At 57.6% G+C, this 57,291-nt stretch carries 50 protein-coding genes, 5 tRNA genes and 2 pseudogenes (2 of these 57 only partly in view); 22 read left to right on the top strand and 35 right to left on the bottom strand.

The features are described 5' to 3' along the window. Positions 1 to 111 carry the 3' end of an aldo/keto reductase gene (locus LOY56_RS09520; RefSeq protein ID WP_258621262.1) on the top strand. It extends 711 nt beyond the left edge of the window, so the window shows 111 of its 822 coding nt (coding positions 712-822); its start codon lies off the left edge, out of view; the stop codon is at positions 109 to 111. Positions 112 to 141: 30 nt separating this feature from the next. Beyond that, complete coding sequence (locus LOY56_RS09515; protein WP_258621260.1) at positions 142 to 612, top strand: DUF1810 domain-containing protein; 471 nt, start codon at positions 142 to 144, stop codon at positions 610 to 612. Here the strand turns inward: LOY56_RS09515 and LOY56_RS09510 are convergent. From LOY56_RS09510 to leuC, 8 genes and pseudogenes are all read right to left on the bottom strand, one after another. Beyond that, positions 577 to 2,937, bottom strand: coding sequence for a DNA polymerase II (locus LOY56_RS09510; protein WP_258622597.1), 2,361 nt, complete (start codon positions 2,935 to 2,937; stop codon positions 577 to 579). The two genes, LOY56_RS09515 and LOY56_RS09510, sit on opposite strands and share 36 nt — an antisense overlap. 182 nt (positions 2,938 to 3,119) lie before the next feature. Beyond that, entirely contained in the window at positions 3,120 to 5,720 is a 2,601-nt protein-coding gene (locus tag LOY56_RS09505; RefSeq protein ID WP_258621258.1) for a FimV/HubP family polar landmark protein, read from the bottom strand. Positions 5,721 to 5,928: 208 nt separating this feature from the next. Continuing rightward, entirely contained in the window at positions 5,929 to 6,939 is a 1,011-nt protein-coding gene (locus LOY56_RS09500) for an aspartate-semialdehyde dehydrogenase (RefSeq protein WP_258621256.1), read from the bottom strand. Between the two features lie 250 nt (positions 6,940 to 7,189). After that, a complete protein-coding gene (gene asd / locus LOY56_RS09495; RefSeq protein WP_258621254.1) occupies positions 7,190 to 8,302 on the bottom strand; it encodes an aspartate-semialdehyde dehydrogenase in 1,113 nt (370 codons plus the stop codon). A gap of 68 nt (positions 8,303 to 8,370) precedes the next feature. Continuing rightward, positions 8,371 to 9,453, bottom strand: coding sequence for a 3-isopropylmalate dehydrogenase (leuB, locus tag LOY56_RS09490; protein ID WP_008007203.1), 1,083 nt, complete (start codon positions 9,451 to 9,453; stop codon positions 8,371 to 8,373). Positions 9,454 to 9,515: 62 nt separating this feature from the next. Next, a pseudogene (locus tag LOY56_RS09485) lies at positions 9,516 to 9,593 on the bottom strand (hypothetical protein); the annotation flags it as partial. Positions 9,594 to 9,671: 78 nt separating this feature from the next. Further along, positions 9,672 to 10,316: a 3-isopropylmalate dehydratase small subunit gene (gene leuD / locus LOY56_RS09480; RefSeq protein ID WP_258621252.1), complete on the bottom strand. Its 645-nt coding sequence runs from the start codon at positions 10,314 to 10,316 to the stop codon at positions 9,672 to 9,674. Between the two features lie 11 nt (positions 10,317 to 10,327). Further along, the gene (gene leuC / locus LOY56_RS09475) at positions 10,328 to 11,746 is read right to left on the bottom strand and encodes a 3-isopropylmalate dehydratase large subunit (RefSeq protein ID WP_223483702.1); all 1,419 of its coding nucleotides are present in this window, start codon (positions 11,744 to 11,746) and stop codon (positions 10,328 to 10,330) included. 159 nt (positions 11,747 to 11,905) lie between these two features. Here leuC and LOY56_RS09470 point away from each other — a divergent pair, with 159 nt between their 5' ends. The 3 genes from LOY56_RS09470 (at position 11,906) to LOY56_RS09460 (ending at position 17,964) form a co-directional block, all read left to right on the top strand. After that, a complete protein-coding gene (locus LOY56_RS09470) occupies positions 11,906 to 12,796 on the top strand; it encodes a LysR family transcriptional regulator (protein ID WP_007905966.1) in 891 nt (296 codons plus the stop codon). An 84-nt stretch (positions 12,797 to 12,880) separates the two neighbouring features. After that, on the top strand, positions 12,881 to 16,159 hold the full coding sequence (locus tag LOY56_RS09465) for a PAS domain S-box protein (protein WP_258621249.1): 3,279 nt from the start codon (positions 12,881 to 12,883) through the stop codon (positions 16,157 to 16,159). A gap of 113 nt (positions 16,160 to 16,272) precedes the next feature. Further along, a complete protein-coding gene (locus LOY56_RS09460; RefSeq protein ID WP_258621247.1) occupies positions 16,273 to 17,964 on the top strand; it encodes a molecular chaperone HscC in 1,692 nt (563 codons plus the stop codon). Here LOY56_RS09460 and LOY56_RS09455 read toward each other — a convergent pair. From LOY56_RS09455 to uvrB, 13 genes are all read right to left on the bottom strand, one after another. Further along, the gene (locus LOY56_RS09455; RefSeq protein WP_258621245.1) at positions 17,961 to 20,642 is read right to left on the bottom strand and encodes a DUF805 domain-containing protein; all 2,682 of its coding nucleotides are present in this window, start codon (positions 20,640 to 20,642) and stop codon (positions 17,961 to 17,963) included. The genes LOY56_RS09460 and LOY56_RS09455 overlap by 4 nt on opposite strands. Continuing rightward, positions 20,639 to 21,337, bottom strand: a complete 699-nt coding sequence (locus tag LOY56_RS09450; RefSeq protein WP_258621243.1) for a DUF1266 domain-containing protein — start codon at positions 21,335 to 21,337, stop codon at positions 20,639 to 20,641. Before LOY56_RS09450 ends, LOY56_RS09455 begins: the two co-directional genes overlap by 4 nt. A gap of 189 nt (positions 21,338 to 21,526) precedes the next feature. Continuing rightward, positions 21,527 to 21,973, bottom strand: a complete 447-nt coding sequence (locus tag LOY56_RS09445; protein WP_008075938.1) for an Hsp20 family protein — start codon at positions 21,971 to 21,973, stop codon at positions 21,527 to 21,529. A gap of 138 nt (positions 21,974 to 22,111) precedes the next feature. Continuing rightward, positions 22,112 to 23,071 (bottom strand): tRNA-dihydrouridine synthase, encoded by a 960-nt coding sequence (locus tag LOY56_RS09440; protein ID WP_258621241.1) that lies wholly within the window; start codon positions 23,069 to 23,071, stop codon positions 22,112 to 22,114. 86 nt (positions 23,072 to 23,157) lie between these two features. Further along, entirely contained in the window at positions 23,158 to 23,595 is a 438-nt protein-coding gene (locus LOY56_RS09435; protein ID WP_258621240.1) for a thioesterase family protein, read from the bottom strand. A 48-nt stretch (positions 23,596 to 23,643) separates the two neighbouring features. Then, positions 23,644 to 24,477, bottom strand: coding sequence for an alpha/beta fold hydrolase (locus LOY56_RS09430; protein WP_258621238.1), 834 nt, complete (start codon positions 24,475 to 24,477; stop codon positions 23,644 to 23,646). A gap of 30 nt (positions 24,478 to 24,507) precedes the next feature. Further along, positions 24,508 to 25,047, bottom strand: coding sequence for a TetR/AcrR family transcriptional regulator (locus LOY56_RS09425; protein ID WP_258621236.1), 540 nt, complete (start codon positions 25,045 to 25,047; stop codon positions 24,508 to 24,510). A 182-nt stretch (positions 25,048 to 25,229) separates the two neighbouring features. After that, positions 25,230 to 25,305, bottom strand: a tRNA-Glu gene (locus tag LOY56_RS09420). An 80-nt stretch (positions 25,306 to 25,385) separates the two neighbouring features. After that, positions 25,386 to 25,461, bottom strand: a tRNA-Ala gene (locus LOY56_RS09415). A 53-nt stretch (positions 25,462 to 25,514) separates the two neighbouring features. After that, a tRNA-Glu gene (locus LOY56_RS09410) sits at positions 25,515 to 25,590 on the bottom strand. Between the two features lie 79 nt (positions 25,591 to 25,669). After that, a tRNA-Ala gene (locus LOY56_RS09405) sits at positions 25,670 to 25,745 on the bottom strand. Between the two features lie 190 nt (positions 25,746 to 25,935). Further along, positions 25,936 to 27,417: a glutamate--tRNA ligase gene (gltX, locus tag LOY56_RS09400; RefSeq protein ID WP_258621234.1), complete on the bottom strand. Its 1,482-nt coding sequence runs from the start codon at positions 27,415 to 27,417 to the stop codon at positions 25,936 to 25,938. A gap of 226 nt (positions 27,418 to 27,643) precedes the next feature. Beyond that, positions 27,644 to 29,659 carry an excinuclease ABC subunit UvrB gene (gene uvrB / locus LOY56_RS09395; RefSeq protein ID WP_258621232.1) on the bottom strand — a complete coding sequence of 672 codons (2,016 nt, stop codon included), beginning with the start codon at positions 29,657 to 29,659 and terminating at the stop codon, positions 27,644 to 27,646. A gap of 336 nt (positions 29,660 to 29,995) precedes the next feature. On the opposite strand from uvrB, the gene LOY56_RS09390 reads away from it, so the two are divergent. Further along, the gene (locus LOY56_RS09390; RefSeq protein ID WP_258621230.1) at positions 29,996 to 31,192 is read left to right on the top strand and encodes an amino acid aminotransferase; all 1,197 of its coding nucleotides are present in this window, start codon (positions 29,996 to 29,998) and stop codon (positions 31,190 to 31,192) included. A gap of 173 nt (positions 31,193 to 31,365) precedes the next feature. Further along, entirely contained in the window at positions 31,366 to 31,566 is a 201-nt protein-coding gene (locus LOY56_RS09385; RefSeq protein WP_007935214.1) for a hypothetical protein, read from the top strand. Here LOY56_RS09385 and LOY56_RS09380 read toward each other — a convergent pair. After that, positions 31,563 to 31,793 carry a hypothetical protein gene (locus LOY56_RS09380; RefSeq protein WP_258621228.1) on the bottom strand — a complete coding sequence of 77 codons (231 nt, stop codon included), beginning with the start codon at positions 31,791 to 31,793 and terminating at the stop codon, positions 31,563 to 31,565. The genes LOY56_RS09385 and LOY56_RS09380 overlap by 4 nt on opposite strands. A gap of 225 nt (positions 31,794 to 32,018) precedes the next feature. Between LOY56_RS09380 and LOY56_RS09375 the strand changes: the two genes are divergently transcribed. Continuing rightward, positions 32,019 to 32,094: transfer RNA gene (locus LOY56_RS09375), tRNA-Asn, on the top strand. 123 nt (positions 32,095 to 32,217) lie between these two features. On the opposite strand, the gene LOY56_RS09370 is transcribed toward LOY56_RS09375, so the two are convergent. Next, positions 32,218 to 33,735, bottom strand: a complete 1,518-nt coding sequence (locus LOY56_RS09370) for a nucleobase:cation symporter-2 family protein (protein ID WP_258621226.1) — start codon at positions 33,733 to 33,735, stop codon at positions 32,218 to 32,220. A 256-nt stretch (positions 33,736 to 33,991) separates the two neighbouring features. Here LOY56_RS09370 and LOY56_RS09365 point away from each other — a divergent pair, with 256 nt between their 5' ends. Further along, positions 33,992 to 34,273 carry a BrnT family toxin gene (locus LOY56_RS09365; protein ID WP_123720967.1) on the top strand — a complete coding sequence of 94 codons (282 nt, stop codon included), beginning with the start codon at positions 33,992 to 33,994 and terminating at the stop codon, positions 34,271 to 34,273. A gap of 3 nt (positions 34,274 to 34,276) precedes the next feature. Then, on the top strand, positions 34,277 to 34,621 hold the full coding sequence (locus LOY56_RS09360; RefSeq protein WP_258621224.1) for a BrnA antitoxin family protein: 345 nt from the start codon (positions 34,277 to 34,279) through the stop codon (positions 34,619 to 34,621). 60 nt (positions 34,622 to 34,681) lie between these two features. Here LOY56_RS09360 and LOY56_RS09355 read toward each other — a convergent pair whose 3' ends face one another. The 3 genes from LOY56_RS09355 to LOY56_RS09345 form a co-directional block, all read right to left on the bottom strand. Then, entirely contained in the window at positions 34,682 to 35,521 is an 840-nt protein-coding gene (locus tag LOY56_RS09355; RefSeq protein ID WP_258621223.1) for an arylamine N-acetyltransferase, read from the bottom strand. A 113-nt stretch (positions 35,522 to 35,634) separates the two neighbouring features. Further along, on the bottom strand, positions 35,635 to 36,429 hold the full coding sequence (gene xth, locus LOY56_RS09350) for an exodeoxyribonuclease III (RefSeq protein WP_258621222.1): 795 nt from the start codon (positions 36,427 to 36,429) through the stop codon (positions 35,635 to 35,637). 134 nt (positions 36,430 to 36,563) lie between these two features. Further along, complete coding sequence (locus LOY56_RS09345; protein ID WP_258621221.1) at positions 36,564 to 38,135, bottom strand: GGDEF domain-containing protein; 1,572 nt, start codon at positions 38,133 to 38,135, stop codon at positions 36,564 to 36,566. Between the two features lie 293 nt (positions 38,136 to 38,428). Between LOY56_RS09345 and LOY56_RS09340 the strand changes: the two genes are divergently transcribed. Beyond that, positions 38,429 to 38,911, top strand: a complete 483-nt coding sequence (locus tag LOY56_RS09340) for a hypothetical protein (RefSeq protein ID WP_258621220.1) — start codon at positions 38,429 to 38,431, stop codon at positions 38,909 to 38,911. Positions 38,912 to 38,914: 3 nt separating this feature from the next. On the opposite strand, the gene LOY56_RS09335 is transcribed toward LOY56_RS09340, so the two are convergent. Then, a complete protein-coding gene (locus tag LOY56_RS09335; RefSeq protein ID WP_258621219.1) occupies positions 38,915 to 40,666 on the bottom strand; it encodes a murein L,D-transpeptidase in 1,752 nt (583 codons plus the stop codon). A gap of 81 nt (positions 40,667 to 40,747) precedes the next feature. Between LOY56_RS09335 and LOY56_RS09330 the strand changes: the two genes are divergently transcribed. The 7 genes from LOY56_RS09330 (at position 40,748) to LOY56_RS09300 (ending at position 47,097) form a co-directional block, all read left to right on the top strand. After that, positions 40,748 to 41,452 (top strand): murein L,D-transpeptidase catalytic domain family protein, encoded by a 705-nt coding sequence (locus LOY56_RS09330; RefSeq protein WP_258621218.1) that lies wholly within the window; start codon positions 40,748 to 40,750, stop codon positions 41,450 to 41,452. Positions 41,453 to 41,596: 144 nt separating this feature from the next. After that, positions 41,597 to 43,390: a copper resistance system multicopper oxidase gene (locus tag LOY56_RS09325; RefSeq protein ID WP_258621217.1), complete on the top strand. Its 1,794-nt coding sequence runs from the start codon at positions 41,597 to 41,599 to the stop codon at positions 43,388 to 43,390. Between the two features lie 10 nt (positions 43,391 to 43,400). After that, the gene (locus LOY56_RS09320) at positions 43,401 to 44,291 is read left to right on the top strand and encodes a copper resistance protein B (protein ID WP_258621215.1); all 891 of its coding nucleotides are present in this window, start codon (positions 43,401 to 43,403) and stop codon (positions 44,289 to 44,291) included. Positions 44,292 to 44,345: 54 nt separating this feature from the next. Continuing rightward, on the top strand, positions 44,346 to 44,729 hold the full coding sequence (gene copC, locus LOY56_RS09315; protein WP_258621213.1) for a copper homeostasis periplasmic binding protein CopC: 384 nt from the start codon (positions 44,346 to 44,348) through the stop codon (positions 44,727 to 44,729). Positions 44,730 to 44,732: 3 nt separating this feature from the next. Then, positions 44,733 to 45,656, top strand: coding sequence for a copper homeostasis membrane protein CopD (gene copD / locus LOY56_RS09310; protein WP_258621212.1), 924 nt, complete (start codon positions 44,733 to 44,735; stop codon positions 45,654 to 45,656). A 152-nt stretch (positions 45,657 to 45,808) separates the two neighbouring features. Continuing rightward, positions 45,809 to 46,150, top strand: a complete 342-nt coding sequence (locus LOY56_RS09305) for a hypothetical protein (protein ID WP_258621210.1) — start codon at positions 45,809 to 45,811, stop codon at positions 46,148 to 46,150. A 155-nt stretch (positions 46,151 to 46,305) separates the two neighbouring features. Then, the gene (locus tag LOY56_RS09300) at positions 46,306 to 47,097 is read left to right on the top strand and encodes a transporter substrate-binding domain-containing protein (protein ID WP_258621208.1); all 792 of its coding nucleotides are present in this window, start codon (positions 46,306 to 46,308) and stop codon (positions 47,095 to 47,097) included. Positions 47,098 to 47,228: 131 nt separating this feature from the next. Here LOY56_RS09300 and LOY56_RS09295 read toward each other — a convergent pair whose 3' ends face one another. From LOY56_RS09295 to LOY56_RS09285, 3 genes are all read right to left on the bottom strand, one after another. Continuing rightward, positions 47,229 to 47,426, bottom strand: coding sequence for a hypothetical protein (locus LOY56_RS09295; RefSeq protein WP_258621206.1), 198 nt, complete (start codon positions 47,424 to 47,426; stop codon positions 47,229 to 47,231). A gap of 156 nt (positions 47,427 to 47,582) precedes the next feature. Then, positions 47,583 to 48,038, bottom strand: coding sequence for a type VI secretion system amidase immunity protein Tai4 (locus LOY56_RS09290; RefSeq protein WP_258621204.1), 456 nt, complete (start codon positions 48,036 to 48,038; stop codon positions 47,583 to 47,585). Then, positions 48,038 to 48,538 (bottom strand): type VI secretion system amidase effector protein Tae4, encoded by a 501-nt coding sequence (locus LOY56_RS09285; protein ID WP_258621202.1) that lies wholly within the window; start codon positions 48,536 to 48,538, stop codon positions 48,038 to 48,040. Before LOY56_RS09285 ends, LOY56_RS09290 begins: the two co-directional genes overlap by 1 nt. A gap of 361 nt (positions 48,539 to 48,899) precedes the next feature. Between LOY56_RS09285 and LOY56_RS09280 the strand changes: the two genes are divergently transcribed. Further along, positions 48,900 to 49,037, top strand: coding sequence for a hypothetical protein (locus tag LOY56_RS09280; RefSeq protein WP_258621200.1), 138 nt, complete (start codon positions 48,900 to 48,902; stop codon positions 49,035 to 49,037). A gap of 122 nt (positions 49,038 to 49,159) precedes the next feature. Here LOY56_RS09280 and LOY56_RS09275 read toward each other — a convergent pair whose 3' ends face one another. Together LOY56_RS09275 and LOY56_RS09270 are read right to left on the bottom strand one after the other, a co-directional pair. Further along, positions 49,160 to 49,426 carry a hypothetical protein gene (locus LOY56_RS09275; RefSeq protein WP_258621199.1) on the bottom strand — a complete coding sequence of 89 codons (267 nt, stop codon included), beginning with the start codon at positions 49,424 to 49,426 and terminating at the stop codon, positions 49,160 to 49,162. Between the two features lie 37 nt (positions 49,427 to 49,463). After that, entirely contained in the window at positions 49,464 to 49,835 is a 372-nt protein-coding gene (locus tag LOY56_RS09270) for a DUF6124 family protein (RefSeq protein ID WP_258621198.1), read from the bottom strand. Between the two features lie 876 nt (positions 49,836 to 50,711). Here LOY56_RS09270 and LOY56_RS09265 point away from each other — a divergent pair. Next, positions 50,712 to 51,287 (top strand): hypothetical protein, encoded by a 576-nt coding sequence (locus LOY56_RS09265; RefSeq protein ID WP_258621196.1) that lies wholly within the window; start codon positions 50,712 to 50,714, stop codon positions 51,285 to 51,287. A 191-nt stretch (positions 51,288 to 51,478) separates the two neighbouring features. On the opposite strand, the pseudogene LOY56_RS09260 reads toward LOY56_RS09265, so the two are convergent. Continuing rightward, positions 51,479 to 51,657 (bottom strand): annotated as a pseudogene (locus LOY56_RS09260) (lysis protein); the annotation flags it as partial. 363 nt (positions 51,658 to 52,020) lie between these two features. On the opposite strand from LOY56_RS09260, the gene LOY56_RS09255 reads away from it, so the two are divergent. Next, positions 52,021 to 53,721 (top strand): AIPR family protein, encoded by a 1,701-nt coding sequence (locus LOY56_RS09255; protein WP_258621194.1) that lies wholly within the window; start codon positions 52,021 to 52,023, stop codon positions 53,719 to 53,721. A gap of 1,121 nt (positions 53,722 to 54,842) precedes the next feature. Here LOY56_RS09255 and LOY56_RS09245 read toward each other — a convergent pair. Continuing rightward, positions 54,843 to 55,871, bottom strand: coding sequence for an SMEK domain-containing protein (locus tag LOY56_RS09245; RefSeq protein WP_258621193.1), 1,029 nt, complete (start codon positions 55,869 to 55,871; stop codon positions 54,843 to 54,845). Between the two features lie 577 nt (positions 55,872 to 56,448). Beyond that, entirely contained in the window at positions 56,449 to 56,751 is a 303-nt protein-coding gene (locus LOY56_RS09240; RefSeq protein WP_258621191.1) for a hypothetical protein, read from the bottom strand. Positions 56,752 to 56,989: 238 nt separating this feature from the next. Here LOY56_RS09240 and LOY56_RS09235 point away from each other — a divergent pair, with 238 nt between their 5' ends. Continuing rightward, positions 56,990 to 57,291, top strand: the 5' portion of a protein-coding gene (locus LOY56_RS09235; RefSeq protein WP_258621190.1) for a Fic family protein. Its footprint extends 832 nt past the window's final position; the window shows 302 of its 1,134 coding nt (coding positions 1-302); it begins with the start codon at positions 56,990 to 56,992; its stop codon lies beyond the right edge, outside the window.

Here is a 57,291-nt window from a genome sequence, read left to right as displayed (position 1 = left end):
GTGCAGCTCAATGCGCAAGCGGCGCAATTGCGGCTTGAGGTCGGGGATCTGGAGGCGCTGGACCAAGCTTTTCGCGCGCCACAACGCAAGCAGCGGTTGGCCATGGTCTGAGCCATCGCGGTGCTGTCAGAGGGCATCGGCATGAGAAGTACCGATCAGCTCGACGCTTTCAATTTGCCACGCTTCGTCCAGGCGCAGGACCCTGTGTTCGAGTGGGTGCAGGAGGAGCTGCGCGCCGGCCAGAAGCGCCGGCACTGGATGTGGTTCATCTTTCCGCAGTTTTCCGGGCTGGGCGACAGCGAGATGTCCCGCTACTTTGCCATTCGCTCCAGCGAAGAAGCCACGGCGTACCTGGAGCATCCGTTATTGGGTCCGCGCTTGCGTACCTGCACGCAATTGGTTCTGGACATTCCTCAAAGCTCGATCGCCAAGATTTTCGGTCACCCCGACAACCTCAAATTTCACTCATCGATGACGCTGTTCGCCCAGATTTCTCCAAAAGGCAGCCTGTTCCATCAGGCGCTGGATCAATATTTTCATGGCATACCGGATGGCTGGACGTTGTCGCTGCTGGACTCAAAACAGGCCCAGTTGCCCCCCAATCAGCGTTGAGAAATCGTCATCCACGAACGGCAGGATCGCATCCGCCACCGGTTGCAGCTGCCGAGTGACGTAATGGTCGTAGTCGATGGGCGCGCTGCGGATTTCCAGCGGCTCGGGGCCGGCAACGGTGATTACGTAGCTGATCCAGCCGCCGTTCTGATATTGCCGCGGGCGTCCCTGCTGGTCGTTATAGTCATCGGCGATCCGCGCGGCCCGCACATGCGGTGGCACGTTGCGCTGATAATCATCAAGGGTGCGGCGCAGGCGTTTGCGATAGATCAGGCGCTCGTCGAATTCACCGGCCAACGTCTTGCGCACATAGTCGCGTACATAATCCTGATAGGGCTTGCGATTGAAGATGCGCAGGTACAACTCCTGCTGGAATTGCCGGGCCAGCGGCGACCAGTCGGTGCGCACGGTTTCCAGGCCCTTGTAGACCATTTCATCGGTGCCATCGGCGCGGGTAACCAACCCGGCATAGCGCTTCTTACTGCCCTCCTCGGCGCCGCGAATGGTCGGCATCAGAAAGCGCTTGTAGTGGGTTTCAAACTGCAACTCCAGTGCACTGTCCAGCCCGTATTCCTGTTTCACATGCTCGCGCCACCACTGGTTGACGTGGTCCACCAGCGCGTGGCCGATCTGCGCAGCTTCGGCCTGCCCGTGAGGGCGGCGCAGCCAGACGAACGTCGAGTCGGTATCGCCATAGATCACCGCGTGGCCTTGGGCTTCGATCAACTGGCGGGTGCGCAGCATGATCTCGTGACCGCGCAGGGTGATGGAGGAGGCCAGCCGTGTATCGAAGAAGCGGCAACCGCTGGAACCGAGGACGCCGTAGAAGGCGTTCATGATGATCTTCAGCGCCTGCGACAGCGGCGCGTTGTGTTCACGCTTGGCGGTTTCACGGCCTTCGGCGACCCGGGTGATGATCGCCGGCAGGCAATGCCGGGTTCTTGAAAAACGTGCACCGCGAAAGCCCGGCACCGACTCGCTGTCGTCGGGATGCTTGAGCCCTTCGATCAAGCCCACCGGGTCGATCAGGAAGGTGCGGATGATCGACGGATAGAGACTTTTGTAGTCGAGCACCAGCACCGATTCGTACAGCCCGGGTTGCGAATCCATGACAAAACCGCCGGGGCTGGCCTCCGGTGGTTTGTTGCCCAGGTTCGGTGCAACGAAGCCCTGACGGTGCATCAACGGCATATACAGGTGAGTGAACGCCGCCACCGAGCCACCGCTGCGGTCCGCCGGCAAACCGGTAACGCTGGCGCGCTCGAGCAGGAAGGTCAGCAACTCGGTCTTGGCGAAGATCCGCGTCACCAGTTCGCAGTCCTTGAGGTTGTATTTCGCCAGGGCCGGTTTGTCCTCGGCGAACATGCGATTGATTTCGTCCATGCGCTGGTACGGGTTGTCGATCGACTTGCCCTCGCCCAACAGGGTTTGCGCGACGTTTTCCAGGCTGAACGAGGGGAAGCTCCAGGTCGCCGAACGCAGCGACTCGATGCCGTCGATGATCAACCGGCCGGCGGCCGAAGCGAAGTAATGATTGCGGCTGCCGTGCTCGCGCCACTGCATTTCTTCACCGCCACGCCCCAGTTTCAGCGGTACCGCCAAGCGGCGAGCATGTTCGTGCAGTACGCGCAGATCGAACTGCACGACGTTCCAGCCGATGATGGCGTCGGGGTCATGCCGGGCGAACCATTCATTGAGTTTTTTCAGCAGCAGGGTTCGCGAGTCGCAGTATTCGAGTTGGAAATCCACCGCGCTGTCATCGCCATTGGGCGGCCCGAGCATGTACACCTGACGCTCGCCGCAGCCTTCCAGGGCGATGGAATACAACTCGCCTTGGGCGGTGGTTTCGATGTCCAGCGAGACCAACCTGAGGTTCGGTCGGTAGCCCGGATCGGGTTTCATTTGCGCGTCGAGCAGCAGGCCTTCGGCGTTGGGCGTGCCGCCGAACAAAACGGGCGCGGTGATGAAACGCTCCATCATGTAGCGTTCCGGCGGGCGGATGTCGGCTTCGAATACATCGATACCTGATCTGCGCAGCGTGGTTTCCAGGCGCATCAATTGACCGTGCTGCTGGCAATACAGGCCGAGCACCGGGCGGTACTCGAAATCCAGAAGGGCCAAGGGCTTCAGCTCGACGTTTTTCTCGCCGCGCAGCAGCGCTTCGGCTTGCTCGCGTTGGGCTGCTGGAATGAACGCCACCGACGGCTGATGCGGCAGACGGATGCGCCGGGGACCGGCATCGGTCGCCAGCCAGAACTCGACTTCCGTGCCGGCCGGGGTATCGCGCCAATGCCGGGTCAGGACGAAGCCCTGCTGTAAATCCACCACTGCAACCTCAACGATTTGATTCAAGGGGTAATTCTACGCGCCATCGACGGTGATAGCGCTCATTGCCCAAGTCGACCCAATCCATGAAGGAGCGAGCCGGCAGGCGCCATCGCATTATCCCTGGAAACAAAAACGGCAGCCTCGATGGGCTGCCGTTTTGTTTACGCCTTAGCGATGACTCACGCCAGACGCGAGAGCATTTCCTTGGCTTCGCTCTTCTGACCGGCATCGCCCTCGGTCACCACCTCATTGAGGATGTCCCGTGCGCCGTCGCTGTCGCCCATGTCGATGTAGGCCTGGGCCAGGTCGAGTTTGGTGGCGACTTCATCGGTGCCGGAGAGGAAATCAAGCTCATCGTCCGCGGAGGCCAAAGCGTCTTCCTCGGTGAAGCTCGGCTCACCGAGACTCTGGGACAGACGATCCAGCTCGGCGTTGACGTCGTTGAGTTCGTTTTCGAAGGCGTCAGGTTGATCCGGGGTGGCGTCCATTTCATCGGCCAGTGACAGGTCAAAATCCGCGGGTAACTCCAGGTCGTCGAGCACCGCCTCAGTCACGGTTGGCACCTGGGCCGCAGGCAAGTCCTTGAGGTCTTCATCCAGACTCAACAGGAAGTCGTCTTCGGCCAGGGTTGCCGGCGAGGCATCGCCGCCCAAATCCATGTCCAGGTCGAAGTCCGACAGATCGTCGAGGTTTTCCTTGATTTCGGTCTGTTGCTGCAATACCGACTCAAAGCTCAAGTCGTCGTCGAGCGGGAATTCGTCCAGCTCAGCCAGAGCTTCTGGTTCTGGTTCTGGTTCTGGCTCGGCTGCAACCGCAGGCGCGATCGGAACAGCCGCATCCAGGTCGTCCAGGCTCAGATCGAAGGCGCTGTCGAAGTCAGCCAACGCTGGTTCCAGGGCTTGCGGTTCGTCCAGCAGCAGATCCTTGACGTACTGCGCGTCCAGCTCGGCGGCGATGGCGGCGGCGGCCAGGCCGCTGGCTACTACGACAGCCATGGCGGGGAAGCGGCTTTTCAGCGCTTCGACCTGGGCGAAGTTATCGCCGTTGGCCACCAGTTGACGCTCCTGAGCGACGAACGCATCGCGGTCGCCCTGCTGGCCATAGACTTCCATCAGTTTCAGACGCAGGTCACTGCGCTGCGGCTCTTGCTTGATTGCGTCTTCCAGCAAGGCAGCGGCCTGATTCAGGCGACCGCCTGCGATGTGCGACTGCGCCTGAGCCAGTACGTCGTCAGAGCGCTCGGCGGCAGGTGATACCAAGGGTGCAGCAATCGGCGGCGTCACCACAACCGGGGCAATCACCGGAGCTGGTGCTGGTGCTGGTGCTGGTGCTGGTGCGAGTTTCACGCTCGGCGGCGGAACTTCCAGACCTTCGAAGCTGCTTTCCGGCAGGTCTTGATCGACGAAGAACGCTTGCTCCTCAGCCAAGGCACGGGCCATGCGCAGATGCTTCTCGGCTTCTTGCTGAGCTTTGCGGCGACGGGCCAGCAACAGCAACAACAGCAGCACAACCACCGCACCGCCACCCACCAGACCCAACAGGATCGGGCTGGTCAGCAGCTCGTTGAATTTCTGCTCATCGGATGTCGCAGGTGTTGGCTCCACGGGTGGCGCCGGAACGGCTTCTGGTGCAGGTGCCGCGTCCGCAGGCGTTGTCCCGGGACTGGTCGACAGCTCGGCTGACATCGCCGGAGTTGTCGCAGCCGCCGCCGGTGCATCCGCGCCGCCTTCGGCCTGCAGCTTGGCCAATTGGTTGTTCTTCAGTTCGATCAGGCGTTGCAGCTTGTCCACCTGACTTTGCAGATCGCTCATGCGGCTTTTCAGCTCAGCATTGTCACGACGAGTGGTGTCGAGGCTTTCCTGGGTGACAGTCAGTTTGTTGCTCAAGGCTTTCGCATCACCGGCGACACCTTTGCCACCCTTGCCGGTATCGGCAGAGACCAGGCTCAGTTTGTCTGTCGTGGCTTGCGATGAAGCCCCTTCCCCACGAGCGCGCCGGGTAGCGTCGAGCTGCTGCTGACCGGTTCCAGGTTTCGCCACGTAGCGACGGCCCTGGCGCCATGCGGTGTTCTGCGCAGTGACTTCTGCGATGGCCTTGGCTTGCGGCAGGCTGGTGCTCTGCGCTTGATCGGGCAGGCGCAGCACCTGACCGGTTTTCAGCCGGTTGATGTTGCCGTCGATGAACGCATCCGGGTTCAGCGCCTGGATGGCCAGCATGGTCTGCTGAATCGAACCGCCGTTACGCGCCTTCGCGGCAATTTCCCACAGGGTATCGCGCGGCGTGGTGGTGTGTTGCGACGACTGGGTGGCGCCGGTGACTGGCGCGGTCACTGCTTGGGATGGTGCCGGTTGCGCGGCGGCATCGGCGGTCTGCGGCGAAAATTTGGACGGGTCGAGCAGCACGCTGTAATCGCGCAACAGACGACCGTTGGGCCACATCACCTGAACCAGGAATTTCACCATCGGTTCGGACAGCGGTTTGCTGGACGTGACGCGCAGGATGCTTTTACCGCTGGCATTAAGTACCGGGGTAAAAGTCAGGTCGTTGAGAAACGCCTGACGATCGACACCGGCCTTGGCGAAATCTTCGGGCGAGGCCAGGCTCGGCACCACTTCGCCAACCGTGAGGTCCTTGACGTCGAGCAACTCGATTTCTGCGACCAGAGGCTGGTTCGGCGTCGATTTCAGGGTCAACTCCCCAAGCCCGAGGGCATGCGCCATACCGGAGGACAGCGCCGAGGCGGCCGCTATTGCTAACACCAGTTTGCGAACTTGAACCATAACCTCTTCCTTTGTTTGAACATTCCTCGGCCAGCGAGAAGGTGTTGATTGCCGCTGCCGTAAGGCATTGCGCGCGGCGACGAAGGGTCGTCGCGCGCGATCATTTCATTCATGCAATGGGAAGCCCTGCGGGGTGGCTCACCTTGAGCATTCCGGCCAAGCATGACGCTCGACCGGAATCATTCGATAAATTGTTGCCAAGTATCTTTTACAGCAGGTCTTTTATCAACAATTCAGCCACCTGCACAGCATTGAGCGCGGCGCCTTTGCGTACGTTATCTGACGTCAGCCACACATTAAGTTCCGCCGGGTCGTCGATCCCACTGCGAACCCGACCAACGTAAACCACGTCCTGCCCTACCGCATCGCCTACCGGGGTCGGGTAATCGCCCGCCTCGACCAGCTCGATACCAGGCGCCGCTTCCAGCGCTGCGTTGACTTTCGCAAGGTCGACAGCGCTCGATGACTGCAAGGTCACGCTAAAGCTATCGCCGAAAAACACCGGAGCTTGAATGCAAGTGACGGAAATCTTTAATGAAGGTAGCGCCATGACCTGACGCAGCTCGCGCACCAGACGTTTTTCCAGCAGTGTATGGCCTTGAGCATCAGGCGTACCGACTTGCGCCAGCAGGTTGAAAGCCATCTGCCGATCGAAGAACGCTGGCTCCAGCGGACGCACATTGAGCAGCTCGGCGGTTTGCCGGGCCAGCTCGGTGACCGCTTCGCGGCCTTGGGCAGAGACCGCCAGACACGCCGTCAGGCTGATGCGTTGCAGATCGAGCAAACCGAGCAACGGCGCCAGCACCACCGCCAGCGTCGCGGCCGAAGGGCTTGGGCTGCTGACCCGGAAAGGCTTTTTCAGGCCGGTCAGAATTTCAGCGTTGGCCTCAGGCACCACTTGCGGCGCCTGATCGGCCGGCAAGGCGCCGGACAGGTCGATCAGCGAGCAACCGGCGGCCGTGGCACGCGGGGCGAAACTGAGGGTCACTGCCGGGCCGGCGGCAAAAAATACAAGCTGGACTTTGCTGAAATCGAATTCATCAACTTCCCGCACCCGCACGTTCTTGCCGCGAAACGGTACCGAATGCCCGGCCGATTCACTGCTCGCCAGCAGGTGCAGGTTACCGACAGGAAAATCCCGCTCTTCAAGAATCTGGACGAGTGTTTCGCCGACAGTGCCGGTGGCGCCGATCACGGCAATATCAAAGGACTGGCTCATGGTTCTACCTCTGGCGAAACGGGGGGAGCGGCACTTTACCGGGTGGTTGGCAGTGAGGCAATTCACGCCCCATCCTGATCGTTCCCATGCTCTGCGTGGGAATGTCGCCATGGACGCTCTGCGTCCGCCGTTGAGGCAGTGACGCGGAGCGTCACGGGATGCATTCCCACGCAGAGCGTGGGAACGATCGGTAGGCAAAAAAAAACCCGCACCTCTTTCAAGGCACGGGCTCTTTCGTTACATCAATCGATCAACGCTCAAGCAGGATCCGCAGCATGCGACGCAGCGGTTCGGCCGCGCCCCACAGCAGTTGGTCGCCGACGGTGAAGGCACCGACGAACTGCGAACCCATGTTCAGCTTGCGCAGACGGCCGACCGGCACGTTCAGGGTGCCGGTGACTTTCGTCGGGCTCAGCTCCTGCATGCTGATTTCACGGTTGTTCGGCACCAGCTTGACCCAAGGGTTGTGCTGGCTGATCAGCCCTTCGATGTCGGCGATCGGTACATCTTTGTTCAGCTTGATGGTCAGCGCCTGGCTGTGGCAACGCATGGCGCCGATGCGCACGCAGATGCCATCCACCGGGATCGGGCTCTTGAAGCGACCGAGGATCTTGTTGGTCTCGGCCTGGGCCTTCCACTCTTCGCGACTCTGGCCGTTCGGCAACTCTTTGTCGATCCACGGGATCAGGCTGCCGGCCAACGGAACACCGAAGTTTTCAGTCGGGAACGCGTCGCTGCGCATGGCTTCGGCGACACGGCGGTCGATGTCGAGGATGGCGCTGGCCGGGTCGGCCAGTTGATCGGCGACAGCGCCGTGGGTCACACCCATTTGCTTGATCAGTTCACGCATGTGCTGCGCGCCGCCACCGGAGGCTGCCTGATAGGTCATGGCGCTCATCCACTCCACCAGACCGGCTTCGAACAGACCGCCCAGGCCCATCAGCATCAGGCTGACGGTGCAGTTGCCGCCGATGTAGTTCTTGGTGCCCGCGTCGAGCTGCTGGTCGATGACCTTGCGGTTCACCGGGTCCAGCACGATCACCGCGTCATCCTGCATGCGCAGGCTGGAAGCGGCGTCGATCCAGTAACCCTGCCAACCGGCTTCGCGCAGTTTCGGGAAGACTTCGCTGGTGTAGTCGCCACCCTGGCAGGTCAGAATCACGTCGAGGGTTTTCAGCTCTTCAATGCTGTAAGCGTCCTTGAGCGGAGCAATGTCCTTGCCCACGGACGGGCCTTGGCCACCGACATTGGAAGTGGTGAAAAACACCGGCTCGATAAGATCGAAATCCTGCTCTTCCAGCATCCGCTGCATGAGCACGGAACCGACCATACCGCGCCAACCGATCAGACCTACACGTTTCATCGCAACTACACCTTCTTTAAAAGTGGGCCGCTGCTTTCAAGGTTGAAAGTTGCAGCGGGCCAAAGAGATTACAGATTCCGCAGCGCGGCGACTACTGCATCGCCCATTTCCTGCGTACCAACCTTGGTGCAACCGGCCGACCAGATGTCGCCTGTGCGCAGGCCCTGATCCAATACCAGGCTCACGGCCTTCTCGATGGCATCGGCCGCATCCTGCAGATTGAAGCTGTAACGCAGCATCATCGACACCGACAGAATGGTCGCCAACGGGTTGGCAATGCCCTTGCCAGCGATGTCCGGCGCCGAACCGTGGCATGGCTCGTACATGCCTTTGTTGTTGGCATCCAGCGACGCCGACGGCAGCATGCCGATGGAACCGGTGAGCATCGACGCTTCGTCGGAAAGAATGTCGCCGAACAGGTTGTCGGTGACGATCACGTCGAACTGCTTCGGTGCACGCACCAGTTGCATGGCGGCGTTGTCGACGTACATGTGGCTCAGTTCGACGTCCGGGTAGTCCTTGGCCACTTGCTCGACGACTTCACGCCACAATTGGCTGGAGGCCAGCACGTTGGCCTTGTCCACCGAGCACAGCTTCTTGCCACGCACGCGGGCCATGTCGAAACCGACACGGGCGATACGGCGGATTTCGGTTTCGCTGTACGGCAGGGTGTCGTAGGCCTGACGCTCGCCGTTTTCCAGTTCACGCACACCACGTGGCGCGCCGAAGTAAATGCCGCCGGTCAGTTCACGGACGATCAGGATGTCCAGGCCAGCCACGATTTCTGCCTTCAGGCTGGAAGCTTCGGCCAGTTGCGGGTACAGGATCGCCGGACGCAGGTTGCCGAAAAGGCCCAGTTGCGCACGGATTTTCAGCAGACCGCGTTCAGGGCGGATATCACGTTCGATGGTGTCCCATTTCGGGCCGCCCACGGCGCCCAGCAATACCGCATCGGCGGCACGCGCACGGGCCAGGGTTTCATCGGCCAGCGGCACGCCGTGCTTGTCGATGGCGGCGCCACCGATCACGTCATGACTCAGCTCGAAACCCAGGCTGTACTTGTCGTTCGCCAGTTCCAGCACCTTGACCGCTTCGGCCATGATTTCCGGGCCAATACCGTCACCCGGGAGAATCAGAATCTGCTTGCTCATGCTTTCCTCATGTCATCAGTCGGTGCGCCCAAGGGCACTCCCGGAAAAAGTCTATCGGGCGTTTACTTCTCAGCCCACAGCACCAGTACATCTGTGCTGAACGAACCATCGGCCTCAATCTCGAAATACTCGCGAACATGACCGGCGCCATAACCGAGGTCAAGCACACGGGCATCGCCCTGCCCCGCCAGTTCAGCCCCATCACGCCTTACGCAAATTCACGCGTCGCGAAACAACCACGGCTGGCTTGCGCGATGCTTGGCTTCAAACGTGGCAATCGCCTCGTGGTCCTGCAACGTCAGGCCGATATCGTCCAGGCCATTGAGCAGGCAGTGCTTGCGGAACGCGTCAATCTCAAAACTCAACACCTTGCCATCCGGACGGGTCACGGTCTGGGCTTGCAGATCAACCTGCAACTGATAGCCCGGCGTCGCCTCAACCTGCTGGAACAGCTCATCGACTTCAGCGTCGCTCAGGATGATCGGCAGCAAGCCGTTCTTGAAGCTGTTGTTGAAGAAGATGTCGGCATAGCTCGGCGCAATGATGGTGCGGAAACCGTACTCTTCCAGCGCCCACGGCGCGTGTTCGCGGCTGGAGCCGCAACCGAAGTTCTCGCGGGCCAGCAACACGCTGGCGCCCTGATAACGTTCGGCGTTGAGGACGAAGTCCTTGTTCAACGGGCGCTTGGAGTTGTCCTGATACGGTTGCCCGACATCCAGGTAACGCCACTCATCGAACAGGTTCGGGCCGAAGCCGGTGCGCTTGATCGACTTCAAGAACTGCTTCGGAATGATCTGGTCGGTGTCGACGTTGGCACGATCCAAAGGCGCGACAAGACCAGTGTGCTGGGTAAAAGCTTTCATGCTGCGCTCCTTTAGATCAATTCACGGACGTCGACGAAACGACCGTTCACCGCGGCGGCGGCGGCCATGGCCGGGCTCACGAGGTGCGTACGGCCACCGGCGCCCTGACGGCCTTCGAAGTTACGGTTGGAGGTCGACGCGCAATGCTCGCCCGACTCCAAACGGTCCGGGTTCATCGCCAGGCACATGGAGCAACCCGGCTCGCGCCATTCGAAACCGGCCTCGAGGAAAATCTTGTCCAGGCCTTCGGATTCGGCCTGAGCCTTCACCAGCCCCGAACCCGGCACCACGATGGCCTGCTTGATGGTCGAAGCCACTTTACGACCCTTGGCGATCACGGCAGCGGCGCGCAGGTCTTCGATCCGCGAGTTGGTGCAGGAGCCAATGAATACGCGGTCCAGCTGAATGTCGGTGATCGCCTGATTGGCGGTCAAACCCATGTATTTCAAGGCGCGTTCGATGGAGCCACGCTTGACCAGGTCCATTTCCTTCGCAGGATCGGGAACGTTCTGATCGACAGCCAAGACCATCTCGGGCGAGGTGCCCCAGCTGACTTGCGGTTTGATCTGAGTGGCATCGAGCTCAACGATGGTGTCGAACTTGGCATCCGCGTCGGAAACCAGGTCTTTCCACGCTTCGACAGCCAAGTCCCATTCCGCGCCTTTCGGAGCAAATGGACGGCCCTTGACGTAAGCCACGGTTTTTTCGTCGGCGGCCACCAGACCTACGCGAGCGCCGGCCTCGATCGCCATGTTGCAAATGGTCATGCGACCTTCAACGGACAAGTCGCGAATCGCGCTACCGGCGAACTCGATGGCGTGGCCGTTACCGCCGGCGGTGCCGATTTTGCCGATCACTGCGAGGACGATGTCCTTGGCGGTCACGCCGAACGGCAATTGGCCTTCGACGGACACCCGCATGTTCTTCATTTTCTTGGCGACCAGGCACTGAGTGGCAAGCACGTGCTCGACCTCGGAAGTGCCGATACCGTGAGCCAGGGCACCGAACGCGCCGTGGGTCGAGGTGTGGGAGTCGCCGCAGACCACGGTCATGCCCGGCAAGGTGGCGCCCTGCTCCGGGCCGATCACGTGGACGATGCCTTGGCGCACATCATTCATCTTGAATTCGACAATGCCGTATTCGTCACAGTTGTCATCGAGGGTCTGAACCTGCAAACGCGAGACCTGGTCGACAATCGCTTCGATACCGCCCTTGCGCTCCGGAGTTGTCGGAACGTTGTGGTCCGGGGTCGCGATGTTGGCATCGATGCGCCAAGGCTTGCGCCCGGCCAGACGCAGGCCTTCGAAGGCTTGCGGCGAGGTCACTTCGTGGATGATGTGACGATCGATGTAGATCAGCGCAGAGCCATCGTCGCGCTGCTTGACCAAATGCGAATCCCAGAGCTTGTCGTAGAGCGTTTTGCCGGCCATCAGACGGTTTCCTCATCAGCTTGTTTCTATGCCCCGGATTTTGAAACTTTCAATAACCCCTTGGCTTGTGAGGTCGATCCTAGGGGGTTACATTAAATAACTCAAATTCATATTTTTTATGCTTTGCATAACCACATGGAATACAACTGAGACATCATCATGGACCTCGCCAACCTCAATGCTTTTATCGCGATTGCCGAGACTGGAAGCTTCTCCGGCGCCGGCGAACGGCTGCACCTGACGCAACCCGCCATCAGCAAGCGCATCGCCGGCCTGGAGCAACAATTGAAGGTGCGGCTGTTCGATCGACTGGGCCGGGAAGTCAGCTTGACCGAAGCCGGTCGCGCCCTACTGCCACGCGCCTATCAGATCCTCAATGTACTGGATGACACCCGCCGCGCCCTGACCAACCTGACCGGCGAAGTCTCCGGTCGTCTGACATTGGCCACCAGTCATCACATTGGCCTGCACCGCTTGCCGCCCTTATTAAGGGAGTTCACCCGACGCTACCCACAAGTGGCGCTGGATATTCAGTTCCTCGATTCGGAAGTGGCTTACGAAGAAATCCTCCATGGCCGCGCCGAACTGGCGGTAATCACGCTTGCACCGGAGCCCCACGCACTGGTCAAGGCCACGCCCGTGTGGGATGACCCGCTGGATTTCGTGGTCGCCCCGGAGCATTCGCTGATCGCTAACGGTCCGGTCAGCCTGGCGGACATTGCCCTGCACCCCGCGGTTTTCCCCGGCGGCAACACCTTTACCCACCACATCGTGCAGCGCCTGTTCGAGGCCCAGGGCCTGACGCCGAACATCGCCATGAGCACGAACTATCTGGAAACCATAAAGATGATGGTCTCGATCGGCCTGGCCTGGAGCGTTTTGCCGCGCACCATGCTGGACGATCAAGTGGCGCGCATACCTTTGCCGGGCATACAGCTCACTCGCCAGCTAGGCTATATCCTGCACACCGAACGGACGCTGTCGAACGCGGCACGGGCCTTCATGGCTCTGCTGGATGCACAAATCGATCAGCCAGGGACTCGCGGCTAAGCTGTGCTTCTTCTTTTTGTGCTACGCCTATAGAGCCCCAAAACCCTGTGCCTAACGCCCAATTCAGCCCAAGGCCTGTCATCCATGCCCAAATCTGTTGAACGTATGCCGCCGATGCCGCGCATTCAGGCACTTGACCCCAAACGGTCCGAGCAGAGCTGGGAAAGCGCCCCGCAGTTGCTGGCGGCCCTTAACGGTGCTCGGCTAGGCGCCTGGTATTGGGACATCGAGCGGGGGCAAATCAGTTGGTCACGGGGTACTCAGGCGTTGTTCGGTTTCGATCCCCGGCAGCCGTTGCCGGAAGACCTGGAATACCTCGACCTGCTGCCTCAGGAGGATCGGGCGAAAGCCATTCGCGCCTTCAATGCAGTGATCGCCGGCGCTCCGCTGGAACAGGCGATGCACCACCGCATCCGCTGGCCCGACGGCAGTCTGCACTGGCTGGAAATCAACGGCAGCCTGCTGCCGGACAAAAACGGCCGACCGCGTATGATTGGGGTCATTCGTGAAATCACCCATCAGCGCCAGCGCGAACAGGCGCTGAGCAGCTCGGAAAAACGCTTCGCCACGCTGTTTCACCTGTGCCCGAACATGGTGCTGCTGACCCGTCAGGAAGACGGGCTGATCAGCGAAGCCAACCAGTATTTCGAAAGCCTGTTCGGCTGGCCGGTGCAGGACGCTATCGGTCGAACCACGCTGGAGCTGGGTCTTTGGGTCAACCCGGAGCAACGAACGCAACTGGTTAAGGCTACCAAGGCCAAAGGCGAGCTGATCAACATGGAGGTGCAGTTTCGCGCCAGCAACGGGCAGGTTCACGACGGCATCCTCAGCGCGAAAAAGGTCGAACTCGAAGGCCAGCCTTATCTGCTGAGCACGTTCCTCGACACCACCGAACGCAAAATTGCCGAGCACGCCCTCAAAGACAGCCAGGAACGCCTCGACCTGGCTCTGGACTCGGCGCAACTCGGCACCTGGGATTGGCACATTCCCAGCGGCATGCTTTACGGCTCGGCGCGGGCCGCCCAGTTACATGGGCTGGACTCCAAACCCTTCCATGAGTCCTTCGACGCGTTTTTCGAAGGCGTGCCCGGCGAAGAACGCGACACCATGCGCGACGCCTACCGCAGCTTGCGCGAAGGCCCGGCCGGCAATTATCAACTGACGTACCGCGTGCAGTTGGCGGACGGCAGTTCGCGCTACCTGGAAAGCCGCGCCAGACTTTATCGAGACGACCACGGCAACCCGCTGCGCATGGCCGGCACACTGCTGGACATCACTGACCAGATGGAACGCGAACAGCAACTGGTGGCATCGGAAGAGAAATTCGCCACCTTGTTCCAGGTCAGCCCGGACCCGATTTGCGTCACGCGCCAGGACACCGGCCATTTCATCGAGATCAACTCCAGTTTCACTCAGACATTCGGCTGGAGCACCACCGACGTGATTGGCCGCAGCGCCGACGAAATCGGCCTGTGGGACGCTTCGGCAAAAAGCCTGCAACGAATCGAGCGGGTCATCCGCGAGCAAGGCCTGAACAACGTGGCAATCATCGTTCAGCACAAGGACGGGCAATCCCTGACTTGCGTGATTTCGAGCCGGCAGATCAGCGTCGGCGACCAGCCCTGCATCGTCACCACCCTGCGCGACATCACCCAACAGCAACGCTCGGAAGCGGCGCTCAAGGCCAGTGAGGAGAAGTTCGCCAAGGCCTTCCACTCAAGCCCCGACGCCATCACCATTACCGAGCGTGACACCGGGCGCTACCTGGAAGTTAACGATGGTTTCTGTCGCCTGACAGGTTACCGCGCTGATGAAGTGGTCGGTCGCACGGTGTATCAGGTGGGCATCTGGGCCGAAGAGAAACAACGCTCCGCCTTGTTGGCGGAACTACAGATCAAGGGCCGGGTTCACCATCAGGAAATGCTCGGGCGCAACAAACGCGGTGAGTTGCTGACCGTCGAAGTCTCGGTGGAGCCGATCACCCTCAACGAAACCGCGTGCCTGCTGCTGACCGCGCGGGACGTCAGCTTGCTGAAAAATGCCGAAGCGCAGATCCGTCACTTGGCCTACCACGACCCGCTGACCAACCTGCCCAACCGCGCACTGTTGATGGATCGCCTGAGCCAGCAGATCGCCCTGCTCAAGCGCCACAACCTGCGCGGCGCGCTGATGTTCCTCGACCTCGACCACTTCAAGCACATCAACGACTCCCTAGGTCATCCGGTAGGCGATACGGTGCTGAAGATCATCACCGCGCGCCTCGAAGCCAGCGTCCGCATGGAGGACACCGTCGCGCGCCTGGGCGGTGACGAGTTTGTGGTGTTGCTCAGTGGTCTGGAAGGCTCGCGCAGCGACGTCAGCGCTCAGGTCCGGGAATTGGCGGACACCTTGCGCGAACTCCTGTCCGAACCGATGTTCCTCGACGGACAGCGCCTGCAAGTGACGCCGAGCATCGGCATCGCGCTGATCCCCGACCACGGCTCGACCCCGACCGACCTGCTCAAACGCGCCGATATCGCCCTTTACCGCGCCAAGGACTCGGGCCGCAACACCACGCAGATGTATCACAACACCATGCAGAAGGCCGCCAGCGAACGCCTGCGCATGGAAACCGACCTGCGTCTGGCCCTTTCCCGGGGTGAGTTCAGCGTTCAATACCAACCGCAAGTAGACGCCCGCGACAACCGCATTACCGGCGCCGAAGCCCTGGTGCGCTGGCACCATCCGCAGCTGGGCGCGCAATCGCCCACCGAGTTCATCAAGGTGCTGGAAGACAGCGGGCTGATTCTGGAAGTCGGCACGTGGATCCTCGACGAAGCCTGCGCGGCCTTCAAACACCTGATCGCCAAGGGCCTGATCGATCCGCTCAATTTCAGCTTGTGTGTGAACATCAGCCCACGACAATTCCGTCAAAACGATTTTGTCGAACGCATCGAACACAGCCTCGGCAGCCATGGCCTGCCCTGCTCATTGCTGAAACTGGAAATCACCGAAGGCATCGTCATCCAGAACCTGGACGACACCATCAGCAAAATGCGGCGCCTGAAAAAACTCGGCGTGAGTTTTGCCATGGACGATTTCGGCACCGGTTATTCCTCGCTGACTTACCTCAAACGCCTGCCAGTGGACACCCTGAAAATCGATCAGTCGTTCGTCCGCGACGCCACCACCGACCCCAACGATGCCGAAATCATTCGTGCCATCGTCGCCATGGCCCGCAGCCTGGAGCTGGAAGTCATCGCCGAAGGGGTGGAAACCCTGGAGCAGCTGGAGTTTTTGCAGGGGCTGGGCTGCCATTTGTATCAGGGCTATTTGCACAGCCGGCCACTGCCGGTGGAGGAGTTTCAGAAACTGCTCAAATAATCGGGGTCACTGATGCACCGCACGGGAGATATTCCGTAACAGGCGCTCCAATTGCCAGTTTTTCTCTCAACCTGTAGGGTCGCGTTTTTTGCACCGCCTCAAAGAGATCAACCATGCAGGATGCAACCCTCCCCCGCCCGGCCTTGCTGGGTATCGACCTTGGGACCACCAATAGCCTGATCGCCGTTTGGCAGGAAGGTCGCGCACAGTTGATTCCCAACGCCCTAGGCGATTTCCTCACCCCTTCAGTGATCAGCCTCGATGAAGACGACAGCATTCTGGTTGGCAATGCGGCTCGCGCCCGTCTGACCACCCATCCAGAACGCACAGTGGCGGCGTTCAAGCGTTTTATGGGCAGCGACAAACAGTTCGAACTGGGCGGGCAGCAATTTAGCCCGGAAGAACTGTCAGCACTGGTAATCGGTTCACTCAAACAGGATGCCGAAGCCTGGTTGGGCCATCCGGTGCATGAGGCGGTGATTTCGGTGCCGGCCTACTTCAGTGACGAGCAACGCAAACGCACGCTGTTTGCCGCCGAGCTGGCGGGCTTGACGGTGTCGCGGCTGATCAACGAGCCGACCGCCGCCGCCATGGCGTACGGGCTGCACGAGCAGAAGTTCGAGCGCACGCTGATTTTCGACTTGGGCGGCGGCACCTTCGATGTCACGGTCCTGGAATACGCACTGCCGCTGATTGAAGTGCACGCTTCCACCGGCGACAACTTCCTAGGCGGTGAAGACTTCACCGCAGCATTGTTGCAGGCCTGCCTGAAAGACTGGCAACTCACCCCACAGCTGATCGACGGCCAGGGGTTGGCCAGCCTGGGGGATGCTCTGGAGCAACTCAAATGCAAACTCAGTGAAGGCACCCAGCATCTGAACTGGAATGGCGCCGACGTCTTGCGCGAGTGGTCGCTGGATGAGGCCGCCGCGCTGAAAATCTGGGAACCGCTGCTGGCCCGGTTGCGCGCTCCCATCGAACAAGCCCTGCGCGATGCACGGCTCAAGCCCCGGGACCTCGACAGTCTGGTGCTGGTCGGCGGTGCTACGCGGATGCCAGCCGTGCAGCAGATGGTCGCCACACTGTTCGGGCGCCTGCCCTATCGCCATCTCGACCCGGACACGATTGTCGCACTGGGCGCCGCCACCCAGGCGGCGTGCAAGGCCCGCGATAGCGCAATCGAGGAGCTGATCCTGACCGACGTCTGCCCGTACACTCTGGGCATCTCGACCCATCGCGGTGAAGACGTCAGCGGCGCCTTCTCGCCGATCATCGAACGCAACACCGTGATCCCTACCTCTCGGGTGCAACGCTTTTACACCACCCATCCGCAGCAAGACCAAATCCGTATCGCGGTCTATCAGGGTGAACGGCCGTGGGTGCGGGACAATATTTTCATCGATGCCTTCGACGTCGCGGTGACACCCGGCGACCAGATACAAGCCCTGGATGTGCGCTTCAGCTACGACATCAACGGCTTGCTTGAAGTTGACGTGACCCTGCTGGCCAGCGGCGAACGCCACAGCCACAGCATTGATCGCAGCCCCACCGGGCTCGACCCGCAATCACGGCAAAACAGCCATGAACGGCTCAGCGCCCTGAAAATCCATCCACGAGACGCGCTGCCCAACCGCACCCTGCTGGCACGGCTGGAGCGTGCGTGGACGCAAAGCCTGGGCGATGAGCGCGAACAAATTGCCGGTTGGCTGGATGCCTTTACCGCCGTGCTCGGTGGCCAGCAATCGGTGGAGATTGCCAGCCATCGGTCTCAACTCAATAAAGCGCTGGATCAACTGCGCCTTTAGCCGTTAAGCCGCCGCAGGGTCGTCTGCAAGCCACCGGGCAGCGAGTCCTCTCCGACGCTGTCCGGCGGCACACCATAGCGGTTAGGCAGCTTGTCGCCGGAAAAGCCGAACAACACCAGAGGCAGGAACGGCAAAACCGGCGTCAGACAGGCAATAATCAGCAGTGTGGGAATCCCGCGGCCAATGTCATGCAGCCGACGCAGAGTCGCACTGAGCAACAACCCGATGCCCAGCAGCAGCATGACAACCCCCGAGACGGCAGTGCCGCTGAGTAGCGCCACGATCGGGGTGATCACCACACATCCCAGCACCTGCCCGATAAACGCCTTGCGTCCCAATCGCGTGCCCAAGCGCCAGACCGCAGCAGACGGCACCGGGCGAGTGTCGCTTTTGGCCAGGAGCAGGCGCTCGCTCCAGGACAGCAAGGCAGTCAATGCCAGACGCAGGCCCACACTGTTCGCGGTTTCATCCTTTCCGCGCTGCAACTGTTGCAGCACCTTGGTCCTCGGCACGCCTGCCGCGCCATAACGAATCAGGCTTCTCAGCGTATCGAGGACTTCATAGACCAGCAGCTTGTCGACGTCGAAATCCGTCAGCACTTTGCGAGGCGGCCAAACAGGATCCCCCTTGATCAAACCATTACGGAACGCTTCGAACCAGTCATCTTCACAACTGATAGCGGCAATGGATTGCAACAGTGCGCGATGCTGCTCGGCGTCAAGGCTCGGATCGTGATACAGCACACCCCAGAGCAGCATCAGCCCCAGCAAATCCTCGCCACACGCATCAGGATCACTTTCAATGCAGGTATAGAGCTGCGCATTACCGGGCAGCGCTGTGCTGTCCAGGGCCTGTTGCACATTGAACAGCTGCTGCACGAGCAAGCCATGGACCGGATCGGTACCTTGCAGCCATCCCAGCAAACCGGTGCAGTTGCCTTGCTCACGCTGCAAACGCCGCAACAACGGCTGGAGCCGACTCAGGGGATGAGCCGGGTTGAGCTCCAGCCGCTCCAGGCATTGCGTATCGATCAACGTCAACCAACGCTCAGGCTGTTCGAGCAATGCCAGCAGGAATACCGATTGAGCGTGCCATTGCCACGCCGCCTCGCCTTGCACAATGACCGGCAGGACTGCGCCTCGCTGTCCCAATTGGACCAGCAGACTCAAGCTCCGCAAGTTCACGTCCGCTTCTGCGTCCACCAAGTCAAATGCCTGATCGATCCGCACCAGGGCAGACGGGTCGTAAGCCCGCAGCCTGCTCAACCACAGGCGACAAATCTTGTGCGGTTCGCCTTTTGTCAGTTCCTCGGCGAGTTGCGGCTCAACTGAACGGCTGTTGAGAAAGGCCTTCATTGCCAACGGAATCGGCGCCTGATTCAACCAACAGAGTTGCTGCTCTGCCTGATACTTGAACCCGCTCAACACCAACCCCTCAAGGGCATCGAACGGATGCGGCTCGTCCAGTATTTGTTGCAACAACCACACATCCCCACGATGCAAGGCCCAAGCATGCCGGTACAGACGCTGCAAGCGGGAATCCGCATGCTCCCCTAGCAGCAATGCCAGCAGAGGCAGTTCATCCCCCGTCATTCGCCAATCGACAAATGAGGCTGCCAATCCTTGCAGATTGAGTTGCCCGACCCCAAGCCAGCGAGCCAGCGTTTCGGGACGCTGTGAAGGGCTGCCATATTCTTGAGTGACATCGTCGAGGTCATGGGACCAGTCACGGAAATTTTCCAGACGGTCAAATGCCTGAATCAGCAGCGCGAGAAAGTCTGGCTGACGTTTGGCGCAAAGCTCCAGCAAGTAACTTTCAGCCTTCGGGTGACGATACTCCAGCCAGAGCCGGATCCAGCAGGGTAGCGCCTGATCCTCAAGCCCCAACAAACTGTTTTGACAAGCCAACAAGTAAAGCCAATCGACATCGTCTGGCGCTTGGCTCTGTTGTTCGACACACAGTTGCTGCAGACCTGCACCACCGATACCCGCCTGGGTGAACCGCACCAGCAAACGCTTGATGAATGCTTCGTCCGCCGGCAGTGGCAAACAGGTGTGATGGCTGGCAAAGTCTTCGAATTCATGGAGCGGACGATGCTCGAAGAGGTAGTCGAGGCTTCGGGCATACCACAGGGTTTCCATCTGCGCAGGCTCGGACCAGCCGCTCATCAGTGTCGTATCGAACGGGTCTGGCGTCTTGATGCGTTGCAGGAACTGTTCGACTTTATTCGCCTGCTCGAACCCCAGATCCAGCAACTGGTGTTCCCAACCCATCCGTTGCGCCAGCAGATTCGCGCAGCAGTAAGACAGCGACCCGGCATTGGCCAATGCATGGAACAACCCCCAACCGAGGTCATCTAGAGCGTCCAGAGGCAGCTGATCCAACGCTTTAACGAACGCTCGCCAGGCCTCTGGATTGAAGCGCCGGGCCGGATCTTCGAGCAATGCGTAAAAATCCACCAAGGTCTGCGGAATCTCGGAGGCAGCAGCGCCTTCATCTTCGATTTCGACCTCTTCATGACGAGCGAAACGGTTGGCACTTTCATAGGCCTCACGCAGTGCCTGAAAGCCCTCAGGATCACTCTCCGGATGATGCTCCGGCAGACGCGCGCGGTAGGCATTTCGAATAAGTGTCTGGTCTTTGGTGGGTTCTATACCCAGGCGTATCCAGCAACTCATGACCAGTCGAACTCCTCAAGGGACGCCGGGCGTGGCAGCGCATCAAGGTCCGTGTGCCAAGGCAAATCAGCCAGGAAAGAAGAGGTGTCGCGCGCAAGACCACGCGCAATGAAAGCGCTACGCGAAAACTCCCCTTGCCGATCAAGCTCGTGAGCCATCTGTTCGTCACTGTTGCCCAGACAGCTCCAGAACGCATGACCGGCCAGGAAACCATTGAAATAGGAGAACCAACTGCCGTAATGGTATTGCGCTCTTACGGCGAGTCGGCCATGTAGCCAAAGACTTTCAGTTAAATCGATCCACTCATTGCGCAAGCCACAGCGCAAGAGAAACCCCATGCGCCCGAGATCCCAAGCCCTGATACCACCCGGCCCGCATCCACCGAAGGTACGCCCGGCGAACTCGTGCAAGTCGCGCTCGCGGGGTGACAGCGTTTCAAGCAGTGCCTGCCATTCGCTCGGCAAGCAACGCTGCCACGACCGATACGCCCCATCGAGATGAGAGGCATGACCGTCGTCCGCCATCCCTTCAAGCATGCTTAATAACTGCGGCCGGTCGCTGATGCCCCAGCTGCATTGCAGGTCGATGAATTGCGGATCGGAGTAGAAAGCAGGCTCGTCGTAACGGGCGCGAGGATTGAGGGCCACCATCGGCGCAGATAGACCGCACAGCCAACGCTGTTGTATCTCTTCCATGAAAAAAAGCTCCGGGCAGACCTGGCAGGATGGGGGTCGGCAAAACTGGCGCGGATTGTAGAGAAACCGTCGCAAAGCGGCAAAGCTTGTATGGCTGTTTTTTGCCTGGAAACAAAAAGGCCCCGACAAGTCGGGGCCTTCATTCAGCGGGTTACAGCCTGTTCAAACGAATGTATTTCTTCGAATGACTCAGTGCTGCAGAGCCGGTTTTTCCGTCCCGTTGATCGGGATGCGTTTGGCTTTCGCTTCTTCCGGAATCACACGCAACAGATCGATACTCAACAAACCGTTGCGCAGCTCGGCGGCCTTGATTTCAATATGGTCTGCCAGACGGAACGACAGTTTGAAGGCGCGCTGAGCGATGCCTTGGTACAAGTAAGTGACGCTTTCGTCCGCGTCACGCTTGCCGCCACTGATGGTCAGCACACCTTTCTCCACTTGCAGGTCCAAGTCTTCTTCCTGGAAACCGGCGGCCGCTACGACAATGCGGTATTGGTCGTCACCGTATTTTTCAACGTTGTAGGGTGGATAGGTGCTGCCTGGCTCATTGCGCAGGGCAGTTTCGAACAGGTCGTTGAAGCGGTCGAAACCTACCGAGGAACGGAACAGTGGGGCCAGGGAAAATGCAGTACTCATGATTCAAATCTCCTGAACATAATCAGCAAGTTTTTTGTCTCCGCGACCCGATTTCGGCATCGCGTAATCCTTAAATAAGGACCGCTGATTGCTTTTCAAGAGATTTTTTTCAGATTTTTTTCATTTTTTTTAGTAGATTCAGGCCGCTTCAGACACCTGCAGGCCCAGTAAACGCGAGACATTATCCAGTTCGGTCTCACGACGCAGGACGGTGAACAGCTCTACCGCTTCGGGATAATTGCGGGTCAACATCGCCAGCCATTGCTTCAAGCGGCCCGGCGATTGACGCGGTGTCATCTGCGCTTTGGCTTGCAGCCAGAAGTCCTGAATCAGCGGCAGCAGCTCGGCCCAGGTCATCTCGATTACGTCTTCACCGGCGCGGGCGGCAGCGATTTGCCGGGCCAGATCCGGGCGCGATACCAGTCCACGACCGAGCATGATGTCTTCGACGCCGCTGATCTCGCGGCAACGACGCCAGTCTTCAACGCTCCAGATATCGCCGTTGGCAAACACCGGCACTTTGACCACGTCCTGCACCCGAGGGATCCATTCCCAGTGGGCTGGCGGCTTGTAGCCATCGGTCTTGGTCCGCGCGTGAACCACGATGTGCGCCGCGCCGCCTTCAGCCAGGGCCGTGGCACAAACCAGCGCACCGTCCGGACTGTCAAAACCGAGGCGCATCTTGGCGGTCACCGGGATATGCGCGGGTACGGCACGACGGACGTGTTCGACGATTTGGTTGAGCAGTTCAGGCTCTTTGAGCAGCACCGCGCCGCCACGGGATTTGTTGACGGTCTTGGCCGGGCAGCCAAAGTTCAGGTCGATGACCTCGGAACCCAACTCGCAGGCCAGTGCAGCGTTTTCCGCCAGGCACACAGGATCGGAGCCGAGCAGTTGCACCCGCAGCGGCACACCGGACGCGGTTCGGGCGTCAGTCAGCAGTTCCGGGCCGAACTTGTGGTAATAGGCAGGCGTGAGCAGCTGATCGTTGATCCGAATGAATTCGGTCACGCACCAATCAATACCGCCCACACGGGTCAGCACGTCCCGCAGGATGTTGTCGACCAACCCCTCCATGGGCGCCAAAGCAATTTGCATGAAAAACACACTCAACGAAAAACGTGCGGCAGTTTACTGGTTTCGGCGCGCAGAAGGTATTTCGTCAGACCGGACGAAGGCGTCAACTAGCCCGCGACTTGCAATGCCGGGCCGTAGCCCTCGATAAATTCCGCCGGCATGCGCTTGGGCTTGCCGGTCGACAGTTCGATGCACACGAAAGTGGTTTGCGCCCGCAGCAACGTTGTGTTGTCGCTGGGACGCTTCAACTGGAAGTGTCGGGTCATTTTCAGGCGTTGATCCCAATCGACGATCCAGGTCGCCAGTTGCAGTTCGTCGCCCTCATAGGCCGCCGCCAGGTAATCGATCTCGTGCCGCACCACCGCCATTGCCCGGTCCAGCCGTCGGTACTCGACCAGATCCAGCCCAAGCCGTTGCGAGTGGCGCCAGGCGCAGCGCTCGAGCCAGGTCACGTACACCGCGTTGTTCGCGTGGCCCAGCCCGTCGATGTCCTCGGCACCCACTTCCAGATCAATGATAAACGGCGTTGCCCGATCCCAGCCCATGCCCCACTCCCGGTCAGATTATTTCGACCGAGGCAGTGTAACGGATGCTCAGGCCGATTGGCGCGATTGCAGACTGCGACCGGCCAGCAACGAAAGAACGCCGTCGATCACCCGCGGATCGGCGAGCACCCGCTGATGCCCGCCCTCTTCCAGGCGCAACAGGCGGCTGTCGAACCAGGCTTCGTGGATCAATTGGGATTCCTTGACCGGAACAAAGTTGTCGTCCTCGGCATGAACGATCAGCCCCGGCATGTCGAGCTGATAGCGCGCAACATCCAGCGCAGCAGCGCGCATGCCGACGTCTTTCTCGACCTGGCGAATAAACACCGAACGCGCTTTGGGCGGCAGGCGCACATAGCGTGCGAACCCACGCAGTACCCCGAGAATTCGCGCCGGGGCGGCGATCGAGACCAGGGTTTCGGTGCGCAAGCCCAACTGAACCGCGAGCATGGCACTGGCGCCGCCCATGGAGTGACCGATCACCGCTTGCAGCGGCGGCAATTCAGCGGCCGCTTCGAGCATGGCCCGAGCGAACAGCACCACATTAGCCTCGCGACCAGGCGAACGACCGTGAGCCGGGCCGTCCAGGGCAACCACGGTGTAACCGGCATCGACCAGCGCCGTGATCAGCGCGGCAAACTGCGTTGGCCGGCCTTCCCAGCCGTGCATCAACAACACCGCCGGACCCTGGCCCCAGCGCAGCGCGGAGAGGCCGAAGCGCAATGTGATTCGTTCAGATTTCGCCAGCAGCGGCAATTCCCAATCACGCGGCGGTAATTCCCGCGGGGTCATGAATGCCAGGCGCATCTTGCTCGCCACCAACTTCGGCGCGAACCAGCCCAAGGTGCCATTAACGCCACGAACCCAGCTCAACGTGTTCATCGCCCATCTCCTCAGGCTGACGCCTTTAGGTCATAGCACCGCCGACTTGGCGGCGCGCAGCAATCGATCGGACAACTCTCCTGGCCCCAGCGCCCGCGCCAGAGCCAAACCACCGACCATCAAGGCCATATCAGCCAAGGCTTTGTCGGCCTCTTCCGGGCTGGCCGCCAACTGCGCGACCATCAACTCAACATGTTCATTCAACGCCACACGAAATTCGTCGGGCAGACGGCCCAGCTCGCCGACCGATGCCGGAATCGGGCACGCCTGCTCGGTGGAATCACGGTGTTTGCGCGACAGGTAGAACGCTGCGACCAACGCGCGACGCTCCTCACCGGTCAACGTGGCGTCCATACCGTCGATCAAGTCACGACGATGGCTGAGCAGCTGCTTGAACGCTTCCAACATCAATGCATCCTTGCTTTCGAAGTGTGCGTAGAAGCCGCCGACCGTCAGGCCGGCCGCGCCCATCACTTCGCCCACGCTCGGCTCAGCCGGGCCGCGCTGGATCAGCGCTGCACTGGCAGCCTTGAGGATGCGTTCGCGGGTTTGAGCTTTTTTATCGTTCATCGTTGCCTCCGAATATTACGAATAGAATATTATTCTCATAATAATTTTTCGCAAGTCGTGAATGCGACCGCTGGTCTGAAGAACAGTTTGAGGAAAAAGGAGAGTTGGCCAAATGCCAGACAAACAAAAGGGCCATTCAATAATTGAATGACCCTTATAAAATCCCGCAGAGCGGGTAATCGTGGCGTCCCCTAGGGGACTCGAACCCCTGTTACCGCCGTGAAAGGGCGGTGTCCTAGGCCACTAGACGAAGGGGACGCAAAACCTTCTATACAACTGATCAGTGCTGAGAGCTGATCGATTCAAGGCCGGTGTGGCCAGACCTTGAACTGTAAAATTGGTGGAGCTAGACGGGATCGAACCGTCGACCTCTTGCATGCCATGCAAGCGCTCTCCCAGCTGAGCTATAGCCCCGGATTTTTCGCCTCGCGGCGGAGCGACATCTTGCAATATCGCTTCTGTAAAACTGGCGTCCCCTAGGGGACTCGAACCCCTGTTACCGCCGTGAAAGGGCGGTGTCCTAGGCCACTAGACGAAGGGGACGCAAACCCTTCTATACAACTGATCAACGCTGAGTGTTGATCGCTTCAAGGCCGGTGTGGCCAGACCTTGAAGTGTAAATTGGTGGAGCTAGACGGGATCGAACCGTCGACCTCTTGCATGCCATGCAAGCGCTCTCCCAGCTGAGCTATAGCCCCTCATCGCTGAGGACGGGGCGAATCTTAATGGCGCATCGGAAGGCTGTCAAACTTATTTTTAACAATTTTCAAAATTTTTTGTCGCCATAACAATCACTTACCGCCCTCCCCCCGCAAATTCGGGAGAAGCGCCGAAGATCAGGATCAAAAGATCACAGCCTTCGGCAGCTCCAACAGAGTCAAACGCCGTTTAGGCGATATTGCCCAACAATTTTTCCCACTCCTTGTTTTCCTTCTTCGACACGCCGCCCAGCAGGTCGATAGCCTGGCGCAGACGGAAACGGGTCAGGTCCGGCCCGAGGATTTCCATCGCGTCGAGCACCGATACCGAGCTGGCCTGCCCCGTGATCGCGGCGAACATCAGCGGCATGGCATCACGCAGCTTCAATTCCAGTGATTCGACCACCGCCTGGATGGTTGCAGTGATGCTGTCCTTCTCCCACTGACGCAGGCTTTCCAGCTTCCACAGAATCAACTGCATCAACTGACGAACCTGATCGCCCGAGAGCTTCTTGGATTCGAACAGCTTGGCGTCCGGGTTCACGCCACCGGCGAAGAAGAAGCCGGCCAGCGGTGCGACCTGGCTGAAGGTTTCAACCCGGCCCTGCACGTGCGGTGCGATCTTCATCATGTACTCAGGGTTCAGTGCCCACTTTTGCAAACGAGCGGCGAACTCTTCCACTGGCAGGTCACGCAGCCACTGGCCGTTGAGCCACGACAGCTTCTCGATGTCGAAAATCGGCCCGCCGAGGGAAACGCGCTTCAGGTCGAAGTTGTCGACCATTTCCTGCAGCGAGAACTTCTCGCGCTCGTCCGGCATCGACCAACCCATGCGGCCCAGGTAGTTGAGCATTGCTTCCGGCATGAAGCCCATGCGCTCGTAGAAGGTCACCGAGGTCGGGTTCTTGCGCTTGGACAGCTTGCTCTTGTCCGGGTTACGCAGCAGCGGCATGTAGCACAGCTGCGGTTGTTCCCAGCCAAAGTATTCGTACAAGAGGATCAGTTTCGGCGCCGAAGGCAACCACTCTTCACCACGCAGAACGTGGGTAATGCCCATCAAGTGGTCATCGACCACGTTGGCCAGGAAGTACGTCGGCAGGCCGTCAGTCTTCATCAGCACTTGCATGTCCATGCGATCCCACGGGATCTCGACGTCGCCACGCAGCATGTCAGGCACTACGCACACGCCTTCGGTCGGCACTTTCATGCGGATGACGTGTGGCTCGCCGGCGGCCAGGCGGCGCGCGACTTCATCCGCAGAGAGCAACAGCGCACGGCCGTCGTAACGCGGGGTTTCGCCACGCGCCATTTGCTCGGCGCGCATCTGGTCCAATTCTTCGGCCGTGCAGAAGCACGGGAAGGCATGCCCCATGTCGACCAATTGCTGGCAGTACTTCTGATAGATGTCGCCGCGCTCGCTCTGACGGTAAGGACCGTGCGGGCCGCCGACGTCCGGGCCTTCGCTCCAGTCGATACCCAACCAGCGCAGGGCGTCGTAAATCTGCTGCTCGGACTCGCGGGTCGAACGCAGTTGGTCGGTGTCTTCGATCCGCAGGATGAACTCACCGCCATGCTGCTTGGCAAAGCAGTAGTTGAACAAAGCGATGTAAGCGGTACCTACGTGGGGGTCCCCGGTAGGCGATGGCGCGATGCGAGTGCGGACGGTGGTCATGGCATGTCTCGAAAAGAATAAAAGCGAAGATCAAACAAGAGGCGAATGGTAACAGGCGATAGCCGCCCGGCTCCAGTGAGTGGGGTATTTAAGAAGATTGATGTCGGGGTTGCAGGCCGGGGAAGCGCTTTGGATCGTGGCGCGCCTTTCGCGGGCAAGCCTCGCTCCTACAGGACCGTAGGAGCGAGGTTTGCCCGCGAAGAGACCTTCACAGACAACACAAAGATCAAACGACCAACAACCGCTCCCGCAGCTTGCCGATTTCGTCGCGCAACTGCGCCGCGGCTTCGAATTCCAGATCGCGGGCGAGTTGGTACATCTTTTCTTCCAACTGACGAATGCGTTTGCTGATCTCGCTCGGCGAGCGCAGTTCGGCCTCGTACTTGGCACTTTCCTCGGCGGCCTTGGCCATGCCTTTGCGCTTCTTGCTGCGCGAACCCGGCACGACCGCGCCTTCCATGATGTCGGCGACGTCCTTGAACACCCCCTTGGGCGTGATGCCATTGGCTAGGTTGAAGGCGATCTGCTTGTCGCGACGACGCTCGGTCTCGCCGATCGCCCGCTCCATGGAGCCGGTGATGCGATCCGCATACAGAATCGCCCGCCCATTGAGGTTGCGCGCCGCCCGGCCGATGGTCTGGATCAGTGAGCGTTCGGAACGCAGGAAACCTTCCTTGTCCGCGTCGAGAATCGCCACCAGCGAGACTTCCGGCATGTCCAGGCCTTCACGCAGAAGGTTGATCCCCACCAGCACATCGAAGACGCCGAGACGCAAGTCACGGATAATTTCGACCCGCTCCACGGTGTCGATGTCCGAGTGCAGATAACGCACGCGCACGCCGTGGTCAGCCAGGTAATCGGTCAAGTCTTCGGACATGCGCTTGGTCAGCGTGGTGACCAGTACCCGCTCTTCCAGGGCCACGCGTTTGGTGATTTCCGAGAGCAGGTCGTCGACCTGAGTCAATGCCGGACGGATTTCGATTTGCGGGTCCACCAGACCGGTCGGTCGCACCAATTGCTCGACCACTCGGCCAGCGTGCTCCGCCTCGTAATTGCCCGGCGTGGCCGAGACAAAAATCGTTTGGGGGCTGATGCTTTCAAATTCATCGAAACGCATCGGCCGGTTATCCAGGGCCGAGGGCAGGCGAAAACCGTATTCCACCAGCGTTTCTTTACGCGAACGGTCGCCCTTATACATGGCGCCGACTTGCGGCACGCTGACGTGGGATTCGTCGATCACCAGCAAGGCATCGGCCGGCAGATAATCGAACAAAGTAGGCGGCGCCTGGCCGGACTCACGGCCCGACAGGTAGCGCGAGTAGTTTTCGATGCCGTTGCAGTAACCCAGTTCGAGGATCATCTCCAGGTCGAAACGGGTGCGCTGCTCCAGTCGCTGGGCTTCCACCAATTTATTGTTGGAACGCAGGTATTCCAGGCGCTCCTGCAATTCGACCTTGATCCCTTCGATAGCCTCGAGCAGGGTTTCGCGCGGCGTCACGTAGTGGCTCTTCGGATAGAAGGTGAAACGCGGCAGTTTGCGAATGACTTCACCGGTCAGCGGGTCGAAGGCGGACAGGCTCTCCACTTCGTCATCGAACAGCTCGATGCGGATCGCTTCGAAATCGGATTCCGCCGGGTGGATATCAATCACATCGCCACGCACCCGGAAGGTCGCCCGGGCAAAGTCCATGTCGTTGCGGGTGTATTGCAGGTCGGCCAGGCGACGCAGCAGCGCGCGCTGGTCGAGCTTGTCGCCGCGATCGACGTGCAACACCATCTTCAAATAGGTTTCCGGACTGCCCAGACCGTAGATGCACGATACCGTGGTGACGATGATCGCGTCCTTGCGCTCCAGCAGCGCCTTGGTTGCAGACAGGCGCATCTGCTCGATGTGGTCGTTGATCGAGGCATCCTTCTCGATGAAGGTGTCGGACGACGGTACGTAGGCTTCGGGCTGGTAGTAGTCGTAATAGGAGACGAAGTATTCAACCGCGTTGTTCGGGAAGAACGCCTTGAATTCGCCATACAACTGCGCGGCCAGCGTCTTGTTGGGCGCCAGCACCAGCGTCGGGCGCTGTATCTGGGCGATCACGTTGGCGATGCTGAAGGTCTTGCCCGAGCCCGTCACACCGAGCAACGTCTGGTGCGCCAGCCCGGCCTCAATGCCCTCGACCATCAGGCGGATGGCTTCCGGCTGATCGCCGGCGGGCTCGAAGCGAGTGACTAGCTGGAATTCAGACATAACTACCTCTGGGTTCGCATCTGCACGGCTGACCGGGCACGAACGAAAAAGACCGCAAACGACCGAGGTCGCCCGAAGAAAAAACTGGATTACGCTCAATGTGGAGCCGATTGCCATCGCTTTCAAGGCAAACGTCCTACATCGACTAGATCCTTTGACGACACCGCTCGACCAACGACCGAAAAATAATTCGAAAAACTTACCGTAAAAGCCGAATCCCCTGTCGCCATCAATCATTAATGGCCTCTATACTAGCTCCCCGTTTGTGCACCGCTCTAGTGCATTCGGCTGGAGCGCGACACGTCCCTCCACACTCCATTCAGAGCCGCCGCAATAATGAGCCTGTTCTCCGCTGTCGAAATGGCACCACGCGATCCAATCCTGGGCCTCAACGAAGCATTCAATGCCGATACCCGCACCAACAAGGTCAACCTGGGGGTTGGTGTTTACTGCGACGAGGAGGGGCGAATTCCACTCCTGCGCGCCGTTGTCGAAGCCGAGACGATTCGCGCCGCTCAACACGTTTCCCGTGGCTACCTGCCGATCGACGGCATCGCTGCCTACGACCAGGCCGTGCAAAAACTGCTGTTCGGCAATGATTCGCCGCTGATCGCCGCTGGCCGGGTTATCACCACCCAAGCTGTCGGCGGTACCGGCGCGCTGAAAATCGGTGCCGACTTCCTCAAGCAACTGTTGCCGAACGCCGTCGTGGCAATCAGCGACCCGAGCTGGGAAAACCACCGCGCACTGTTCGAAACCGCCGGTTTCCCGGTGCAGAACTATCGCTACTACGACGCCGCCACCCACGACGTTAACCGCGCCGGCCTGCTGGAAGACCTGAACGCCCTGCCGTCCGGCTCTATCGTTGTGCTGCACGCTTGCTGCCACAACCCGACCGGCGTGGACCTGAGCCCGGCGGACTGGAAAAACGTGCTGGAAGTCGTGAAAGCGAAAGGTCACGTGCCGTTCCTCGACATGGCCTACCAGGGCTTTGGCGACGGTATCGATGAAGACGCCGCGGCCGTGCGTCTGTTCGCCGAATCGGACCTGACCTTCTTCGTTTCCAGCTCGTTCTCCAAATCTTTCTCGCTGTACGGCGAGCGCGTGGGCGCCCTGTCGATCGTCAGCGAGTCGAAAGAAGAAAGCGCGCGCGTACTGTCGCAAGTCAAACGCGTGATCCGCACCAACTACTCCAACCCGCCGACCCACGGTGCAAGCATCGTCGCCGCGGTGCTGAACAGCCCGGTCCTGCGCGCCCAGTGGGAAGAAGAACTGGCAGAAATGCGCCTGCGGATTCGCGGCATGCGCATCCAGATGGTCGACCTGCTGGCGAAAAACGCTCCACAGCGTGATTTCAGTTTCGTCGGCCGCCAGCGCGGCATGTTCTCCTACTCCGGCCTGACGGTTGAGCAGGTAACCCGTCTGCGCAGCGAGTTCGGCATCTACGCCCTGGACACCGGCCGCATCTGCGTCGCCGCGCTGAACCAGAGCAACATCGATGCCGTGACCAAGGCCATCGTTCAGGTGATCTGAGTCTTCGCGTGATTGAAAACGGGAAGCCATGTGGCTTCCCGTTTTTTGTTTGTCTTTGATAATTCCCAGTTCGGCGACCGGTCGCTCTAGACTGCACGCAGATCAAAATGTGGGACCGGCGATGCGGCGACCCCATAGGTTATGAGTACACCCGAGAATTCTTGAGAACCCACATGAAAAACGATGACTTACGCGCCGACCGCGACGAGCTGGACCACTTTGTGCCCCGCTCCTCGGCCAAGCGCGGTAATAACCTGGTGCTGCAAGTGGCTGCGGGCGTGTTTCTTGGCGGCCTGGCGTTGTGGCTGGTGCAACTGGCCGCCACGATGCTGTACGCCAAGCTGATGCTCGGCACCATTACCTTCGGCGGTTAAGCCAATTCGGTTGCACGCTGGCTGGCTGCGTCGTCATAGGCCACATAAAGCGACTCGGCCACCTGGCTTTTGATCGCCTTGGTGCTTTCCAGGCCCAAGACAAAACCTTCGGCCTTGCCGCCTGCGCGGCTCAATTCATCAGCGGTGCTGGCCTGAGTGATTGCGTCGAACAGTTTCTCGGCGTGCGGGCCAACGCCTTTGGGTAGGCTGATCTGAGCGATGCTCATGCGAACACCCCACTGTTTTGAGGTGTGAGGATTGGGTGATTCATGGCGCATACCTTTTCGGCTGAGGGCCGGCAGCGCGTGTCACCACTTCCGGGCGACCATGGTAGACCTCTACCGCGATTCTGGTAACCGCCAATGACCGATAACCCCCTCTGATCCGATGAAAACATCAAACCGCCAACAGAGGCTTGACTTCTCTTTTTGAATCAGTAACATAGACGCCATTCCGCGATAGCTCAGTTGGTAGAGCAAGTGACTGTTAATCACTGGGTCCCTGGTTCGAGTCCAGGTCGTGGAGCCAGACAGCAAAATCGAAAAGCCCCAGAATCGAAAGGTTCAGGGGCTTTTTTGTGCTCGCCATAAAGTCAAAAGATCGCAGGCTGCGATCTTTTGACTTTACCTGCCTTTTTATCGGGTACCGCCGTCAGACATGCTCACTGCTTTTCGCATGCGCCGCCCGCGGCTCTGTATGTCCATGCTCTGCCTCCACCACCGGAATCTCATTCACGTCGCAGTCACGCAGCTTGCCTTCGCTGAAGTAATCCCCCTCCCGCAACGCCGCCAGGTCCTGATAACGCAAGACACGCTCGGTACCGGCCGCAAACACCGATTGTTGATCCGAGTTGCCGGCCGTGAGGTGGTTGAAGGTCAGGTTCAGGACGATGGCCATGATCGCCGAGGAGCTGATGCCCGAGTGGAAGATTGTCGCGAACCAGCTGGGGAAGTGGTCGTAGAAGTTCGGAGCGGCGATGGGGATCATGCCGAAGCCGATGGAGGTGGCGACGATGATCAGGTTGACGTTGTTGCGGTAGTCGACCTTGGACAGCGTCCGAATGCCACTGGCCGCCACGGTGCCGAACAGCACAATGCCGGCGCCGCCGAGCACGGAGGTCGGCACGGCGGCGATAACCCGCCCCATGAACGGCAGCAATCCAAGCACCACCAGGAACACCCCACCGGTGGCCACCACGAAACGGCTCTTGATCCCGGTTACCGCTACCAGCCCGACGTTCTGGGCGAAGGCGCTCTGGGTGAAGGAACCGAAGATCGGCGCGACCATGCTCGACAGCATGTCGGCGCGCAGGCCGTTGCCCAAGCGTTTGGAATCGACCTTGGTGCCGATGATTTCACCGACGGCCAGGATGTCGGCGGAGGTTTCCACCAGGGTCACCATGATCACAATGCACATCGACAGAATCGCGGCGAAGTGGAAGGTGGGCATGCCGAAATGAAACGGTGCCGGGAAGCCGAACATCGGGCCTTGGGTGACGGACGAGAAATCCGCCATGCCGAGGACCACGGCAATGAGCGTGCCGATGACCATGGCCAAGAGAATCGACAAACGGGAGATGGTCGCACTGCCGATTTTGCTCAGCAGCAGTACCAGCACCAGCGTCACCGCCGCCAGACCGATGTTTGCCATGCTGCCGAAGTCCGGGGCATGGCTGTTGCCGCCCATGGCCCAGCGTGCGGCCACCGGCATCAGCGTCAGGCCGATAGTGGTGATCACAATGCCCGTCACCAGCGGCGGAAAGAACTTGGTGATTCGCGAGAACACCGGCGTGATCAGCAAGCCGATCAGCGACGCGGCAATCACCGCCCCGAGAATCGACTGAAAGCCGCCCTCCCCACCACTGCTGACAATCGCCACCATGGTCGCAACGCCGGAGAACGACACACCCTGCACCAGCGGTAACTGACAACCGAAAAACGGTAAACCCAGGGTCTGCAGCAACGTCGCCAGCCCCCCTGCAAACAATGAAGCAGCAATCAACAAACCGATGTCCGCCGGCGAGAGCCCGGCCGCTTGGCCGATGATCAAAGGCACCGCGACGATACCGCCATACATGGTCAGAACGTGTTGCAGGCCGTAAGCCATATTCGCGCCGATCCCGAGATTCTCATCCTCGGGCCGTTGTTGTGAAACATGGGGCGTTTTCATGGTTGGGGGGGGTTCCCTGGTTTTTGTTGTGCGCACACTGTATTCAATAGTCAGGACAAATGTCTATAGAGTTGTATACAACCAGCTAGTCAAATTATGGACAGATGTTCACACCGCCCTTTAGCCATAGAGCCCCCAGCCTAAAAAACTCTTGAAATACATCCTTCCTCCCCTTTCCCTCCCCACCGCTAATCTTTTGCTTTCCAAGCGACCGCCGGCACGGCCGCCTCTCGCTTATACATATAAAGTATGCATAATGAAGTCATTCGAAATTCAGTACCACAAGGCAAAGAACGCGGCCAACAAACTAAAGCATCAAGGCGTCAGCCTCGCAGAGACAGAACCCGTGTTTTATGACGAACGAGCGCTGACGCTTCAGGACAACCACCATGATGAGCCGCGATGGATCATCATCGGGCTGGATGCCAAAGGTCGACTGCTGGTCGTTGCATACACCTACCGCGACCCGAATTTCGTGCGAATCATTTCCGCGCGCATCGCCACCAAAAACGAGCGTCGCCACTATATGGAGGCTTGACCGATGAAAGATGAATACGACTTCAGCAACGCCAAGCGTGGAGCGGTTGCCTCCAGCAAAGGCAAGACCCGAATCACCATCATGCTCGATGATGTCGTCATAGAGGCCGCGCGTGCGTCGGCAGAAAGCGAGGGGTATGGCTACCAGACGGTGATCAACAATACGTTGCGCCAGGCATTGCTCAGCGACACAAGCAAAACGGCGAAGCCCGATCAGAACACTGCTGTTACCGATGTCGGGCATTTCAAAAAAGGCATCACCGCCTCCGAGCTGAAAAGCCTGGAAAAAAAATTGTCAGAGGCCCTCAGCGAAATCCATCATGTGATGGAGCTTGAAGTTCGCTCCTAGACACAACACCGACCAAAAGCAAAAGGGGCGAATGGATCAGATCCGCCCCTTCGCGAGTGCTCAATTTGCCTGTGATACAGGCCCAATCAACCGGTCAAGTACCCGCTTCAATACCTCCTGCGCCGGCACACGAATTCCGAATTCACTTTCCAGCAACCCAATCAACTCCTGCGCATCCGTCACCTCACGCCGCTCGCTGGCGGTGCCCATGCGATGAATGGCAAAACTGCCATTGTTCAGCGTCCGCCGCCATCCCTCCCCGGTCCGCGCCACCATCAATTGTTTGAGAAAGGACGATTCGGGATAGGTCGAGACGTACCAGTTGCCGAGGGTGTAATCGATGTCTTCCTGACGCTGCAGATCGAAGATGTACATCGCCCGCCATTCACCGCCGACGTTGGCGCGCAGGGTGTAGCCGTCGGCGTGCGGTTCGATGCGATAGGGTTCGTGAGGGGTGAACTGCTCGGCGTCGGTATCCAGCATTAGCGGTGCGGTGGGCACCATACCGCCGAAGCCGACGTCGGTGATGTAGCGCACGCCGTCGAGGGTCACCAGGCTCAAGCGGTGGGTGCGAGCGGTCCATGCGCCTTCGGGCTGACCCATGACCACGCGACCGGTGATGCCACGTGCGTCGAAGCCCAGTGCCTGAAGCAAGGCCAGGAACAGGTTGTTGAGCTCATAGCAGTAGCCACCACGACCGTCGTGCAGGACTTTCTGCTCTATGGACGGCAGATCGATGAGCACCGGTTCGCCCAATAACGTGGTGAGGTTTTCGAACGGGAAGGCACCCGTGTGACGCAGTTGCAGTTGGCGCAGGGTTTCCAGGGTCGGCGCCGGGGGCGCATCGAAGCCCAGGCGCTGCAGGTACAGCGCAAGATTTTTCAGTCGTGTCTCGCTCATCGCTCAATCCTTTATGCAGAGGTCCGCGGATCGCTCCGCCGATGGGCGCCATGTATAAGGGAAAACACGGTCGGACTGACAATTGATTTAGCCAATCGCCGCACACGCCAAGACTATCGACGCTTGCGCGAACCCAATCGAATCCATGTCGGCGCATGATCGCTGGCATGAGGTTCGTTGCGAACCCAGGCATCAACGCCGGCCTCTTGCAGGTAAGGACTCAGTGCCGGGTTGAGCAGCAAATGATCGATTCGCAACCCCGAGTTTTTCTGCCAGTGCTGACGGAAATAATCCCAGAAGGTGTAGATCCGCTCCTCTGGATACAGATAACGCAGAGAATCGGTCCAACCCTGATCCAGCAGCCGCTGATAACACGCACGGCTCTCGGGTTGCAGCAGCGCGTCCTTGAGCCAGGAGCGCGGGTTGTAGATGTCCAGATCAGTGGGCACCACGTTGTAATCGCCGGCCAGCACCACAGGATGGTCGCTGCTCTGTAGGTCCTTGGCGTGCGAGATCAGCCGCTCGAACCACGCCAGTTTGTAATCGAACTTCGGTCCCGGCTGCGGATTGCCATTGGGCAGGTACAGACAACCCACTAGAACCCCATGCACGGCAGCTTCCACGTAACGGCTATGGGTATCGCTGTCATCACCCGGCAAACCGCGCCGGCTCTCCAGCGGTTGCGCATCACGCGCCAGAATCGCCACCCCGTTCCACGACACCTGGCCGTGCCAGACGGCGCCATACCCGGCCGCCTCCAGTTCGGCGACGGGGAACGCGCCGTCGACCGATTTAAGTTCTTGCAAGCAGGCGATGTCTGGCTGTTCTCGCGCAAGCCAGGCCAGCAGATTCGGCAAGCGGGCGCGCAGGCCGTTGACGTTGAAGGTGGCGATTTTCAGGTTCTTCATGATCCGACGCTCGCAACGGATTGGGCGGTATCCAGTTGTGACCGGGCAGCGCCATGGCAGTTGCCGCGGCGAGTAAATCAGGCGACTAAAGGCGCGAGGCTTGCAGTGGGTGATCCTCCCGAAGGAGGAAAGCTTCAGCGGTCGGAGCGCATCAGTGCCTCGACACCTCCTTCCATGGACAACACCGCCGAACGATTTCGTCCCGAATGTTTAGCCTGATACAGCGCCGCATCCGCGCGCTTGATCAACATTTCCGTGCTGTCATGCCCCGTGGGCACAAACGAATAACAGCCTAGGCTGACCGTCACGTAGCCCGTAGGTGAGCCGCTGTGGATGATGCTCTTGTCCATGACGCCGCGACGGATCTGTTCGGCGATCGTCAGCGCACCGTGGATATCGGTATCGGGCAGCAACACTGCAAACTCCTCACCGCCATAGCGCACCGCCAGATCGACGGTGCGATGACAGCAACTCTTCAGCGCTCGCGCCACTTCAGCCAGGCAATGGTCCCCGGCCACATGACCGTAGGTGTCGTTATAGCGCTTGAAATAGTCGATATCGAGCATGATCAAGCTCAGCGGACTCAAGCGTCGGGCACCGCGTCCAAACTCGGCCTCCAGCGCCCGCTCGAACAATCGACGGTTGGCCAACCCGGTCAGGCTGTCGTGGGTGGCGATCAATTCCAGGGTTTTCTGCGCCTGGCGCAAATCGGCCTCGATCCGCTCGCCTGCTCGAACCTGATGAACGAACACCCAACCGAACAACCCCACGCCGAGGATGACCAGAGCGACGATCACACTGGATTGGATGGCCGTGTCACACCAGTCCTTGAGGATCGCATCCCTGGACGCCGCCGCCGCGACCACCACTGGATAGGTATCGAGCTGACGATAACCATACAAGCGGACAATGCCATCCACCACCGAATCAATCATGGCGTTGCCTGATGTCGCATTGGGCAGAAGTTTTTGAAAAATTTCGCCCTGGGCCAATGACGTGCCGATCTGCGATTCCACAAAAGGTCGTCTCGCCAGCAGTGTTCCATCGGTCAACGCCAAAAACATTGCGCCGTTGTCATCGAGGCTGAAGCTTTTGAAGAATTGATCGAAGCACGACATCTTGATTCCAGCGAGCAATACGCCCTGGAAATTGCCGTTCTGATCGTTGATTCGCCTGGAAACCGGAATGATCCACTCGCCATTCTCCCGACTGCGAATCGCCGGGCCGATGTGTGCCCGGGACGATATGTTCTGCTGGTGAAACCTGAAGTATTCCCGATCCGCCACACCTGGGCCACGAGGCAGATTGTCGAACGACGTCACGACCCATTGCCCCTGTCTGTCGAACAGGAATATCCCGTGCAACTGATGCAGTGTCTGCACTCGCCGCGAAAAGTTATTTTGCATGCGGGGCGTCTGGGCAGCGTCGAAGCCCTCAGCCTGAATCCCGTCCACCAGACTGGTCAGCACCAGATCGGCTTTCATAAAGGTGTCTTCGGCCTGCTGCGCCATGGCCCGGGTCAGGTTCGACGAAGAAACCTCGGCCAACGCCAGATCGTGTCGACGCGATTGCTCCAGTTGCAGGTACAGCAGCCCACAAAGGCAGAGGCACACCGCGGCAATAAACAGCACTGCGGCTTTGAGCAGGGGCAACCGCTTCAAGGCACCACCGGATGCGGGATGTAAATCGGGAAGGGGGATAGGCAAAAAGCGCGTCCTGAAGGGTAGGCATGGGCAGAGGCCCAAACCCCTATTTTTTTGTGCGCTTAGTCTACGGGGTTGGGCGAGGTAAGCGCAGAGCTGGGGGGATAAATGGTTCCGCTACTTAACTGACAGACATTATCCCCGATGAAATCGACCGTCAATTCGGGATGATCGATTGGCCCGGCAAAGAGCCGAAGAATGGTTTTGTCACGCGCTGTTTCAATCACATGACGCATGGCAAAACTGCACTACCTTGAAGAAGCTACGATTAACTGACATCAGCACAGGAAATCGATATGAGTAAAGCAGACGAGCTCGCCGAGAAGCTGAAACAATCCCGGCCAACCAGTACCGACGCGACCATCGCCGATCAGGCCATCGACAGCTGGCCCGCCCAGGTCTACGAGCTGTATCACCAGATTGAAGCCTGGCTGCAGCCACTGATCGAAGTGGGCCTGAAGCTGCGACGCAATTCCACTCACGTGTTCGAGAGGGCTCCGGACGGGGCGAGTTACGATTACGCCATCGACCAACTGCTGATCGAAGGCAACCACCACAGCATCACCTTCGACCCTGTCGCTCGCTTCACCGCCGACGGTGCCGGGCGGATCGAGATTCACTCGACAGGCAAGGAACTCGCCCTGTTGCGAACCGTGGACGAACACGGCGGAACGCAGTGGTGGCTTCAGGCGATCGAGCAATCCGGACAACAACCGGATGCGATCGCACTGACCGAACACAACCTGCTCTTGGCGGTGCAAGAAGGGTTGGGGCTTTAAGCTTTACAGCTTGTTCTGCCCCACCGCCATCGAGGGAGGCGCCGCTCGCCTCCCGTCCAGCGTTGGCCGTTCCGAAGGCAGATTCAGCGCCCGTAACACCGGGTTATCGTACCCATACACATCTGGTTTGAACGTCACTCGCCCGTCAAGACTCAGGTCTACCGTCCAATAGGCCAACAGCACCGGCACTTTCACGGGGAGCCGGATGTTCTCTGTCTTGCCGTTGGCTAACTGCTTTTGAATCCCGGCGCTGTCCCAGCGAACCGGGTCATTGAACAACAGCTCCACTAATTGCAGCGGGTTTTCTACCCGAATACAGCCAGAACTGGTCGCGCGATTGGATTGCGCAAACAACTCGCGATGCGGTGTGTCGTGCAGATAAATCGCATAGTCATTGGGAAAGCGAATGACCACCTGCCCCAGCGAGTTATCCGACCCTGCATCCTGACGCAGCGTAAGGCCGCGCGGGTTGTCCCAATCGACGGTCAACGGGTCGAGCACATTGCCTTCCCGATCGATCACGCGAATCCGGTTTGCATCGAGGTAGCCGGGATTGTTGCGAATCTTCGGCAGCATATCCTTAACCAGAATGGTCGGCGGCACGGTCCAGGTCGGATTGAACGTGACGTAGGTGATCTCGGATTGAAAAATCGGTGTGCTGCGATACGGTTTACCCACCTGCACCCGGGAGCGCCATATCAGCTTGCCATCACGATAGAACGAAACCTTGTACCCGGCGATGTCGACGATGACAAAGGTGCCCTGAAGTTTGTACAGCAGCCAGCGCGCCCGCTCCATGTTCACGCGGACCTGGTCGATTCGCGCCTCGACCGGCACATTCAGCGCCGCGAGTGTCGCCGGCCCCGCCACACCATCCGCCCCTAGATATTGCTCAGCCTGATACTTCTTCACCGCCGCCATGACGGTGTCGTCGTAGTCGGAGCGCGCGTTCATTTTCGCGGTTAGATAACCACCCGCCACTAAACGAGCTCGCAATTGCGCAACCGAGGCGTCGTCCATGCCGGGCCTGAGGGTCTGCCCTGCTGGAATCTTTGGCCAGCCACCACTGTCCCGAACCCTGCGCAGTTGCGCCAGCCCCTGTCGCAACGTGCCATAAATCGCTTCTTGTGGCGGCGCCTGGGCGAACGCACGCGCGACCTCATGGCTGTCGAGGGCGGCGAAGAAAAGATTGACGTCCTCCCGAGGATCGATGCCGACCGGGTCGAAATTCCAATGGATGTCCAGCCGCGAAGGGTCGACCTTGCCGCGCCGCAACTGCAGCAGCGCCGTGATGAACGTCTGGGTCGCCGAGATATCAAAAGCTGCCTGCTGCCCGGGGGTTGGCGCCGTTGTCTGCATCGAGTTTCTGGCCGTGACCAGTTCGGCAATTCGAAAATCCTCGGGGTCCAGGCCATCAACCCCGGTGTCACTCAGGCTTTTCAATAACTGGACGACATCGTCATCGTCCGTCCAGGCGGCGCGATAGCCACGATGGCTATAAAAATCCAGCACAGCTCGGTTAACGTCGACCCGTTGATGACGCGGCGAGGTGAGCAACGGGGGAAACGCCGAACTCAATGGCGCCAACGCAGCCTGAATCGCCTGACCAACGTAATCGCCAGGCGCTGCCTCCGCGACCACGCTAATGGGAGATGGCGGCTCAATCGGCGAAGTTTCCGCAATTGCCATGCCGCTTATCAGAAAGCCCATAAAAAATATGCGGCTTATGACGAATAACCTTGTTAACTGCCCCATGGATAATCCTTAATCTCTCGTTTTCAACCGGCTAGCGTCGTGCACGCTGCTAGACTCGAAACAATCAGATGAGACTTGCATATGGCCCCAGACCGCTTCGGCTTTTTAATGACGGCCCTGTTGCTGACCGCTTTTACATTACCGGCAGCCTACGCCGATTCGCTTGAAGCCGCGCTGATCAAAGCGGCCCCCAATGCCAACGCCAAGGTAATCGCCCTGGCCGTACGCGCTTCCCAATGCAGCCGGGCTAAAAGTGCGGCTCCGGTGCAAAGACTAGCAGTGATCGATTATTCCCTGCCCTCGACCGCGCAGCGTCTTTGGGTGTTCGACCTTAAACAACGCAAATTGTTGTTCCATGAACTGGTCGCCCACGGTCGCAACAGCGGCGAAAACATGGCCCGTCAGTTCTCCAACCGCAATGCCAGCTTCGCCACTAGTCTGGGTTTGTACCGAACCCAGTCCAGCTATGTCGGGCAGAACGGTTATTCGTTGCGCATGGAAGGTCTGGAGCCGGGATTCAACGACAACGCTTTCGAGCGGGCAATCGTTATTCATGGCGCGCCGTATGTCAGTCCCGACCTGGCCCGAGCGAATGGCCGGATCGGCAGAAGCCTGGGTTGCCCGGCAGTGAGGCCTGCGATTGCGCATCAGCTGATCGACTCGATGAAGGATGGGCAGCTGTTGTTTTCTTACTATCCAGATCAGCGCTGGTTGAAATCTTCTTCGTATATCAATTGCGGTAACGCCACCGTGGCGGACTCGGCCAGGCTGACTGGAAATCAATGAACACAGATTGAAACTGTCAGAAATGTAATCTTGGCCTCAGTCTGCTGAAAGGCGCCACTCGTTAGCCTCGTCTCATAGAAGTTCTCTCCCTCCGCTCAGGATGGACGTGAGGGCTACATCAGGCTGACGGGCGGGAAAAACGGCATGCATTCCAACACCTCAAGACGCACCTTCGTGAAGGGCCTGGCCGCTGGCGGAGTCCTCGCTGGCTTCGGGCTGTGGCGCACGCCGGTCTGGGCGGTCACCAGCCCCGGCGAACCGAACGTGCTGGCCGGCACCGACTTCGACCTGCTCATCGGCGAAACCCCGGTCAACATCACCGGCAACCCTCGAACCGCGATGACCATCAACGGCGGCATTCCCGGTCCCCTGCTGCGCTGGCGTGAAGGCGACACCGTCACCCTGCGGGTAAAAAACAAACTCAAGGACAGCACCTCGATTCACTGGCACGGCATCTTGCTGCCCGCCAACATGGACGGCGTGCCGGGTCTGAGTTTTCACGGCATCGAGCCAGATGGGATGTACGTCTACCAGTTCAAAGTCCGGCAGAACGGCACTTACTGGTACCACAGCCATTCGGGTTTTCAGGAACAGTCCGGTGTTTACGGGCCATTGGTGATCGATGCCAAGGATCCGGAGCCATTCCAGTACGACCGCGACTATGTAGTGATGCTCACCGACTGGACCGACGAAGACGCCGTCGGCCTGATGAATAAACTCAAGAAACAATCGGATTACTACAACTACCACAAGCGTACCGTGGGCGATTTCATCCACGACGTCAGCGAGAAAGGCTGGGGCTCGACGGTGGCCGATCGCAAGATGTGGGCCGAGATGAAGATGAACCCCACCGATCTGGCTGACGTCAGCGGCGCCACTTACACCTACTTGATGAACGGCCAGGCGCCGAACATGAACTGGACGGGCGTATTCCGCCCCGGCGAAAAGCTGCGACTGCGGTTCATCAACGGCTCGTCAATGACCTACTTCGACGTGCGCATCCCAGGCCTGAAAATGACCGTGATCGCGGCGGATGGCCAACACGTCAAACCGGTGAGCGTCGACGAGTTCCGTATCGCGGTGGCGGAGACGTTCGATGTGATCGTCGAGCCGACCCAGGACGCCTACACCCTGTTCGCGCAGTCGATGGATCGAACGGGGTTTGCCCGAGGCACGCTTGCGGCGAAAGCCGGGTTGTCGGCGCCGGTGCCACCGCTGGATCCGCGACCGCTGGTGACCATGGATGACATGGGCATGGGCGGGATGGATCACGGCAGCATGGGCGGCGACATGGCGGGGATGGATCACAGTGCCACGCAAGGCATGACGGGCATGGACGGCGGTGACATCCAGGGCATGGACAACATGGCCGGGATGGATCATAGCAGCATGGCCATGGGCGGCATGGCCGGTATGCAATCCCATCCAAACACGGAAAAAGACAACCCGCTGGTGGACATGCAAGCCATGACCACCTCGCCAAAACTCGACGACCCGGGCCTGGGCTTGCGCGACAACGGCCGCCGCGTGCTGACCTACTCCGACCTGCGCAGCACCTTCGAAGACCCGGACGGCCGCGAGCCCGGTCGCACCATCGAGTTGCACCTGACCGGCCACATGGAGAAATTCGCCTGGTCGTTCAACGGCGTGAAATTCTCCGATGCCGAACCGCTGCGACTTAAGTACGGCGAGCGAATCCGGGTGGTGCTGGTCAACGACACGATGATGACTCACCCCATTCACCTGCACGGCATGTGGAGCGACCTCGAAGACGAGAACGGCCAGTTCATGGTGCGCAAACACACCATCGACATGCCGCCGGGATCAAAGCGCAGCTACCGGGTCACCGCCGACGCGCTCGGCCGCTGGGCCTATCACTGCCATCTCCTTTATCACATGGAAATGGGCATGTTCCGTGAAGTTCGCGTGGAAGAATGAGGCGCTACCCATGACCAGATTGATTCGCTCTACCCGCCTCGCTTTGGCGCTCACTGGCCTCACGGTCTCTTCGGCGATGGCCGCTACCGGTGACATGCAGGGCATGGACCATAGCCAGATGTCGGGCATGGATCACAGCCAAATGCAGAGCATGGACGATGGCCAGATGCAGCCCGCCGCGCCGACCCAAAGCCGCACGCCGATCCCGGCATTGACCGACGCCGACCGCGCCGCCGTCTACGTCAGCCCCGCCGGCCACGCCGTGCATGACACCGCACTCAACTATTACTTCCTCGCCGACAAACTCGAGTGGCAGGACGCCGACGACGGCAGCGCGTTGGCCTGGGATCTGTCCGGGTGGATCGGCGGCGACATCGATCGCCTGTGGCTGCGCTCCGAAGGCGAGCGCGTCAATGGCAAAACCGAAGACGCGGAAATCCAGGCCCTTTGGGGTCATGCGATCAGCCCATGGTGGGACGTGGTGACCGGCGTGCGCCAGGATTTCAAACCCGGCGATCCGCAAACCTGGGCCGCATTCGGCGTGCAAGGCATGGCGCTGTACAACTTCGAAACCGAAGCCACCGCCTTCATCGGCGAAGGTGGCCAGACCGCCGCACGCCTTGAAGGTGACTACGACATCCTGCTCACCAACCGACTGATTTTGCAGCCGACCGCCGAGCTCAACGTCTATGGCAAAAACGACCCGCAACGGGGCATCGGCTCCGGGCTGTCCAACACCGAAGCCGGCCTGCGATTGCGCTATGAAATCCGTCGGGAATTCGCGCCCTACATCGGCGTGACCTGGAACCGCACCTATGGCAAAACCGCCGATTACGCCAGGGACGAAGGCGAGGACCGCAGCGAAGCCCGCCTCGTCGTCGGCGTTCGGCTGTGGTTCTAATGTATTAACTCAAAAACCTAAAAACCAACCGCTTAAAGCGGTAAGAGGCCTTGCATGCGCACAATCAAAACCATCGCTGTTGCCATCGCACTTTCCACCGGGCTGTTCATGAGCGCACTGGCTCAAGCCCATCCGAAACTGCTCTCCTCTACCCCGGCTGAAGGCGCGGAAGGCGCAGCACCGAGCACTATCGAACTGCGCTTCTCCGAAAACCTCGTGACCCAATTCTCCGGCGCCAAACTGGTCATGACCGCCATGCCCGGCATGGCCCACTCGCCCATGCCAATGAAGGCCAAAGTCTCCGGCGGCAGCGACCCGAAAACCATGGTTATCACCCCGCTCTCGCCGCTGCCCACCGGCAGCTACAGAGTCGAATGGCGCGCCGTGTCTTCGGACACTCACCCGATCACCGGCAACGTTACGTTCAAAGTGAAGTGATGGATGAGCGACTCAATCAGCATTGCCCTGCGCTTTGCGTTGTATGTGGATTTGATGCTGTTGTTTGGCGTGGCGCTTTTTGGGCTGTACAGCCTTAAAGGGCGGGAGCGGATGTCGGGCGCAGTGTTGCCGTTCCGGTCGATGTTGGCGGGGACGGCAGTGCTGGGTGCGGTGTTGTCCGCTGCCAGCATGTTGATGATGGCGAGTGCAATGAGCGGGGAATCGGACTTCGCCGAACTTCGTCCACACATCGAGATGATGGTGTTTGAGACGGACGTGGGTCTGGCTTGGGTGGTTCGCATCGTTGCGCTACTGACTGCCGGTTTGGCGGTGATGCTCCGTGCGCCTGGTTTCAGCTTGTTAATCGCAGCTTTTGCCGGCGGTATCGCCCTCTCCAGCCTGGCCTGGAACGGACATGGCGCGATGGATGAAGGCAGTCGTCGTGATTGGCATTTCGCGGTAGACATTCTGCACCTCCTGGTGGCGGGGGCGTGGCTGGGTGCATTGGTGGCGTTTGCGCTGATGGCGAAAATCAATGCACTGCGAACCGAAGCGCACATCAGGTTACTGGCCCGCGCGGTTAATCGATTTGAGGTGATTGGCGCGGTCATCGTGGTGGTCATCACGGTGACGGGGGTTGTGAATTATCTGTTCATCGTCGGGCCGAAACTGGATGAAGTTTTTCTCACTACTTATGGGGTTTTGCTGTTCATCAAAGTGGTGCTGTTTGCCGGGATGCTCGTGCTTGCCGCGTTGAATCGGTTTCACCTTGGGCCGTTTCTGGAGCGATCGTTGCAGGACGGGCAATACACGGTCGCCGCCAATGCGTTGCGGCGTAGTGTGGTGGTGGAATTGGCGGCGGCGGTGGTGATTGTGGGGTTGGTGGCTTGGTTGGGGACGTTGAGTCCGGAGATGGGCGCCCTGTAGGGAAATGAAAACATCCGATGACCGGCCAGAGCAGTCAGTGGACAGGGTAAGAGTCCTTTACTAGCGTCTAATCACCAGATTTCAAGCCATAGGGTTCAACACCCAAGCGCCAAGGTGAAAAAGAGGCGCACTTATCGAAAAGGAGATCGAAAATGGCTGAAATAATGAAGGTAGTGGATGTCGACTTAAAAATACTTAAATCAAACCCACCGCAGCTACACATATCGGCAATTGGCCTTGTGAATTCTGGTGGATGGACAAACCCGAGACTGGAGCCGCGGATTTACATTCAGTTCCCGCCAGACGGCATTCAAGACTTCGATTTTGTTGCTGATCCGCCCCAAGGAGCTGCTATACAGGTCATCCTTCCCATCGACGCATCAAAACTTTGGAAAGAGCCGCCACTCGATAAACTCAAGGGAGTAAGAGTCCACTCTGCCAGCAACTCGATTGAAGCGCATCTTAAGAGTTCGAAGTCCGTGGCTTGTGGATAAACAACTCATGTGAAGGGATACGTGTCGGGCCTTGCCTGACACGTACCATGCGCTGGAGTGAATGGGGTAATTGGGACAGTGGATGACAGTCAAGAAGTGCTTTCACTACACTGACTACCGCTTGAACCCCACTCCATCACAAAAGCCCGATAACAATGAAAACCATAAAAAGCACAATGATGCTCTGTGGCCTGCTCGCGTTAGCCAGCGGCGTTCAGGCAGAGCAAAGCCCTTCCCATCTGGACACCGTCCTGCAACAAGGCCAACTTCGCGTTTGCACGACCGGCGACTACAAACCCTATACCTTCAAAGGTGAAGACGGCGAATACTCGGGAATCGACATCGCCATGGCCCGCTCGCTGGCCGACAGCCTCGGCGTCAAAGTTGAGTGGGTCCAGACCACCTGGAAAACCCTGATGCCCGACATGCTCGCGGGCAAATGCGACATCGGCGTCGGCGGCATCTCCGTCACCCTGGAACGCCAGAAAAAAAACTTCTTCAGCACCACGCTGGACGTCGACGGCAAAATCCCACTAGTGCGCTGCGAAAACCAGGCGCAATACCAGACCATCGAACAAATCAACCAACCTTCGGTTCGCCTGGTCGAACCGGCCGGCGGCACTAACGAAGCCTTCGTCCACGCCTTCCTGCCCAAGGCGCAATTGAAGCTTCACGACAACGTGACCATCTTCCAGGAACTGCTGGATAAGAAGGCTGACGTGATGATTACCGATGCTTCGGAAGCGCTGTACCAGCAGAAACTCAAACCGGGTTTGTGCGCGGTCAACCCGACGCAATACATGCAATATGGGGAGAAGGCTTATCTGCTGCCGCGTGATGATATTAGCTGGAAGTTGTATGTCGATCAGTGGCTGCACCTGGCCAAGGTGACGGGGAATTACCAGAAAATTTTGGGTCAGTGGATTGCGGTGCCAGAGGCGAAATAGCCCGCTGCTATTCATTCCATGTAGCAGCTGGCGAAGCCTGCGTTCGATTGCGCAGCAGTCGCAAAATCAGAACTCGCGATGCATCAGGCAGATCACGCAACGGCGGAAGCATTTCAGCCGTTGCGTCATCTTTAATCGTGCAGCAAGCCTGAGCTGTATTCATTGAAGCTGTTGCCGATAGCGCTCCCGCCAAGGTTTAACTTGTTGGCGCTATGGCCATCGAACTGTTGGCAGGCTTCTGAAAAACACGTGCTGGTGCTCACGCCCGAACAGGCGCTCAGGAGCACTGCACTGGAGATCATCACGACTTTGAAGAGGTTCGAGATCATTTTTCAGTTTCCTGTGGGGTGGAAGCGTGGTGACACGATCTTAGGTGAGCATCCTACGCCGCGAGCCTGCCAAACTTGATGAAACATTGCAGAGCGACAGCATGGGTTCAGCTGCCATCATCGTTACGGCTGCTCATTGTCAATCGCGGTGCAGGGTCAATCCTTTTGGGGTCGTGGCGGGTTGTCCTGACGATAGGTATGCTCAGGATTGATGACCAATTGCCTGACCTGGCTGTCCAACTCTTTGCTGTGATACAGGTCCAGGCATTTGAGCAGCTCAAAGCGAACACCTTGACGCTCTGATTCGACCAGTAGATTGTGATAATCACGAGCCAGAAACTGGTCAACCAGAGGCCTACCGGCTTGAGGTGCTTGCTCCAGATCGAAATAGGTCCAGTCCATAAGCGCACTGGCACTGCTTCCGGCGTCCTGGGCGGCTTCAGGTTCGCTCTTGTAAGCTGTAGCGATGCAGTCTGCCAGCACCATATCCTTGTAATTTTGCGCGTAGGTGCGCCCGCCTGCCTGTGGGGAGTTGGTCGGATCATCCTTGGACCAACTGCTGGAAGGTGCGGCTGCCCAAGCCAGTACCAAGACCGCAGTCAAATACTTCATCAAGACAAACTCCAGAAGTTTGCGCGGTCGGTTTGATAGTTCATACCCGGCTCATTGAAATAGCAGTGGTCATAACACATTCTGCCGTCAAACAATGTGGCATGCCCCTGAGCGTCCGACCAGCCAGAAACTTCAAACAAAATAAGACCTTTCCGGCCCGCCAGGGTGCCGCCATTTGCGGCCGGGTATCTGACCGTCTCGGCACTTCCCCATTGCTGTTCCAGATAGGCAATCAGGCTTTTGACGCGATAAAAGTACCAGCGCTTGTCAGCGCCAGACACGGTTTCGCCAACTATTCGCGGTATGAGTGAACCGGAGTAATTGAGGATATAACTCATACGCACCGCGCACGTGTTGACCCATCTTAAGGCCGGATCACGGCTGTTAATGTTCATTGCAACATTGCCGCCAATGACTGTCGCAACTTTTTCAGATGGATTGATGGTGTCGTAAATCCGTTGAGAAGCCGCCCACGCGCTAGAAAATGAGGGTCGAATCATGTTTCATCCTTGAGTTTAGAAAGCAGAAATCTGCGGCAGTTTAATCCTTCATGCTTGAGATGACATAGACCTGAATGACGGGGTCATGAAGGTGTGTTGCCCTGAAGGCTCCAGAAGATGAAGCAAATGGGCGACCTCTTCAGATCCCCCATTTTCATTGCGGCGACTACACCTGCGCGAAATCCTGCAACAGCAACGCATCACGACTGATGCCCTCGCCCAGACAAACTGTCAAAAGAGTAACGTCCTACACGACACTAGGAATCGTCCGTACTCTCAACCATTGCTACGCCTCTGTCACGAGGTACACCATCAATCCCATAAGCTGGTCAGCATGAATCCACGTCGTTCGGAGAAACCGATGACCACCACGAAAAAAACCGACAAGCCCCGCCGAAAGGTCATTTATAAAGAGTCGACGTTCCTGAATGTTCGGGAAGCAGCGCGTGATGGGCAGAAAGTGTTCGATACGTTTGTGATCACTGGCAAGCTCAACTAACTGTTTAAAAAAATCCCGGCGCTGACTGGGTTTCTATGATTACCACATACCCAATCGCGTTTTCTTGATGCATAAAAAGGGCGCCCCCTCAGGAACGCCTTCTTCTATCAGAACAACAACGCCTAAACCTGCGCCTGCAACCGCCGCCCTACTACATCCAGCAAATCGCAGCCATCGCGCAGCGGAATCGCCAACACCCGCGCGAAGTCCTGCAGGAGCAATGCGTCACGACTGATGCCTTCACCCAGAGAAAGGGTTTCCAGCAGCTGCGTCACGGTGCGGATGCGGTATGCGGCCGTGTCGTGCAACACGTCGACGGGTGCTTCGGTGTCGATCAACAGCGACGGAATTGCGCAGTCGATGCCGGTGATTGGCATGTATCGAGCCATGGCTTTGAATCTCCATTAGGTAAACAAGCGTGGCCGCTTAGGCTTGGCTAGCGGATGGAATCTCGGTCTCACCGTCGGGCGGCTCAAGATTATCCAGGGCTCGGTTTACCAATAACTCACCGACTACTGCTAATTGCTGAATCGATAGCGCGAGACTGCGGTGTGAACCTTCGAGTTCGCAGGCCAGGTCGGTGGTTAGGACGTTTAGGGACGCGAGGGTTTCGCAGGCGTGGCTTAACAGGGTTTCTGTATCGACGTTTGGCAGGATGGTGAAAACGTGGCTGACCGGGTCGGCGTGGTTTGGGTTACGAAGGCGTTTGCTGACAGCGCGTTGAGTGGCTTTGGAGAGCTCATCGAGAGGGTCGGAAACGGTTGAGATTTCGGGGGGATTTGGAGTGATTTTCTTCATTGCTTTGTTCCTAGAATTAAATTAAGGAACTGCCAGCATCACTTCCACATGATGGGTGGCAGCTGTACGCAGGTGTGGAAGACCGGGGATCTAGGAACCCGGCGCACCCGAAAGTGCCCCGCGCACAGCCGCCATAATTTAACAGCAGACGAGAAAAAAGCGCCCGCTGAAATTTAGGTGGCGCTTGTGCGCCTAGATCTTGTGAAGGGCTTCCACACCCTTGTCGCTGATTTTGCAGCGACGGGGAGAAGGTTATCTGGGTGGTTGGAGGAGTGCAAGGTGGGCGATGGCGACGCGGGTTGCGGGAAATCTCCGACATTGGCGTGATGCCATAAACAGAATGATATTGCACGTAGTATTGAAGGCCTTACGCTGACCCTGCGCGATGCTCGACAGTTCGATCTCATCGAGGCAGGACGGATGATTCTCGGGGTCATCTACAAGCCAATTGACAATTTTGATATGTATCGCACCTTGGTCGATGTGGCGCAGGTCGCGCTAGAAGGTCGCAGCCTGAGCGTCTACGAAAAGTGCGGCCGTTTATGGATCTGGCTAAGCTCAGAACCTGCCCCGTTTGCCTCTACCGCTTTAACCGAAGTGACGATTGCGCGACTTGCTCCGGACAAGGCTTCGTCATTAAGCGGCCAAGGCCTAGTCTACGCCGAAAGCACAGCCGGAGGGCTTGACCATGGTCGGACGTCTTTCCCAATACACCGCATAAGCAGCTAATGCGAACTAGTCCAGGACACGAAAATAGCCATCCAAGAAAAGTAAAATTATTAACCGCGCTCTTTACTTCAGCTTGACATCATTTAGCCATCGACTAAAGTTTTCTCTTGCAGGGTCGCTTCTCAATTTTTTTACAAGGAAAGTCCTATGAAAAAAATGACACTATTTCTTGCTGTGTTAACTCTCGGTGGCTGCACCACTTTTACTTCCCCCGCACGAAAAAGCTCAGTAGATCTAAGTCAAGCTAGCTGGATTGATTATGACGGAACGCGACGAGGAGCGATCCTTATACCGGAAACATCAAAAGTCAGAACTTGCTCAGAACCATCCCCTGACGTAGCACTTAACTTGATCACCAAGTTAAGTGGGACAATTAAAAAAGTCGAAGTCGGTGAAGCCAATGGAAATGCTGAATTTAATTCTTCTGTGGTAAAACTGGCCGAGCGTACGCAAATGATTATGTTCCTGAGAGAGTCTCTATATAGATTGTGCGAACAGTCACTGGCTCGTGACTATACAAACACAGAACTGCTAACTGCCTTTAATAAAACCATAGATTCTGCGGTGAGAATTATTGATCTTGATAGGGCACAGGCAGATACCGACAGGGCCCAAGCAGAAACGGAAAAGGAGAAAGCTCAGACAGTGAACAAAGCCATAGAACGAGGTCTCCCCCCTGCGACACTGCAACAGCTAATGAATAAACAACTTACCCCTAAATAAGCCGAGAAAAGCGGGCACCTTGGATTAACAGTCTTTGATGAGGGTACTGTTGTTTCGTCCGAAGACAAGGTGGTCAGAGTGAATTTTCCGTGTTTTATGCACGGAGAGGGATCTTGGCTGAACTGCAGGGGACCATCTGCAGGGACGACGGCCGGGTTGGATGTTGACGCATCCATCCCGGCTGCTCTTTTTCACTTCGGAGTTAAGATTTCTTTGGCATAGGCCTGACAGGCCGCCAACGTGATCAGTCCTCGGTCGCCGGTATCGGTGATGCCGATAACTCGTTGAGCATGCGCTGGGTCAAGTTGGGCTCTTGTGGCGCCATGAACCATGCCGTCGGTTGTGGTGGCGGCGACACTGGGCCGCCGCTGGCGGCAGCGGTGGTGTCGAATAGGGGACCGTCACTCCCCGATGAGACGCATCTATGGATTCGTCCCTGCCTTCACTTGCGTGCCTTATCCCCTCGACACGCGCGCCTCCCCCCAATCCTGACAAACTCCGTCATCGCCTCCCCCTCATTCTATTTAGATATCTCCATGTCCCCAACAACCAAGTCAACCGCCACCCCAGCCCTCTCCCAGCAGCACGCTACGCGCCCACAGACGGACGAGAATATCGCTGCATTCGATATGCCCGAATCAACGATTGGCTGGAGCTTCGTGGTGGGAAGGGACGGATTGTGCTTCTTCACGAATCATGCCTAATATTGACCACCACATCTAGGGATAGAAATATGCACCTCGTAACGAAATCTTACTTTGATACTTTCTGCAAAGATTTTGGTGCTCCATATGAAGAGTCGAAAAACTTTGAGGCCTTTGTAAACTATTGTGCTTTCTCCAAATATTCTGGAGATAGAGTTGAAGCGAGTGACTTGGTCTATGAAGGTGCAGATCCCGGGATAGATGGTGCCCTGCTATTCCTCGATGATCGCGCTGTATTCTCACTGGAAGAACTAGATGAGATATTTGAAACGAGCAGGCGCGAATATAAAGTCACAATTGCCCTAATTCAAGCAAAAAGATCGGTGAATTGGTCGAAGCAAGAGATTGACTCTTTTGTTGCCGCCATCGTTGATTATTTATCAGAGGAACCAGCACAACCTCATAGCCCGTACTTAGCTACGTTCAAAGAAATGTTCAACAAAGTATTTGAAAACATCGGTCGAATTCGAGGTGGGTTGCCAGATCTTCACGCTTATTTCTTTTCCGCAGCACCAGACACGGACGCGGTCGAGATCAATGCTGCGTTCCAGGTCGGCGAAGCCGCACTGAAGAGAATGGGGTACTCCAACGAAACTCTTCTCGTTAAAGCCCATCGTGAGCTGATCCATGAGCTGTGGTTGTCGGCTGATGGGCCAATGGAGGCAAGACTACCAACTGTCGGCTATGCCCCATTCCCCGCCGCGCCCGATATTAATAATGCGTATGTCGCCACTGTAACTGCGCGAAATTTTATAGACTCCGTCCTCAAAGATCAAAACGGAAGTCCTCGAAAGAAACTGTTCGAAGAAAACGTGCGCGACTTCTTGGGAGTAGATGTCGAAGTCAACTCTGAAATTGCCGAAACATTAAATAGTGCGGACAAAAAGCAACGCTTTGGCCTTATGAACAATGGCATTACAATTGTAGCATCCAGCATTCGGCCAGCAGGACAAGAAATTTTCATTCGCGATTTCCAGATCGTGAATGGATGCCAAACCTCAAACATACTTATATCTTTAGACGAGCAAGTTGACAACACAGTAAGCCTGATGATTAAGCTTATTGAGGCCGACAAGCCATCAGTAATAGACGATATTGTCCGGGCAACAAATCGACAGTCAAAGGTAGAAGATGCGCAGTTTATATCTACACTAGACGCCCTGCGAGTTCTGGAACAATACTTTAACGCAAGAGGCGCAACAGAGGCGAATAGGATTTACTTTGAACGTCGCAAAGGACAGTATAGAGCGGAGAACGTTGCACCCGCGCGTATATTCGACGCGAGGGAAGTGGCACGCTGTTACGCCGCAGTAGTTATGATGCGCCCTGACTTATCAAGTAGGTATCCAAACAGATTAACAGGCGATCTTTTGAATGATGTTTTTTCTCAAGGCCGGCATGAGGAAGACTATTACACGGCCTGCTATATTTATTACCGCTTGAGGCTCCTCACAGGCAACAAGAGATTTGATGGCCGATACTCGAAGCTTCGCTGGCATGTAATGACAGCGGCATCTAAGTTTTGCGGAGCAATGTTCAAAGAGTTTGGTTGCAAAACAAAAAACGAAGCGCTGTACAACCTGTTCTCTGCTAATGACGGTGCTTGGTTTGATAGACTGGAACTCTTGATTAAAACCGCAATACCTGATCCAGATATTTCACGCGACTTGCTGAAGTCCCCCCCCCTCACGGCGACAGTGCTAGGAAATGTGGACTCTATAATAAATTAAAAGGCTGTCAGCCAAGTCAATGCGGCAAGCGTGCGAGCGCTTGCCGCATTTTTTTCGGACATTTATCAACAGTAAGTTCTGTTGAACTCGAAATTCTCTTTCCCTGAGGTCGTATCAGCATTGCTCACCTGTGAAATACGCTGAACGGCGAAAGAGCCCGCTCAGCCGGGGGGTTCAGGACAGGAGCTATCCTCGCTGAAACACGCCAAAAGCTTCAGCCTACGAGCTTTCACAAAATCAAACACTTGATAAAACCCTGTTTTTAAACGCTTCCCCTTGCAAATCAAGGCTTCTAGCGATCGGCTATTACCTTGACTTGGTCGTAAAACCGGGTAAAGCCGCTGCAGTTCTTTGCAATACCTTGCACTCCGTGTCGCCAGTTCATTAAGGGGAAAGACCACGATTTCAAGTCGTGGCCTCCGCTTACCGTCCTAACAGATAGCTAGGCATTCGCTCTTCAGCCATCCAACCCCATTCCTGATAAACTCCCATCCCTCGCCTTACCCACCTAGATACCCAATGTTCCCATCATTTGCTCCAAACACTTCACCAGCCCTCTCCCGCCGCTTCTCCGTCGCCCCGATGATGGATTGGGCGCACTAATCGCCACCCCCCAGCAAATAAAGGCTCTCGAAGCCATTTGAAATCGCCCGTACCAATTTCGTACCAGTAATGTTTCAAACATTATTGAATCCAAGCCACCTCCCGTTCGCTATAGTAAATTTTAAGCAACCGTTTTTGGCTCCAATCGCGAATACTGCCGCTGCTACACTGACTTCTTTCGAAACGTGTCGATAACCGTGACTGGTGGATGTGCTGGAAAAGCAATACCACAATCCACTCGCCCTAGAAGCGACGGTGATGAGTTAATGGTTAACGGTTAACGGTTAACGGTTAACGCTGTAGGCTGAGCGAGAAGATGGGGAAGGCGAGAACGTGCGAGGGCTGCTTCACACAATCGGCGACAACACTGGCCATATCAAACAAGGCCTGGCGCGAGTGATGGGACTGGACCTTGTTTGACCGTCAGCCATCGGCCACAAGCAGATTCTAGGGACGACGAGCGCGACTTTAGTTCGTACGCGCTGCTACTGCCCTTTTTTGGACGCCGTGATACGACCTCATCTCAATAAGCTGAAGTCGACCTGCTCGAAAGCCTTGTAAAGGTCTTCCACAGTTAAGGCGGCTAAGTAGTAAATTTTCAACGCAGTATAAATGTTCATATCTGGCTCAGATGTGCGCCAGCTAAGCTGGATGTAATGGTCATAATTAATGGTTATGCCATCACCAGCAATGCGCGGGTTTGTTTGCGCTAGATGACCGTGATATTTCTTTTCGATGACACCTAGAATCTGCGCCAATTCGTCCCGTTCATCGTCTCCAAGGTGGTAGTAAAATTCATCCAACTCAATCTCCAAAGGTTGAAAAATGTCTTTGGGTGTAGGTGCGTGCTGAACGATTTTGGCGATAACTATCCTGATTGGAAGTGGGAGCTTAGAAAAGTCATCTGCAAAGACCTGGAGTTGCTTAAAAACTGCCGGTGGCACTTCTTCTTTGGAGTCTAAACGGTCCCAGAGGTTATGGTGATTTATGAAATCGACAGGGGAAACAGAGGGTAGCTTGTAGCCACCCACCTTCAAATCACTATTGTTTTGACGCGAAAACCACGGACCTAACTTTTCTTTTATTTTCTCCACCGCTGTAAAAAAAAGCTGGTCAGGTAACGCACATATTTGTCGTACCAGATCATTTATTGTAATAGTTTGAGTGTTGTACCCTGAATGCCTTCCTGATTGACCATGTTTATTTGTGGTTAGCATTAGAAACCAGATTACACGAGATGTATTTACATTGTTTCGTATTATTGTGTCTATGCTATTCTCGATCTTCGCGGAAGTTTCCGTAACGGTTACCTGCAGTCCGGTGCCATAGCGAGTTTCTTTCCAATCAATCCCTGGATGATTCGGCCTGACAGTATTCATGTTCACAAAATTACAATTATAAGCTATATTCACAATATCAATTAGTGAATCTTCGGCAGCCTTGGCACTATCAGTCTGCCCCTCTTTGGCTAACAGCTGAATCTGAGTGACATAGCTTCCAAGCGCAAACGTTATCTCGTAGGTACATCTATGTCGCTCTGTCAGCATATCATTTACCACTAGACGATTAGTTGATGAGGCACTTGATTTGTCAAGGATAAACTTGCAATCGTGACGTAGAGAAACTAGCCTCACGATTTCATATTACTTCAATACGCTTAGGTTAAAACACCATATATAAAACAAAATAGCTAGCTCGGAGATCTACGACCGACAATCTCTATTTTGAGATTTTAGGCACGATGCCTTTATTAGTTGAACGTGCCTTTCAGAAACCAACAAATTGTGACCACCTTACAAGTGTCCTCATGTGACAGCTCAGACGAAGCCAAACAGCCAAACGACTCGATCGCTAACCGACGCTTGAGGAGGGAAATTTTGAGTAGGAGGCAGTTAAGCACACCAGCATCGATTACCCACTCCATGATTATTGTCCCGTAGACCTCATTGGGCATATGCGTAGTTAGAATCAGGGACAATACAACCGGACTAGTCCGGATTTGGCAGTCGCAGGAAATGATTTAGATTCACAGGAATCAATCCTTGCCCCGCTACCCCCATTTTTTCAGAGCTTAATCCGTGCTTGGCTCGACACGCCAAGCACATCCGCCATCGCGAGCGCCTTTCAACCTTCCATTGACGCAATTGATGGGGCGCTGTCGTATCCATGCTCAATGATGGAATCGAGCGTTGACGTTGCGGTCGGCTTCGTGAGCAAAAACCCTCCGACAACAGCAGTGAGTAGAAGATCAGCGTCGTCCTTATCAATTACATCTCGATAGGTAGCAAGAATGTCTTTGTATGTTTTTACCGCGATCCGCTCGGCGCTGTACCACAAATAGATCTCGTTCCAAGTGATGTGTGCCCAACCTTGGGTTTTAACCCCTTCCAATCGGGTTTCAAGGTTTTCTCTATGTCGCTTCAGCATGGTCGCCCTCCTTCGAGCTTTCAAAGTCGTTAGCGGAGTATATCCAACGCTAAATTTTTAGCAACCACTATATTTTTAGTGAGCGCTAATCGACTAGCTAGCACTGTTTCAGCTCACTGCATCAATGGTCATCCGCATCCTGGCGGGCGAGTTCCTGCCGTGTTTGTCAAGGTTAGATCTGAGAGAAACAATGGCTTAGAGTGCTTGGGCGACATGAACAATCTATCCGAGGGCTACAATGACAACTGAATCCGCACTTCGTGAGTGGCGCTATGGCCAGACACAAGCTGAAAGAATGGTCGCCGCGCTCTTGCACCTTGAAGGGTTCGAAGCTGTTGATCCTCAGCATCCACTTGGCGGCCCGGATGGACTGAAAGACGTGTTGTGCTGCAAAGACGGTCTATCATGGGTCGCCGCAGCGTACTTTCCGTCGACCCTATCTGAATTCAGAGTCATCAAGTCGAAGTTTGAACATGACATTGAGGGCGTCCGAGCGAACAATGCCTCAGCGTTCGCCTTTTTCGTCAACCAGCCATTGAC

The organism is Pseudomonas sp. B21-048 (assembly GCF_024748615.1).
GTDB lineage: Bacteria > Pseudomonadota > Gammaproteobacteria > Pseudomonadales > Pseudomonadaceae > Aquipseudomonas.
This window is presented reverse-complemented; position numbering and strand designations above follow the sequence as displayed.

Excerpts from the sequence above, each read along its gene's own strand:
- LOY56_RS09295 (WP_258621206.1), bottom strand. The coding sequence starts at position 47,426 with ATGATCTCGAACCTCTTCAAAGTCGTGATGATCTCCAGTGCAGTGCTC.
- LOY56_RS09515 (WP_258621260.1), top strand. The coding sequence starts at position 142 with ATGAGAAGTACCGATCAGCTCGACGCTTTCAATTTGCCACGCTTCGTC.
- LOY56_RS09325 (WP_258621217.1), top strand. The coding sequence starts at position 41,597 with ATGCATTCCAACACCTCAAGACGCACCTTCGTGAAGGGCCTGGCCGCT.
- LOY56_RS09265 (WP_258621196.1), top strand. The coding sequence starts at position 50,712 with ATGAAAAAAATGACACTATTTCTTGCTGTGTTAACTCTCGGTGGCTGC.
- leuC (WP_223483702.1), bottom strand. The coding sequence starts at position 11,746 with ATGGCCGGCAAAACGCTCTACGACAAGCTCTGGGATTCGCATTTGGTC.
- LOY56_RS09365 (WP_123720967.1), top strand. The coding sequence starts at position 33,992 with ATGAAGTCATTCGAAATTCAGTACCACAAGGCAAAGAACGCGGCCAAC.
- LOY56_RS09360 (WP_258621224.1), top strand. The coding sequence starts at position 34,277 with ATGAAAGATGAATACGACTTCAGCAACGCCAAGCGTGGAGCGGTTGCC.
- LOY56_RS09335 (WP_258621219.1), bottom strand. The coding sequence starts at position 40,666 with ATGGGGCAGTTAACAAGGTTATTCGTCATAAGCCGCATATTTTTTATG.
- LOY56_RS09445 (WP_008075938.1), bottom strand. The coding sequence starts at position 21,973 with ATGAGTACTGCATTTTCCCTGGCCCCACTGTTCCGTTCCTCGGTAGGT.
- LOY56_RS09505 (WP_258621258.1), bottom strand. The coding sequence starts at position 5,720 with ATGGTTCAAGTTCGCAAACTGGTGTTAGCAATAGCGGCCGCCTCGGCG.
- LOY56_RS09305 (WP_258621210.1), top strand. The coding sequence starts at position 45,809 with ATGGCTGAAATAATGAAGGTAGTGGATGTCGACTTAAAAATACTTAAA.
- LOY56_RS09460 (WP_258621247.1), top strand. The coding sequence starts at position 16,273 with ATGCAGGATGCAACCCTCCCCCGCCCGGCCTTGCTGGGTATCGACCTT.
- LOY56_RS09435 (WP_258621240.1), bottom strand. The coding sequence starts at position 23,595 with ATGGGCTGGGATCGGGCAACGCCGTTTATCATTGATCTGGAAGTGGGT.
- LOY56_RS09425 (WP_258621236.1), bottom strand. The coding sequence starts at position 25,047 with ATGAACGATAAAAAAGCTCAAACCCGCGAACGCATCCTCAAGGCTGCC.
- gltX (WP_258621234.1), bottom strand. The coding sequence starts at position 27,417 with ATGACCACCGTCCGCACTCGCATCGCGCCATCGCCTACCGGGGACCCC.
- xth (WP_258621222.1), bottom strand. The coding sequence starts at position 36,429 with ATGAAGAACCTGAAAATCGCCACCTTCAACGTCAACGGCCTGCGCGCC.
- LOY56_RS09455 (WP_258621245.1), bottom strand. The coding sequence starts at position 20,642 with ATGAGTTGCTGGATACGCCTGGGTATAGAACCCACCAAAGACCAGACA.
- leuD (WP_258621252.1), bottom strand. The coding sequence starts at position 10,316 with ATGAAAGCTTTTACCCAGCACACTGGTCTTGTCGCGCCTTTGGATCGT.
- LOY56_RS09430 (WP_258621238.1), bottom strand. The coding sequence starts at position 24,477 with ATGAACACGTTGAGCTGGGTTCGTGGCGTTAATGGCACCTTGGGCTGG.
- LOY56_RS09330 (WP_258621218.1), top strand. The coding sequence starts at position 40,748 with ATGGCCCCAGACCGCTTCGGCTTTTTAATGACGGCCCTGTTGCTGACC.
- LOY56_RS09355 (WP_258621223.1), bottom strand. The coding sequence starts at position 35,521 with ATGAGCGAGACACGACTGAAAAATCTTGCGCTGTACCTGCAGCGCCTG.
- LOY56_RS09255 (WP_258621194.1), top strand. The coding sequence starts at position 52,021 with ATGCACCTCGTAACGAAATCTTACTTTGATACTTTCTGCAAAGATTTT.
- LOY56_RS09465 (WP_258621249.1), top strand. The coding sequence starts at position 12,881 with ATGCCCAAATCTGTTGAACGTATGCCGCCGATGCCGCGCATTCAGGCA.
- LOY56_RS09470 (WP_007905966.1), top strand. The coding sequence starts at position 11,906 with ATGGACCTCGCCAACCTCAATGCTTTTATCGCGATTGCCGAGACTGGA.
- uvrB (WP_258621232.1), bottom strand. The coding sequence starts at position 29,659 with ATGTCTGAATTCCAGCTAGTCACTCGCTTCGAGCCCGCCGGCGATCAG.
- LOY56_RS09280 (WP_258621200.1), top strand. The coding sequence starts at position 48,900 with ATGACCACCACGAAAAAAACCGACAAGCCCCGCCGAAAGGTCATTTAT.
- LOY56_RS09385 (WP_007935214.1), top strand. The coding sequence starts at position 31,366 with ATGAAAAACGATGACTTACGCGCCGACCGCGACGAGCTGGACCACTTT.
- LOY56_RS09380 (WP_258621228.1), bottom strand. The coding sequence starts at position 31,793 with ATGAGCATCGCTCAGATCAGCCTACCCAAAGGCGTTGGCCCGCACGCC.
- LOY56_RS09285 (WP_258621202.1), bottom strand. The coding sequence starts at position 48,538 with ATGATTCGACCCTCATTTTCTAGCGCGTGGGCGGCTTCTCAACGGATT.
- LOY56_RS09290 (WP_258621204.1), bottom strand. The coding sequence starts at position 48,038 with ATGAAGTATTTGACTGCGGTCTTGGTACTGGCTTGGGCAGCCGCACCT.
- LOY56_RS09370 (WP_258621226.1), bottom strand. The coding sequence starts at position 33,735 with ATGAAAACGCCCCATGTTTCACAACAACGGCCCGAGGATGAGAATCTC.
- LOY56_RS09340 (WP_258621220.1), top strand. The coding sequence starts at position 38,429 with ATGAGTAAAGCAGACGAGCTCGCCGAGAAGCTGAAACAATCCCGGCCA.
- LOY56_RS09440 (WP_258621241.1), bottom strand. The coding sequence starts at position 23,071 with ATGCAAATTGCTTTGGCGCCCATGGAGGGGTTGGTCGACAACATCCTG.
- LOY56_RS09320 (WP_258621215.1), top strand. The coding sequence starts at position 43,401 with ATGACCAGATTGATTCGCTCTACCCGCCTCGCTTTGGCGCTCACTGGC.
- copD (WP_258621212.1), top strand. The coding sequence starts at position 44,733 with ATGAGCGACTCAATCAGCATTGCCCTGCGCTTTGCGTTGTATGTGGAT.
- LOY56_RS09500 (WP_258621256.1), bottom strand. The coding sequence starts at position 6,939 with ATGAGCCAGTCCTTTGATATTGCCGTGATCGGCGCCACCGGCACTGTC.
- LOY56_RS09245 (WP_258621193.1), bottom strand. The coding sequence starts at position 55,871 with ATGCTGACAGAGCGACATAGATGTACCTACGAGATAACGTTTGCGCTT.
- LOY56_RS09300 (WP_258621208.1), top strand. The coding sequence starts at position 46,306 with ATGAAAACCATAAAAAGCACAATGATGCTCTGTGGCCTGCTCGCGTTA.
- LOY56_RS09270 (WP_258621198.1), bottom strand. The coding sequence starts at position 49,835 with ATGAAGAAAATCACTCCAAATCCCCCCGAAATCTCAACCGTTTCCGAC.
- LOY56_RS09450 (WP_258621243.1), bottom strand. The coding sequence starts at position 21,337 with ATGGAAGAGATACAACAGCGTTGGCTGTGCGGTCTATCTGCGCCGATG.
- copC (WP_258621213.1), top strand. The coding sequence starts at position 44,346 with ATGCGCACAATCAAAACCATCGCTGTTGCCATCGCACTTTCCACCGGG.
- leuB (WP_008007203.1), bottom strand. The coding sequence starts at position 9,453 with ATGAGCAAGCAGATTCTGATTCTCCCGGGTGACGGTATTGGCCCGGAA.
- LOY56_RS09240 (WP_258621191.1), bottom strand. The coding sequence starts at position 56,751 with ATGCTGAAGCGACATAGAGAAAACCTTGAAACCCGATTGGAAGGGGTT.
- LOY56_RS09390 (WP_258621230.1), top strand. The coding sequence starts at position 29,996 with ATGAGCCTGTTCTCCGCTGTCGAAATGGCACCACGCGATCCAATCCTG.
- LOY56_RS09275 (WP_258621199.1), bottom strand. The coding sequence starts at position 49,426 with ATGGCTCGATACATGCCAATCACCGGCATCGACTGCGCAATTCCGTCG.
- asd (WP_258621254.1), bottom strand. The coding sequence starts at position 8,302 with ATGAAACGTGTAGGTCTGATCGGTTGGCGCGGTATGGTCGGTTCCGTG.